Raw genomic sequence first — 57,671 nt, forward strand, 5'->3', positions numbered from 1 at the left:
GTTCCAGTGGAGCCGCAATTGCGCTGTGACCATTTTGACAGTGACAGGCTGGCACTTAAGTGGATGTTCTTAAGAAATCCGCAGGCGGATTTATATTCATTGACAGAACGTAAAGGATATTTGCGTCTAAAGCTAAAACCCCAGACGTTCAAGGATCAGGATAATCTCAGCTTTGTCTGTCTGCGGCAACAGCATTTTGACTATGCAGCTGCTGCTGTGATGGAGTTTGAGGCACAGAGCATCCATGAATCGGCAGGTTTGGCTGTCATTCAAAATGAAATGTTTCATATCCGGTTCGAGCGCGTGCTGCATGATGACAAGCAAGTCTTACGAGTTGTGACCTGTATCAATGGCCAGGAGACGAACGTTGCGCAGGCTGATGTTGATGCTCAGCGGGTATATTTAAAGATGGCTGCGAGAGGCCAGGCGTTGAGCTTCTATTACAGCACCGACGGTAATCAATATCATTTGGTTGCAGAACATGTAGATACTACTAGTTTGAGTACCGAGGTGGCAGGCGGATTTGTAGGCTGCTGCATAGGGATGTATTGCACAAGTAACGGTACAGCCTCTGACAATGTGGCTGATTTTGATTCGTTTGAATATGGCGGATATTAAAGCGAATACCCATCCTATCTAATACAACTGAATATGGAATAAACGAGGAATCTGGAGGGGGATAGAAGCTCTTTAGGTTCCTTTTTTTCTGTCTAACAGTAAAGGTGAATTTTTAAAAGGAAATAATTGTACACGAGGGAAAGTTGGATTATGCTTGGTAATTAAGAATGTTCTATACCTTTTTAGTCAGGTGAAGATTAAGCAAAGGAGATGCTGGCAATGTCGGGGTACGATTTTCCGAGAAATGAAACGAAGAAGCCGGGGTATAAGCTGGTCTATGAGGATGATTTTGATTCAGGAGACCTGGACCGCAGCAAATGGCTCCCATTCTATCTGCCGCAATGGAGCAGCCGTGCCAAGACCCAGGCGAATTACCGGTTCGAGGACAGCCAGCTGATCCTGCAAATTACAGAAGACCAGGAGCCCTGGAGTCCCGAATTCAATGGAGGAATCAAGGTCAGCAATCTTCAGACCGGGGTCTATTCAGGGCCGCTCGGCAGCGAGTATGGCCAGCACCGTTTCTCCGGCAGCTGCCGCGTCCGCGAAGAACAGGCTGAGGAGAGGTTGTTTACGCCTCATTACGGTTATGTGGAGCTTCGGGCGAAGGGGCTATATCATCCCAATAATTTATGCGCCCTTTGGATGATCGGATTCGAGGACCGTCCGGAGCGGTCGGCTGAGATCTGCGTGTTTGAGCAGAAGGGCTGGAATGGCGGAGACACGGAGAAGTCGGTCATCGGATTCGGCCTGCATCCTTTTGGGGATCCGGCCATCGAAGAGGAGTTCTTCGAGCGGGAGTTCCCTATTGACGCCAGCCGGTTTCACATTTATGCGGTAGACTGGACAGCGGAGGGCGTCCGTTTCTACATTGATAATGAGCTTATACATCACTCGAAGCAGTCGCCGGACTATCCCATGCAGCTGATGCTGAACATTTATGAAATTCCGCGGCCGGAGAGCAGGGACAAGCCAGCTCCCGTCTACCCGAGCGAGTTCCGGGTCGATTATGTCCGGTTCTATCAAAGGGATTAGTAAGCTTGGCGAGCCTGCTACTCATGGATCTCCACAATTTCCGTATTGACGAATTCCGGTACTGCCTGACCGTTTGCTATCGAGAGCAGTGTGCTGATAATGGCTTCCCCCCAGTGCTGTTCATTCTGGGAAATGATTCGGGTGATCTGCCCATTTTTCTGCGATTCCTTTACAGCAGGAGTCAGGCCGAATGCAATGTTGTATCGCTTCAGGCCTTTGGCCTTCCAAACTAGAATAGAGCTGGAGCTGGAAACGAAATCGAGGTTAATCAATGCACTGAAATGCGGGTGGGCGCTGATCATTTGCTCCAGCTGCCGCATCGCGCCTTCTTCACTGCCATCGTTGTTGCGGATATCCAGTACATCTATTTCTGACTGCTCCTTCAAATAGTCCTGGAGCCCCGCGAGCCGCTGGCTGAGCCCGAACATATGAGGCATGCCGGATTCGACAAGAACCATCCCTTTGCCGTTTAGAAGTCTATTAACCGCCTGCCCTATAATAGCTCCAGTCTCGTAATTGTCGGCACCAATAAAGGCAACCCGCCTGCTGTCGGGAGAATCGGACTCGAAGCAGACAACAGGGATGCCCTTGGAAACGGCCTTGTTAATAACCGGAATTAAGGCCTGGGAATCGACAGGATCTATGGCAATTCCGTCGACTTCCTGTTTGATCATCATCTCCATGATCCGGATCTGCTGTTCCAGATTGGCTTCATCCGGGGCTTGAACCAGCAATTTGATGTTGTGGCCTGTGGCGGCTGCTTCCGAATTTTCCGTAATGGTCTCATAGGTTGGATTCACCATCGGGTAGATAATGCCAAAGATAAGGGGCGGTTTGTCAAATTCGGCAGGAGGAGAAGGCATACTGTCCATCAATTCCTGCCTGTCGTTTCTGGTGCTATTGCCTTCGCATCCGCTTATGAGAAGCAGAAATGCCAGCAGCGGCAGCAAGAAACGCCTTGCATGTCCTGAGCCTGATCTCATAAATTGCTCCCACCTTCCCTGGTCCGTCTGCCCTGGTCCTCTGCAAAGCCATGCTTCCGGTATTCTGTAGGGGTCAAGCCGGTGACTTTCTTAAACAGGTTGGAGAAATAATGCTGATCGTTGTAGCCTACCTGATAAGCGATTTCAAACGTTTTGGAGCGGGTCGTTTTTAGCAGCTCTTTTGCTTTGCTGATCCGGGTAAAAGTTAAATACTCCGTCATCGTCTGCCCGGTTTCCTGGCTGAAAATCTTACTGAGGTGGCTGGAGCTGACGCCAATTTGTCTGGAGATTTCGAAGAGGGAGAGCTGCTCATCATCATAGTGCTGACGGATGTGCAGCTTTACTTTGTCAATCAGCTCTCCATATTTATCCGAACCTTCCAGCCGCCATTTCCATAATTGCTCCAGCAGTGTAAGCAGGTAATCCTGGCACTCCTCGAAACTTGCGATGCTGCGGATCTGCTGCTGCAGATCTCTCATTAAATCCTCCGTATTTCCGCCCGTCTGAAAGCTTCTCTTGGCCGTGAGAACCAATTCAAGCGTAAGATCGTTGATTAAATAATAGGCGTACATGGATTCCCAGTTTATGCTGCTCATCTCTGCGGTGAACTGCCTGATAAAGTCGGGTGCTTCTCTTGAAGAGCCGAGCTTTAGGAAATCCACCAGCCGGTTCCGGTCCAGGAGCACTCTGTTTGTTAAAGAATCGAAGGAAGACTCCCACAGAGCAGCTTTGTTTTGCTTAGAGATCTTCTTCCAGGTTTTCTCTTCCTCAGCCTCCAGATAGGAAATATGGATTCCCTGCAGCCGATCCTGAACATTACCAAGAGAGAGGGACAGATCACAGTTTAATGCAGCCTTTAGCTTCATTTGCAGGCTTTCTGTAAAGGTCTTCATCTTGCTGGAAAGTTCTTCTCTCAGGCTTCCCTTCAGAATCACTACAGTTTCTGTACGGCTTCGTTTATACATGAAAATATCCTGAAGCTCACCCAGCCGTTCGTCTATCAGTTGTTGGGCAGACCGGTATGCTTCATGGCTGATTTCTGTGTCCTGCGGATCGGAAGGGGACAATGATAAAATGGCAACCGCATAATAGGGAGTGGTAAGCTGCAGTTCCAGCTGATCTGCCGCCTCAATGGCGGCTGCGGTGCCGATGAGCCCGCCGCACAGATCGGCAAACAGCTTTTCAGGAGTGTAGGCATATCGTCTTTTCAGGCGCTGTTCTTCATCAATTCTGACACTTACCGTATGTAACAGCTGGATAAGATCCGCAGAGCTGAACGGCTTCAGGCAATAATCCTCCACACCGAGCCGCAGCGCGGTCTGTGCATACTGGAAATCGTTGTGTCCGCTTAGGATGATAATTTTGATCTGCGGGAGCCGCTGGCGGACGACAGAACTAAGCTCAAGCCCGTCCATAAAGGGCATTTTGATATCGGTAATCAGAATATCAGGAAGCTGCTGTTCAATCAGCGGCAGGGCCAATTCGCCGTCAGGTGCGTCTCCGCAATAAATGAAACCCTCCTTCTCCCAATCGATACACTCCCGTATACTTTCACGAATCAGAATTTCATCATCGACCAGCATTACCTTCTTCATGTCAAGCCCCCTTGTTCTTGGGTATGCGGACGGAGATTGTTGTCCATTCCCCGGCAGTGCTGTCCAGCTGGAGTCCATATTCTTCTCCGAAATAAAGGCGCAGACGCTGATGCACATTCAGCAGCCCGAAACCGCCTTCCGTAAGATCGCTTTCTTCTACCTGGGCAGGCTGATTCAATTGACTCCTTAGAAGCGCCAGCCGCTCGGCGGAGATGCCGATGCCGTTATCCGTGACGGTGAGTACGACCGATGAATGGCCTTCCGCATAACCGCTGACCGTAATCAGTCCTTTGCCGCGTTTATTCTTGATTCCATGATAGATTGCATTCTCAATCAGCGGCTGCAGTGTCATATTGAGAATCGGATACTCCTCAAGCTCTGGTTCCACCTGAATCTGATACTCGAGAATATCCCGGTACCGCATCTGCTGGATCGTCAGATAGCTCTGGGCATGGGCCAGTTCTGTACGGATCATAACCCAATCCCGTCCTTTATTCAGACTGAGCCGGAAAAACTGGGATAGCGCTTTTACCAAATGGATGACACTATCATTCTTGTTCGCTTCAGCCAACCAGACGATGGAATCCAGTGTATTGTACAGAAAATGGGGATTAATTTGCGCCTGAAGCGTACGCAGCTCCGCCTTTTGCAGCAGTTTCTGCTCCCTGATGCTTTGCTCCAGCAGCCCCTTGATTTTTTCAACCATGATATTAAAGCTTTGACCCAGATCAGCAATTTCATCATTGCCCGAAGGTTTGACTTTAGCCTCCAGATAGCCGCTTGCGGTCAGTCTCATTTTATGCTGAAGAAGCTGGATAGGCTGGGTGAGCTTGCGGGTCAAAAAGAAATGAATGATGATGACGAATACTATGCTGAGCACCACACTGACAATGATCAGCTGCCGGATCCGGTTAGCCTCAGAGACCACTTCTTGAAGCGGTGCAAGACCCACTACCTTCCAGCCTGTAGTGAGCGAAGGGGTGTAGACAACAAACCATGGCTGTCCCTTCGTATTTAATACAAAGCTGTTGCGGCTGGACCATTCTGGAGCGGCAAAGTTTGTTGAGGTCAGAATATTCAAATCCTGCCTGCCGGCTGACGGCACATAGATCGGATTATTCTCCTGGTCAAGGATGCAGAAGAACCCTGTCTTGCCGATACTGACGTTTTCGCCAAATTCCTTAAAGAAGGAATCATCTAAATCAATAATAATGAAGCCAATGACTTCATGGGTAATCCGCTGCTTCACAGCCGCAATTATAGAAATAACGCCCTGGTCCGGGTAAGTAAAGCCGTCCACGCGGTCAAATCCGGATGTCATGGCGGGAGGGACCCTAAGCACAGCATCCGGATACTGGGTGAGGATCTGGAAATGCGGATTGCGCAGCGGATTGATATTGGACTGGAAGACTCCCTTTCGTTCACTGATGCCTTTGCCATAGAGATTAATAAAGCTGATATTCATAACATCTTCATATTTGTAGGTGTCCCTATAAAGTGTAAAAGTCTGCAAAATCTCCTTGGCCTCCTGATAGGTTTCCGACTGCGAGAACAGGAAGTGGATGACCTGCGGGTTCTTGCTCAATTCCAGCAGCCGCTCTGTGTCTGTAAACAGATTATCGATATTTCGTCCGAGCGTATCTGCCTGCAGCATGCTTGCCGCTTTACTGTGGCTGGAGATCGAAGCGTAGGATTTCTGGTAGGCGACAAGTCCAACCGCAATCAGCGGAATGGTGGTCAGTATGATGAACAAGACCAGCAATTTTGCCCTCAAGCTGGAGGAGATCAAACGTATCATCCTCATCGGTAATATCCCCTCAGTGTAAGATTCACATGGTTTCAAACCTTAGTGTATAACAAATACCGCCCTCTTGGGAGTAGTAAAGAAAGCGCATCCAAAATCTACACGTTCCAAACAAAAATATACACCAAATTTAATATGAATCCATAAAAACATAAAAAAAGAAAACAAATGGCAAAGCGAACCTGTATCTTGCAATTTTGAAAGCGGTTTATACTGGGGCCAACACCAAATGATGGTGAATGACAAAGGGGAGGAAATCAATTACATGAAGAGATTCGGGAAAATGGGAGCGGTGCTTGCGCTTACCTTATCTATGGTAATGCTCGGAGCGTGCGGCAATAACAATGGAGGAAATCAGGCGGATACAGGTAATCAGGCAACAAAAGCTCCAGCGGCAAATACCGGCAGTACGAAGGAAGCCAAAGATATCACGCTCGGATTCTCACAGGTTGGAGCGGAAAGCGGCTGGCGTAGCGCAAACACCAAGTCCATTCAGGATTCTGCCAAAGAAGCGGGTTATACCCTGAAATTCTCGGATGCGCAGCAGAAGCAAGAGAACCAGATTAAGGCGATCCGCTCTTTCATACAGCAAAAGGTAGATGTAATCGCATTTTCACCGGTCGTAGAATCCGGGTGGGATACCGTACTTAAGGAAGCGAAGGATGCGGGAATTCCGGTAGTGCTGACCGACCGTGCAGTAGATTCCAAGGATACTTCCCTGTACGTCACTTTCCTTGGTTCTGACTTCGTGGAAGAAGGACGAAAGGCGGGTGAGTGGCTGTCTGAGAAGTATAAGGATACCACAGAGGATATCAACATTGTTGAATTGCAGGGAACTACAGGCTCTGCTCCGGCCAATGACCGGATGGCTGGCTTTGCTGAAGTGATTGCGAGTAATCCGCATCTTAAAGTCATTGCTTCACAGACCGGCGATTTCACACGGGCTAAGGGCAAAGAGGTTATGCAGGCTTTCCTTAAAGCCAACAAGGACATTGATGTTCTATATGCCCATAACGATGACATGGCACTCGGCGCGATTCAGGCGATTGAAGCAGCAGGACTGAAACCGGGCGAGGATATTACGATTATCTCCGTTGATGCTGTCAAGGACGGAATGCAGGCGGCAAGTGAAGGGAAAATCAACTTTATCGTTGAGTGTAATCCCATGCTCGGACCACAGCTGATGGACATTGTGCAGAATGTGGTAGATGGCAAGCCGGTAGAGGCGCGGATTGTGACTGAGGAATCGACGTTCACTTCAGAGCAGGCGAAGGAAGCTTTGCCAAGCCGGCCATATTAATCGGGCAAATTGATTTATATAGTGCCACTCCGCCGGCTTTTCAAGCAGCTGACGGAGTGGTTTCTATGGACAAAGAGGAGTGGATGATGAAATGAGCACTCAGAAGCCCATACTGCAGATGAAGCAGATTCACAAGCGGTTTCCAGGTGTCAAAGCACTAAGTAATGTGAATCTCCGTCTGTTTCCGGGTGAGGTTCATGCATTGATGGGTGAGAATGGCGCTGGCAAGTCGACGCTGATCAAGGTGCTGACCGGTGTGTATTCGATAGATGAGGGCAGCGTGGAAATGGAGGAGGCTCCTATTTCGGTGCAGAGTCCGCTGGAGTCACAGGCTGCGGGAATCAGCACCGTATATCAGGAAGTCAACCTATGTCCTAATCTGACAGTTGCGGAGAACATATTTATTGGAAGAGAACCGAGAAAATTCGGGAGAATTCTATGGAAGGAAATGAATAAGCGCGCTCAGGAAATCCTCAGCGAACGCCTGAATTTGCAGATCGATGTCACGGAGCCGCTCTATATGTATTCTGTTGCGGTGCAGCAGCTGGTGGCGATTGCCAGAGCGCTCAATATCTCGGCCAAGGTACTGATTCTTGACGAACCGACTTCAAGTCTTGACAAGAATGAGGTGCAGCAGCTCTTCCGGATCATGGAGAAGCTGAAACAGGATGGGCTGGCGATTCTTTTTGTCACTCATTTTTTGGATCAGATGTATGAGATCTCTGACCGCGTAACCATTCTGCGCAACGGTGAGTTTGTCGGTGAGTACATGGCCAAGGATCTGCCGCGGCTGGATCTTGTGCTCAAAATGATTGGCAAGGAGCTTAACTTATTGGAGGAATTGCCTAGCCTGGCTGAAGAGTATAAGGATTCTCTTGGTGAAGAATTGGTCAAGGCGGAAGGTCTGGGACGCAAAGGAGCTATTGAACCCTTCGATCTGTCCATCCATAAAGGAGAAGTAGTGGGACTTGCCGGTCTGCTCGGATCAGGCCGGACGGAGGCAGCCCGCCTGTTCTTCGGTGCCGACAAGCCGGACTCCGGTAAACTGAAGTTCTCTGGAAGAAGCGAGGGTGTCCATACTCCCCGTGAGGCAATCGGCCGCCGGATTGCATTCTGCTCAGAGAACCGTAAAACGGAGGGGATTATCGGCGATTTGACCGTCAGGGAAAATATTATCCTGGCCCTTCAGGCTAAACAAGGCGTATTCCGCACCATTTCCCGCAAACAGCAGGAAGAGTATGCGGATGAATATATCCGCATGCTTAACATCAATCCTCCGAGTCCCGACCATCTGATTAAGAACCTGAGCGGAGGGAATCAGCAAAAGGTGCTGCTGGCCAGATGGCTGCTGACTTCACCACAGCTGTTCATCCTTGATGAGCCTACCCGGGGAATTGACATTGGAGCTAAAGCGGAGATTCAGAAGCTGGTGCTGTCGCTGTCACGGCAAGGCATGTCGTTTCTGTTCATTTCCTCCGAACTGGAGGAGGTGCTGCGCGTAAGCGGCCGGATTGCCATATTACGTGACCGCCGTAAGGTTAAGGAAATCTCGGGCAAAGATATGAGCCAGCATCAAATTATGCAGGCAATAGCGGGGGGCTGAAACGGGAATGGGAAAACTATACAAGCATCATCTATTCTGGCCGCTTTGTATCCTGGCTGCATTGCTGCTGTTCAATCTGCTCTATTCGCCGGATTTCTTTTCAATTACAATGCATGATGGACATCTATACGGCAGTCTGATCGATATTCTTAATTTCGGTGCCCCGCTGATACTGGTGGCCATCGGGATGACACTGGTCGTGGCTACCAAAGGCATCGACCTGTCGGTAGGTTCTATCGTTGCCATCTCAGGTGCACTTGCCTGCCTGACAATCAGTAAAGGCACAGACCAGAACGCGCTGGGTCTGATTGTAATTTCTATTCTGCTTGCCGTCGGACTGTCGGTCCTCCTCGGGGCGTGGAACGGTCTGCTGGTCTCGGTAGCCGGAATTCAGCCGATTATCGCTACACTGATTCTAATGGTTGCCGGACGCGGAATCGCCCAGTTAGTGACCGGAGGGCAGATTATAACGGTTAGCAGCAGCAAATACTCCTACATTGGCTCGGGGGCGCTGGCCACACTGCCGTTTTCTATTTTTGTAGTAGTCCTGATGCTGGTTGTCGCCTTGCTGCTTACCCGCAAAACGTCTCTGGGCTTGTTCATTGAGTCGGTCGGATGTAATCCGACGGCAAGCCTTATGGCGGGCATCCGGGCAAATTGGGTCATTCTATCGGTCTATGTATTCTGCGGGGTGTGCGCAGGGATTGCAGGACTGATACTCAGCTCTAATGTCTCGAGTGCTGATGGTAACAATGCGGGACTATGGTATGAGCTTGATGCTATCCTGGCCGTCGTGATTGGAGGAACCTCACTGAACGGTGGACGTTTCTATCTTACCGGAACGGTAATTGGTGCGCTGATTATCCAGACACTGACCACTACTATTTATATGATCGGAGTACCTCCGGAGATCACGCTTGTTGTGAAGTCGTTTGTTGTTCTTGCTGTCTGCCTGATTCAGTCCGACAGTTTCCGGGCCGCCATTTTCTACCGCTGGAAGACGCGGCATTATCCCGGAGAAAAGGAGAGTATCCGTCATGTCTCTTAACCGCAAATATATTCCTATTGTTGTAACGATTCTGTTGTTCCTTCTAATGTTCACCGCGGGCTCCTTCCGGTATACCGGCTTCTTCTCGCTGCAGGTGCTCATGAACCTGCTTATAGACAATGCGTTTCTGCTTATTACAGCCGTTGGAATGTCGTTTGTCATTCTATCGGGCGGGATCGATCTGTCTGTCGGGTCAATTATCGCACTCTCCACCATGGTTTCTGCCAGCCTGGTGCAGCAGCATGGCTGGTCGCCCGCGGTTGTTATACCACTGGTGCTGCTGATGGGGGCTGCATTCGGATGCGGGATGGGCGCCATTATTCATTATTTCAAAATTCAGCCCTTCATCGTGACGCTGGCAGGGATGTTTATGGCCAGAGGGCTATGTTATGTGATTAGTATTGATACAATAACGATCGATAATCCGTTCTACACCTCTGTAGCACAGACCAAAATTGCGCTGCCGGGCGGAAGCTTCATCTCGATCAGTGCCATTATCGCCTTAATTATTGCAGCTATAGCGATCTTCATCGCCCACTATACCCGTTTCGGACGCAATGTATATGCGCTGGGAGGCAGTGAGCAATCCTCGCTGCTGATGGGACTTCCTGTAGCACGCACTAAAGTTTTAGTTTATACTTTAAGCGGATTATGTTCTTCACTGGCCGGCATTGTTTTTACTTTTTATATGCTGTCAGGATACGGGCTTCATGCTGTAGGCTTTGAGCTCGATACGATTGCTGCCGTAGTTATTGGAGGCACGCTGCTCACCGGCGGAGTAGGATATGTACTTGGAACCTTTTTCGGGGTACTCATTCAAGGTGTAATTCAAACGATAATCAGTTTTGAAGGTACTTTGAGTTCCTGGTGGACCAAAATTGTCATTGGCCTGCTGCTGTTCGTATTCATCCTTCTGCAGCGGGTATTAAGCGCGAACCGTTCTTCACTGAAACAATAACAGGGAATATATGCATTGGGAGACGGTGTCATCTGTTTCCCAATGTTTTGTTATGTTAAATGAAATCGCTACCACAAAGGAGGGTCATCCATGAAACTGGTAAAATGGTGTCTGATTTTGGGGTTGCTGCTCATGACGGGCTGCTCCAAGAGCAGCGGGGAGAGTTCCCTGCCTACAGCTCCGCCGCCCGTTTCCCCCTTAATTACTGGTTTCGAACCTCCTGGCGAGCCGAATCCCATGAAGCCTATTATCCTGGGATTCTCCCAGCTTGGCTCTGAAAGTACTTGGAGGGAGGCAAATACGGCCTCTATCAAGGAGGCGGCCATAGAAGCGGGAATAACTCTGCTTATGACTAATGCTGAACAGGATCAGAACAAGCAGTTTGAGGCGATCCGCTCTTTCATCCGCAGGGATGTGGATATGATTGCTATTGCGCCTGTAGTGCAGACGGGCTGGGAGGCTATTCTTGAGGAAACCAAGGAGGCGGGTATACCGGTCATTATCTTGGACCGGTCTGTGAACGTGGAGGACAGCTCGCTCTACATTACGTTTATCGGATCCGATTTTTATGAAGAAGGTGTGAAGGCAGCCAAATATATGATTGATCGAATGCGCCATCACTCCGGTATCATTCAAATCGCTGAGCTGCAGGGAACGGTGGGATCAACCCCTTCTATCGACCGTGGTTTAGGTTTCCGGAAGACCATTGAAGCAAATGATAAATTTCAAATCACTCAGACGAAACCGGCAGACTTCACTCAGAGCGGCGGACGGAAGATCATGAGGGAGTTTTTAAAGCAGCCTAAAGATAAGTGGCCCCAGGTGCTGTTCGCCCACAATGATGATATGGCAATAGGTGCAGTAGATGCGATCAAGGAGGCTGGTTTGAAGCCGGGCAGCGATATCATCATCATTTCTGTAGACGGCACCCGGCGCGCATTCGAGCAGATGGTTGACGGGAATATTAATGCGGTTGTGGAATGTAATCCGCTGCTTGGCCCTTTGCTGATGCAGGCTGTAAAAGAAATCATGGCCGGGAGAACCCTGCCCAAAAGAATGGTCACACCCGAAGATATTTTCACTCAGGAACTGGCTGCTAAAGAAGTAGAGTACCGTAAATATTAGGAGGAGCCGGATGCTGGAGCAGTACAGGGCTGCATGCTATATTAAACCCAAGAATGATAGTATATTTGTTGTATAGAAGAATTTATATAAGCTGAACTAAAGAACTACTTAAAGGCAAAGCAACGGAGGGGAAGTTTGGAACTGGAGGAGCGATAGCGTCCGCCTGAAAGTTTTCCGCAGGAAAGCTCGCTTCGGAAGCATAAGCTAGGATTGGATTTCTACCGCGAAAAGTGGTTGTAATCAAGAAATCCAATCCTAACGGCGGCCGGAAGTCCAAACATTCCCCGCAGTCTGCGCACAATGCTGATTGGGTAATTCTAAAGTTCAGCATATATAGTAATAGTGATCATATTTTTTACAAGGAGTTGCTAACAGTGGATCAGAAAGCAGCGGATATTGCAGCCAACGAAACACCCGAAGGAACACAGATTCTTTATGGGGATTTTGCGGAAGGAGGCTCCTATTATTCTTGTACTTACCGTCCTGATGTAGTTTACGCAACCTACGGTGATTTGGAAAGAAGACTGCAGATCATCATGCCATCCCGAAGCGGCTATAAGTTCCCTCTTGTCGTCTTTATCCAAGGTTCTGCATGGAGAAAACAGGATGTATACTCCGGTCTTCCTAATCTCTCTCACATTGCAGCAAAAGGGTACGTGGTAGCCAGCGTGGAAATACGGGACACCGATATTGCACGGTTTCCGGCTGCCGTTGAGGATGTGAAATGCGCGATCCGGTTTATGCGCAGGAATGCAGAGGAGTATGGTGTTGATCCGGTCCGTGTAGCGGTTTGGGGAGATTCCTCCGGGGGACACCTTTCCTTAATGACGGGGCTTACCATGGGCGAGTACGATAACGGTCTGTACAGCGAACAGTCGGACAAGGTTAGCGCAGTCATCGACTATTACGGAGTTTCGGACCTGCTGACCTTAGGAAAGTATAATAATATTCTTGACCACGATGCAGCCGACTCACCGGAAGGCTTGTTCATTGGCGGGGCAGTAAAGGAACATACGGAATTGGCGAAGAAGGCGAGCCCTGTTCATCAGGATTTGGCTAAAGCGCTTCCGCCATTTTTGATCGTGCATGGAGACAGTGACCATATTGTACATATTAATCAGAGTATAGAGATGTATAAAGCTTTGAAAGCGCATGGACAGAACGTTTTATTCTATAAGGTGGCAGGCGCGGATCACGGGCCAGGCTTCTGGAGTCCTCAGGTGCTTGAAATTACAGCTAAATTTTTATCTGCTCACTTAAACCGGCCACGCTGAGGAGGGATCACATGGGATTTGAGGAAGTGCTCACTGTACATGTACAAATAGAGAAGTCTTCTGAATTACGCAATACCGACGATGATTCCGTAGTCATGATATCTTTCACCGGCACCGTGACGGGAAAGTATTTCGAAGGAATAGTTCTTGATGGCGGGGTGGACACTCAGATCATTGGAAGATTCGGCGATCGGCATAGCCTGTCGGCCAGGTATATGCTGGAGGGAAAGGACTATACCGGGCAGCCCTGCAAAATTTATATCGAAAATAACGGGGATATCTATAAAGAGCTGAAGACCTGTCTGTTCCGCACGACACCCAAAATGATTACGGATAGTAAAGCATTGTCTTTCTTAAATAGCGGTATCTTTGTCGGGGAAGGACATTCAACAGAGGCAGGGGTGGATATAAAAATATACAGGATAACCTGATGATGGCTGTTGTGGATAAAAGCGATTGTAATTGGAGCAAGGGGCGGGACGGGAGCAGCAATCACGGAAGAATTGGCGAAACGAGGGATAAGTACTATTGCTTATGGGCGTTCACGTTCGAAATTGAAACGGTAACCTTCCGGATCTATGACACCTCTTCACCCTTGGACTTATCCAAACGCAAACAAGCAGGCTATCGGTTCTAGCCTGCTTGTTTGCGTGCGTTGTTCTAATGATTCAGTATGCTTTCTTCAAGGAGGTCGTGGTTGATTCCATGCACCTTCACGATATGATTCTCGCCCCACTTGCACAACGAGTCGAGAATATCTTTAAGAGATGAGCCATACTCCGTTAATGTGTACTCTACCATCGGCGGAACCTGATTGTATACCTTTCGTTCAATTACGCCATCACTCTCCAGCTCACGCAACTGCTGGGTGAGCATCTTTTGCGTGATACCAGGCATTAGTTTTTTTAACTGATTTGTTCTCCGGGTGCCCAGGATCAAATGGCAGAGAATGACTACTTTCCATTTACCGCCTATGACTTCCAACGCCGCCTCAACTGGAATATTGTACCTTTTTATCTGAAGCACCTCCTAAGCACTTTTTAGTTCCTATAGTACCATAAAGTGTCTATGGCACTAAATAGTGCGTACTTTTTAAATTCGAATAATCACTCTACAATGATCACATGATCTTAACCGGTCAACAAATACCTGCTTGGAGGTAAGCACTATGAATTTAGGATTAGAGGATAAACTGGTCCTTGTTACGGGATCTACAGGAGGAATTGGCAAGGGCACCGCTAAGAGCTTCCTGCAGGAAGGCGCCCGGGTCATCATCAATGGCAGAACGGAGAATGGGGTTCAAGCCGTTGTTGAGGAGTTGTCGGCATTCGGTACGGTGTACGGAATTGCAGCCGATGTATCCACAGCCGAGGAAAGCCGGGTTCTGGTGGATAAGGTCAACGAGTTGGGTTCGTTAGATGTTCTAGTTAACAACACCGGGGTCTTTGAAGTTAAACCCTTTGTAGACGTTACGGATGAGGAATGGCTGAGCTATTATCAAACCAATGTGCTCAGTTCCGTAAGGCTTTCCCGCGCATTCCTCCCTGGTATGATCAATAAAAACTGGGGGCGTATCATCAATCTTGCCAGTGAAGCAGGAATTAAGCCTTATCCGGAACTGATTCCTTATGGGGTTTCTAAAACTGCCCTTATTACATTATCCCGGGGATTGGCTGAACTGGCGAAGGGTACAGGCGTAACCGTCAACTCTGTGCTTCCTGGCCCAACCTGGACAGAGGGATTTGCCAAATTCATTACGGACTTGGCTACGGAGAAAGGTCAGGAGCTGGAACCCTTCATCCGTGAGTATTTCCAGGAAAGCACGCCTACCTCCTTAATTCAGCGTTTCGCAAGCATAGAGGAAGTAGCCGATACAATCGTATTTCTAAGCTCCGTGAACGCAGCGGCTATCAATGGTATTGCCCAGCGCGTCGAAGGCGGTATTATCCAGTCCATTATGTAAATCTAAGGAGGAGATCAGAATGACAAAAATATTGATGGTTGTAACGAATCACTCGGAGATTAAGCCAGGTAAAGCAACAGGAATATGGTTATCTGAATTTGCCGAAGCGTATGAAGCATTTCAGAAACAAGGTTATGAGGTAGTTGTAGCGAGTCCCCTTGGAGGAAAATCGCCGGTTGATCCAGGCAGCGTCGATGTTAATACTCCGGCAGAAATTTTGAATTCTCAAGAGCACCTTGTTAACACCGTTCCGCTGGAAGAAATATCAGAGAGCCAGTTTGATGCTATATTCCTCCCGGGTGGACATGGTACCATGTATGATCTGCCGGGCAACTCCAAGCTTCAGCAGCTTCTGCGGCAGTTTTATGAGAACAGCAAAATAGTAGCTGCGGTCTGCCACGGCCCTGCCGGGCTGGTTGGTGCAACATTATCAAACGGCAATCCGCTTGTGGCTGGAAAAAGAGTTAACGCCTTTACCAATCCCGAAGAATCGCAGACGGGCCTTGAATCAGATTTGCCGTTTCTGCTCGAAAGCAAAATTCGTGAGCTGGGAGCCATATATGTTGCTGCCCCGAATTGGGTGAGCCACGTTGAAATCGACGGCAATCTGATTACAGGACAGAATCCCCAATCAACCCTTGCCGTTGCTGATGCCGTTATCCGGAAAATCGGTTAATGAGGGTACAGATTCTAATGTAGGCATTGGGAAAAAATATGTGACCCGCAGGATGGACATTTTAAACCAATGGCCATCCTGCGGGTCATTTCTGTTTAAATATTTCTTTTCCGGAAGGTGTTTAGCCTTGAAGAAGGTACCGCCCTGCCAGTGAAATTATGATATAATGACCTCGTTGTTTGTGAAAAGCAGAACTATACTATGAACATAGGACGGGCCATATGAAGAGGTATTTGATTAAAGTAGATACAACACGATTGATCATTATGGTTTTGGGCAATGTTTTTCTGGGCATGGGAATCAGTATCTTTAAGCTGTCTGGCCTGGGGAACGATCCCTTCAGCGGCATGGTGATGGCACTTGCAGACTCCAGCGGTATCGTATATGCCAATTTTCTAATCTTACTGAATCTTGTATTGTTTGTAATACAATGTATCTGGGGACGAAAGCTAATTGGAGCCGGAACCTTCGTAAATGCAATTTTTCTGGGTTACATAGCTACTTTCTTTTATAATATCTGGATAGATCTGCTGGGCGAACCTCAGATGTTCTGGCAGCGGGTGGTCACCGTGGCGATTGGCGTGGTGGTCTGCAGCTTCGGGATATCCTTGTATCAGACATCACAGGTGGGAGTAGCTCCCTATGACAGCCTGTCCCTGATTATGAACAAAAGATTCCCGAAAATCTCATATTTTTGGCATCGAATGTTTACAGATGCTCTTTGTGCTTTGGTTTGCTTCCTGGCAGGAGGCATCATCGGGCTGGGAACACTGGCGACCGTATTCGGTCTGGGACCCATCATTCAATTCTTTGATGTGAATTTTACGAAGAAGCTACTGGCAAAGAGAGGCTCAACAGCCGGATAATGATTCAACTCCAACGATTTTCCTGCGGACTGAATTATATATAGTATCTTAATATATGTTATAATAAGCTTCTTACTGTATCTTAAGAAGAATAGAGGTCGCTAGAGGATGAAATGTAAAATTAATCGCAATGCAACTAAAGTTTTGAAGGATATGCTGAGCACTCAGGAAGCGGAAGGCAAAAAGATTCGTGTAGTCATTACGCAGAATCACGGGGATCACGGCCATTATGATGTGACTCTGGATACGCCAACCGAGCATGATGAAATTGTCGCTACCGACAAGGGGATCGAGGTATTGCTGGATACGCGTGAGCCACTTTTGGACGGCGTTTGGATTCAATATTTTTATGTGCCGCAAGAGGGCTTCTTTATCACGAATCCATCTACAGGTTTTCTTGAAAAATAAGCAGTTGATTAACACTTACTATAAAAGAGTTCAGCCTGAAATGGGCTGAACTCTTTTTTTGCGGGACGAGGAGGTTATCGCTTATTTTTGTACTTTTTTGCTGCTGTAGTAATTGTATAGACTTGGATATTTGTTTATTATATGATTTTATTGAATCGATGGACCTGTGGATATATGGCGATCTAGTCTGTCACAATTATAGGGGGAACTTATGGGAAAAAGGATTTTGAATACTTTATTAGGGTTACTGGTTCTAGTGAATTTGCTTTTTGGGGGTCAACTGACTTTTGCAGCCTCCGCACATCAGTCAACTGAAACAATGACCGATATACATAACAGCTGGGCAAGCAGTCAGATTTCTAAATGGTTGGATAAGGGTTTGATCTCAGGATATGCAGATCACACGTTCAAACCGAACGCTAGTATTTCACGGGCTGAGTTTGCTTCGATTGTCAATAAAGTTTTTGGTTTCACGAACCAGCCGCAGGTAGTTTTTAAAGATGTAAAATCAGACAAATGGTATTATTCCGAAATTGGAAAAGCGAAGTCAGCCGGGTATATCTCAGGGTTTGGGGATAATACATTCCGGCCCGAGGCGGCTATAAGCAGGCAGGAAGCGGCAAAAATGCTGTATATCCTCCTGCAGCTAAGTGCCTCAAATGATAATTCCGCAATACAGGTATTTACTGATTACAACGCAGTACCGGCATGGAGCAAAATTTATTTAAATGAAATTGTGGATAAAGGGTACATGAACGGTTACCCGGATCATACGTTAAGACCCCTCCAGACGATTACCCGGGCAGAAGCAGTGGCCATGCTGGATAAAGTAATCGGTACTCTTGTCATGGAGAAAGGAACCCTTGGTGGAACGGAAATAACAACGATATCGGGAAATGTAACCATTAACACTCCAGGTGTTACTTTGAAGAATACCAGAATTGAAGGAGATTTGCTGTTAACTGCGGGCATTGCTGCAGGTGAAGCGGAGCTCGATCAGGTGACTGTTACGGGCAGAACGATTGTAGCAGGAGGCGGGGAGAATAGTATTCACCTGCTGGACTCGAAGTTGAATGAAATGCTTATCAATAAGCAGCCGGGGAGAGTCCGCATAGTATCAGAGGGTAACACCAGTATTAACAAAACGATTGTAAAAACAGGAGTCAAGCTGGAGGAAACCAATAAAGAATCGGGTTTTGAATCTGTTGAACTTGATCTTACGAATGCAGATGAATATGTGGATTTAAGCGGTACCTTCACAAAAATAACGATTAAGAATAAAACAACAGTAAATGCTCTTGAGAAGTCTGAGATCGGTGCATTGGAGGTAGCCAAAGAGGCAGCGTCCAGTACGGTTAATGTAGCCGAAAATAGCTTGTTAAAACAATTAACTTTGAATGCCCCTGCTATCGTTAAGGGAAAAGGTACGATATCAAAGGCAATCATTAATGTGAGCGGTTCTACATTCGAACAAGACATTAAAGATTATGTTTTGGGTAAAGAGGTTTCAGTTGTTGTGAACGGAAAAGAAATCACCGCGGAGAAGGATCCAGCACAGCAACTAAGTGTACAGCTGCCAGCTGCAGGCGGAGGTGGAAGTGGTGGAGGTGGAGGCGGTACAAGCCCGGGCCCTGCTCCTCAGCCCGTGCCACAGCCTGGACAGGACAAACTACCTGAAGTTCAAGGGGTATTCATGGTAGAAGATCAACTGTACGTCCGGTTTGACCAACTTGGCAATTACAATGAAGTACAGTGGAATTTGATTAATCCGGACACGGAAACAGATTACGGGACAACCTATAAGAACGCTGAGGGCCGTGTTGGGATTTATACAGTACAGGGAGGCGCACTTCCTCCAGCGGAGTATATTGCCGCCATTTCCAATAATGCATACTATGCCTTTTTACCGAGTCTTTTACTCAGTAAAACGGTGATGAACGGCTCTTATTCTCCCACTGTTTATTACACAGGTGTGCTCGACATCTACTTCCAAATCAATCAGAACGGAAATATTGTACATGCAAATCAGTCTTCTGCTGATGTTAAAGCTCCTTTGGCGAATGGGGATATAATTTCGGTATTCTACGGGGATTATCTGGTGCTGAAAGCACAGTGGGATGGTACAGGCAAGAAGTGGGCTTATAAGGGGATTTCGAATATTACACCGGCTCTGGATCATGTCTCGGCAACTTCATCCTCCAAAACGGATATCAATATTAAGTGGGATGCGGTGCCTGGAGCGGAGTACTACACTATTTTCACAAGCAGCTCGCAGGATGGACCTTATAGTGCTATTAAAGATCCTTCGGGAGCAAATCTTCAGGTAAAGGGAACCTCTTATGCAGATAGCGGGCACGCTCCGCATACAACGGTTTACTATAAAGTGATGGCGGTTGTAAACGGAACCGGGTCGGCACTTAGCGAATCTGTTTCAGCCACCACGTTAGCTAATGAGCATATGCAATTAAATTTCAATGTTACGGACAGTGTTCAAGACCCAAGCGAGCCTATTATTTATGCAACAGACAAACAAAATAAGAAACTCGCCGTCATTAACTATGAGACCCGGCAGACGACCTATGTTTCGTTTGATTTGCCTCCGGAAAGGTTAACGTATGCGGACGGTAAATTATATGTGGCTCTCCTGAAAGCAGAGCATTCGTCTTATATTTTTGATGAACAGCAAAAAGGTGCCGTCGCGGTTGTAGATACAGCAACGCTCACCATTGACCATATTTACGATATTGATCTGGACCCTTATAGTATTACGGCTGACCGCCAAGGCAATGTGTATATTTCATCCGGTTCGGGCCAATGGACGGAAATCCGTTCTTATTCCAGCAATACGTTTGCACCCGTAGGATCATATTCAATCAGACAAGCAAGTCATATCCTTATGCACCCGACAATGAATAAGCTCTATTCTGTGGATACAGATTCGAGTCCAAGAGATATCGAGACTTTTGTCGTTACAGATGGGAAATTCACTAGCAACTACGATTCTCCTTATCATGGAGATTATCCTCTGGCTACAAATAATCATTTATCGCCGGATGGAAAGTATCTATTTAATGGCGCAGGTACAGTATTTTCAACCACCTATAATTCATTTGATGACATGAGCTTTGTGTATAAAATGGATGGGGTTTATGATGATTTGGTGTTCGATCTGGAGCATAACAGGCTGTTTACGGTTAAAGGTCAGCTAATTAACTCGTATGACTACAGTGATTTCAGCAAAATTGAAACCATACCATTAGAAGGAACCGGCCAGCGGATTTTTAATGGAACCAATCAATTGCTCGCATTGACCAGCTTAGAGGGAAAAACGATTCTTGAATTTATTGACAAACCTTCTTCGGAGGTTGTGCCGCCGGTTAATACCCCCGGGATTTATTTGGGAGGAACGGTTGTAGACGCTGTATATGACTCTGCTGACAACAAGGTTTACGCGATTGATCAGGCATTCAAAAAATTAATCGTTGTTGATTCGGAGAGCCAATCTATTATTCAAAAAATCGCACTGCCTTATAAACCAGCAGGGATAACTTTATCTGAAGATGGAACGAAATTGTATATCGTTAATAAGGATGCTAACTATCTGGTGACAGAGGTGAGCTTAAGTGATTATCAGATTACCCGGAATTTGACGTATTCGAATGGGGCGGATTCCCGGGACTTCTCAGACCGCCATATTTACAGCAAGTCGGGCCGTCTGTATGTTGTTTTAGGTGACTGGTCTCCGACGCTGCTGATTTTTGATGAGGCGACCTTCCAGCCAAGTGTGGGCAATGCGGAAATTAATGGTATAGGGGATATGGTGTTCACCGGTGATAACAGCCGCTTCTATTACTGGAGTCAATATGGATGGGATGCCGGCTTAGCCAATTCAACTATCTACGCGAATTCCATTCATGAAGATGGCAGCTTCACCAAAGTAGATCAATCCAATTTGGGCTACCCGGAAATGAACAGAGATCCGCTGGATGCGCCTGCTTTATTAGTGGAAAGTCTGGGAATGATTATCGTCAAGAACAAAGCCTTTAATAAAGATAACCTGCAAGAAATTAAAGGGACGTTCCCAGAAACGATTTATGCAGTGAATGTAGTGAATAATACGGCCTTAGGGAGAAACGGGATTTATGACCTTACGACCTTCCAGAAGATCGAATCAATTGATTTGACCGGTGCGAAGAGCATATTCTATGATGATAAGGGAACTCTTTATTATGTATTAGATAACTCTTTGATCATCAAATAATCCCCGAAATGAATTAAACAGTTTAGATCAAAGCACCTTCTAATATGGAGGTGCTTTTTTGTTTAGGTGAAGCTTTCATTATTAACGCAGTAAAGACCTCGAGTTCTCACCCTAGGTCTTTGCTGCTTTAATAATTTTCGGTCTTGTCATCTCCCTTAATGAGCTGCCGTGACCTTGATCTCATCCAACTTCGGCTTTGGCTGCTTCAGGGCCAGGAAGGCTACCAGAATGCCGAGCAGCGTGGTCGCAGCGGAGATCAGGAACGCTGTATGGATCGCGGAGTTGAGAGCAGCCGGCTGCAGGTGTTCGAGAGTTGACCCCGTTCCCAGGCTTGCCGAAATAATTGCCATAATCACCGCTAAACCGATAGCTCCGCCGATTTGCTGACCTGTCGAGATGAGTGCGGAAGCGATGCCTTGCTCGTTCGGCTCAATGCCAGCGCTGCCCGCGATGAACATCGTCGTAAAGACTAGCGCCTGACCAATGCCGATGATCACCGTACCCGGAATGATACTCCAAGCTGATCCGCTCGCAGACAATCCCGTCAGCATCAGGAACCCGGCGGCTCCAAGCCCCATGCCTGCGGCGATTGTACCAGCCACGCCGACCTTTGCGAGCATGGTATTGATGAGTTTGGCGCCGACGAAGGCACTCAGTGTAAGCGGCAGGAAGCTAAAGCCCGATTGGATAGCCGAATAGTGCAGCACATCTTGCGTATACAGCGTCAGGAAGTAATACAGCGAGCCGAATGAAGCCGAGAACAGAAACGCTGTCAGTGCAGCGCCCGTAAGATTACGGCCCCGGAACATACGGAAGGAAATCAGCGGCTCCTTTGTTCTTTTCTCAATGGCTATGAAAGCAGCCAGCAGGAGCACGCCGGTCAAAGCGAAAGGAAGTACCGATGCGCTGACCCAGCCTTCGACCGGTGCTTGAATCAGATAATAGACAACACTTAGCAGACCAGCAGTTACCGATAGTGTACCAGCCGCATCATAATGCTTGGCGCCTGCCGGTGCCTTGCTTTCAGTCAGTACGAATGGTGCGAGAATAACAGCTAGAAGTGAAATCGGCACATTCACCAGGAAGGTCGCCTCCCATCCGACGTAGCTCGTTAGAGCCCCTCCAAGCAGCAGGCCAAGCGACATGCCGACACCGCCCATGGATGCCCAGATGCCCATCGCACGGTTACGTTCCGGCCCCTCGTTGAAGTTCGACATAATAAGCGATAAGGTAGCCGGCGACAGCAGCGCCCCGCCTAGTCCTTGCAGTCCTCTAGCCGCGATTAACATAAGCTGCGACTCTGCTAATCCGCCCATGAGTGAGCCGAGTCCGAAGAGCGCCATCGCGATTATAAACATGCGTCTTCTCCCCATCAAATCAGATAAACGCCCGCCGATCAGCAGGAACCCCCCGAAAGCAAGGGAATACGCACTGACCACCCACTGGAGATGATTCGCTGAAAATCCGAGGTCACTTCCCAGAGACGGCATTGCCACGAAAATAATGGTATAATCCAGTGCCATGACCAGCTGCGAGACCGCCAATATTAATAGCGCTAATCCTTTGTGTTTTGTTGCGTTCATGTTCGATTCCCCTTCGTGCGCAGACAAAAGTGCCTGCAATAAAATTTTTTTTGACCATTCGGTCTGAAATGGGTAAAAAGGAATGAAGCCCCTTGCGACGCTTCATTCTTGGTCCAGCACAGATAACGTAACCTTGGTAATTTGCTCGATGACGAGCGGATCATCCGACAATTTGGCCGCTTGTGTAAGCCCGTAGCGTGCATGGTACAAATACCGGGCCAGCGCCTGCAAATCCCGGTTGGCGCTGAACTCGCCCTGCTGCACTCCCCGAACCAGAGCATCGTAAAGTGCCTGCTCCAGCCGTTTTTTATCCTCATTGAACAGCACGGCAATTTCGGGGTCATGCGGGACCTGGTCAATAGCGCTATAGAGAATGAAGCACTCCTTGCGGCGCTGCTCGTCTCTGAGCGTCTCACCGATAGCCTCGAATATATCCGAAATTGCTGTCTTCACAGACGCCGTCTCTGCCAAATAAGCGACTACCGCAGAGGACTTTTCATTCACATAATGATTAACTGCTTTTAGGAAAAGGTCCCGTTTCGTGCCATACGTATCGTACAGACTTTGGCGGGCAATGCCGAGACCCTCGAGCAAAAGCTGCATGGAGGTTCCTTCATAGCCATAATGCCCGAACACCTCCATCGCTTTATGCAGCACAAGATTGGTATCGAATTCTTTGTTTCTTGCCATTGAATAACCGCCTTTCTCATCTACCATGCTAGCGATATTAGAATGTTCAGTCAAGAAGAGGAAGTAAAAGGCAGTGAGAGAGAAGGACTGTCACTCTATAGCGAATTACTCCGAGAAGCGTACAACGTCATTAACACTACCGATGGACTCGATCGCCACCAGCGGATTCCAGAAGTCGCGGTAACGTGTGATTAGACCATTCTTGGTCTCTACGACACTGATGTATGTTTGGTTGTAAGGATTGCCTGTTTCCCGGTGCTTTCCGGCAGACTTGAACTCTGCAATAACGAGCTCCGGGTCCACCGTCAGATGGAAGACAAGATCAGTGAACTGGACCTCAAAATGTTTCGGGAAGTTCTGCATGTAGTCATAAAGCTCGGCCTTGCCTTGCTTTTGATCCGGGAACCCTGCCGGTCCGTATGGGAACTCGAGCAGGCCATTCTCATCCCACAGGTCAACCCATGCCTTAATGTCGCCGCCGGACAGATGCTTCAGATGATTGCGGAAGGCCTCTTGTGCTCTTTCACGTACTGCTTCTTGCGTTACGGTTTGGTTTGTCATCATTTTTTCCTCCAATTTGGATAATAGTTTATTTGACCAATTGGTCTGAAATAATCAAAAAAATAATCGGTCCTTTTGACCACTCAGCACCTCCTGTTCTTGATGAATTCATCATACCAATTCCGGATCGATCAGTCAATAATTAATTTCAAAATTTTATCACCTTTGCATTGAAGAAGGTAGATTAATGGAATCTTAGGGGTGACCACAGTTTGGAGCGAACCTGTAATATGAGCAATACTTGCTGTATTCACTGCATATTCAATCCGCCCGGAATAAGGTTTACTGAAGAGGTGAGGAGCATACCGAAGGAGGAATAGATCACATGACACAAGCTATGCAGCGTCAGGAAGCAGTAACCATTCATAAAAACGAGGTATTTGCCGCAGTCGCCGGGCAGCTGAAACCCCGGCTTATTTACCGGCAGTGCAGCCCAAGGCAGATTGTGCATGTGATTAAGAATGAACATATAATCCATGGCTGGCAGGCAGAAGCGTTGAGGAACGCAGAAGACCTTGCAGCTCTTTCGTTCGGCAAAGGTGAAGAGGTTATTGTAGATTTCGGAGAACATCTGGTCGGAAATCTGGCCATCCGGATCGTTCCCGTGGGGAGCCCGCCGGATGCACCGCTTCATTTGCAAATCACTCTGGGCGAAATGCCCGTTGAGATGGCAGAACCGTTCTCCGAATATAACGGATGGCTCAGCAGCTCCTGGCTGCAGGAGGAGCGTGTTCATCTCGATGTGCTGCCAAGCGCGCTGAACCTGGAGCGGCGATACAGCTTCAGGTATCTCAAGCTGAAGGTGCTCGATACCTCGCCAAAGTACAAGGTATCCTTTGCAGAGATCAGCTGCACGGCGGTAACCTCGGCTGACCGCTCTGCTCTGTCTGCGTTCACACATGCGGACCCGGAGCTGCAGGCGATAGATGAAGTCAGCGTAAAGACGCTGGAGGAGTGCATGCAGGAGGTATTCGAAGACGGCCCCAAGCGGGACCGCAGATTATGGCTCGGAGATCTGCGGCTGCAGGCGCTCGCCAATTATGAGACGTTCTCAGGCAATGAGCTGGTGAAACGCTGCCTGTATCTGTTCGCGGCTTATCCGGATGAGCGGGGCAGAATCACAGCCAATTTGTTCATGAAGCCGCAGGTGATAGCGGACGATACGTATCTCTATGATTATTCGCTCTTTTTTGTCGCTACGCTGCATGATTATTTCCTCGCTACGGAGGACCGGAGCACACTTGAAGAGCTGTGGCCGTCCGCTTACCGGCAGATTGAGCTGGGGCTTGAGCGGCTTGACGAGCGCGGGATCGTAACCGATGACGAGAGCTGGTGGTCCTTCATTGACTGGCATCCCCAATTGAACAAGCAGGCTCCTTCCCAAGCGATCTTAATTTATAATTTGAAGCGTGCACTGAATTTGGCCAGCCTGCTCGGAGATGAAAGAAAGGATAAGCTGGAGCAGGTGACCGGAACGCTTACGCAAGCTGCAATGGAACATTTATGGGATCCTGAGTCCGGCTATTTCATCAGCGGCAGCGATAGACAGGTATCGTATGCGTCCCAAATCTGGATGGTGCTGGCTGGAGTACCGGTACCGGAGCACGGGAGGGAGCTTATGCTGAAACTGCTGGATGACAATTCTGCTATTCCGATGTCTACACCATATATGGTACATCACTTTATCGAGGCGCTGATCCAGGTCGGCGAGAGGGAATCAGCCATCCGGGAGATGAAGAAGTATTGGGGGCAAATGATTAAAGACGGAGCGGATACGTTCTGGGAGCTGTATGATCCCAATGATAAGAGCTTTTCCCCTTATGGCAGCCCTCTGATCAACAGTTATTGTCATGCCTGGAGCTGTACACCAACTTATCTAATCCGTAAATATAAGTTATAGGAGCAGCAAGAACAACCTGAGCAGCCGCAGCCGGCGCTGTCTCAGGTTGTTTTATTTTTTTTGCGGTAGAGCAGGGGGGTTAGCCCGTAGCGCTCGGCGAATTTTTTGTAAAAGAAACTCAGGCTCTCATAGCCGCATTCGCCGGCAATCTCTCCGATGGGGCGGTCGCTGCTGGAGAGCAGGAGAGCGGCATAAGCCATACGGTGTTCCTGTACCAGCTCACCAAAGGTCTTGCCGGTGCTTTTCTTCAGCAGATTCCCCAGATAGTTTGGATTGAAATTAAAGTGTGCAGCCAGATCCTTCAGGGAGCAATCCTGGAAATGGCACTCCAGATATTGCAGGATTTCCAGCAGATCGGCCCTGTTCGTAAAAGGAAGCCCGTTTAGGGCAGGGTCCTGCTTCAGCACCCGCATAAGCTCTGTGAACACGATGACCATATAGCCGCCTATCATATCCGCAGAGAACTCCCGGGGATCGTAATACTCACACATTAGGCTGGCGAGGGTATGGTGAAGATTCAGACAATTCTCCGACCGGAAGACCAGATACCGGTTATGGGCAGCGGAGGGAGACTGGGCGTTGACCAGAAAATCGGTTAATTTGCCGTCAACCCCCAGGCGGGTCAGAAAGGCTGCGTTAAGCGTTTCCTTGCGCATGAGAATATTGATTAGAATGTCATCCTCATCCAGGCTGGAAATCGAATGGGGGACATCTGTATCAAGCAGGCATATCTGGCCTTGAGTCAGCTCAACGCCGGACCCGCCTATAGTCTGCTGGCAACGCCCGGAATACATATAATTGAGCTCGATAAATGCATGGGTGTGCTCCGGCATGGCTGCATATCTGTGGTGCTTGCTGATATGATAATCGCCTTGGCTGAAAAAGAGGTGTTCCGGCAGACGCGGTACCCGTTCCCCCTCAGGCAGGGCCAACTCTTTGCCGCCGAATTCCTCAATGTTGCGGCGGGTGAGCCGCTGCTTGGCTTCTATGTCATTATGGCGGCGAAGAAACTGTTCAAGCTCCGCATGATCCATCCGCTCCGCCTCCCTTTCCGCTGTCACATTGCTTGCGATACTCCTCGGGTGTGTAACCGGTCATTTTTTTGAACAGCCGGAAAAAGTATTTGGCGTTGTCGATCCCGAGAGCTTTGGCGATCTTATAAATCTTATCGTCACTGGTGCGCAGCAGCAGCTTAGCGCGCTCAATGCGCTCTTTGTTGACGTAATCAATCAGATTCTCACCGGTTTTATCTTTGAACAGAAAACTGAGGTAGCTCGGGCTGATATAGAACAGGCTCGACAGATGCTCTAATGTTACTGGTGAGCTTATGTTTTTGCGGATATAGACCTTCACATTGTCGATGACATTGGGAGAAGAATAGACCGATTGCTCCTTCAGCAATTCTGCGATGGAGGTGAGTACTGTCAGGAAGTAATGCCTGATTTCTTCCGCATCAAATGAAATGCCCAGTACCGCTTCCAGACTTGAAGACGGATGCTGCCCGCCCTGGGTAGGGAAATAAGCAGATACGAGAGCTTTGACCTCAGCGATGAGATACCGGCAGTTCTCTTTGAGCTGGTGAATTGTCGCCGCAGGCTGCCCGCGGTAATACTCAAAATAATCGAGAACCAGTTCCGTTACTTTCTCCGTGTTGCCCGACTCAATGAAGAAGAGCAGGTCGCCGCTTCCCTCCCACATCACAGGTCCAGCCTGGTAACTCCCCGGATGGTAATGGAAAAATTGGCCCTGGTCGGCGATAGCGCGGCAGTTCAAGGCAGACATGGACTCTTCCCGGGCCTGCTGCAGCTCCGTTACATTGCTTTTCACACCGCTGATTCCGATGCAGGCCTGCGGCCCCGTTCCGGCAATTAACTTCCGGGCTTCGGTAGCAGCCAGTTCCAGTACCTCGCTGTCCTTAAGCGAAGCGTCGCACAGCTGGAGGGAAAAAGCCAGCTTCCTGCTCTGAGGGTGGGGAAGAAACAGATGTGTTCTCTCTAAGGCAGGTTCCTGGGCAGCTAACTCTTCAGGATTATAAAGGGTCAGCAACACCATTCTGCTGGAAGACATCAGATTTCGCATGGGAGCAGACCGGAATACAGGGGGGTTCTGAGCAGGATAGAACCCGGCAACATATTGCAGCAGGGCATGCATATCTCCAAGAAGACTTAACTGTTCAGCTTCCCTGGTAATATTCTGAGTCTCCGCCTTGGCAGACTGCTCACTTTCGATGGCGGTTACCGCTTTGGAGATCGCGCCTAAAATTTCTTCCTTACTGAACGGTTTCAGCAGATAGTGGACTACCCGGGCGGAGATGGCCTCCTGCATATATTCAAAATCCGAGTAACCGCTGATGACGATGATCTTTTTATCGGGATATTGACTTTGCAGCTGCCTAAGCAGTGATTTCCCGTCCATCACCGGCATCCGCATATCCGTGAAGATCAGGTGCGGATCCGCCGTGCGGACAAGTTCCAGGGCATCCTCGCCGTTGTCCGCTTCCCCGCAGAAGCTGAGCTCCTCAGTCACACCGCGGATCTTTTTCAGCAGACCCTGGCGGATCAATGGCTCATCGTCAACAATGATGAATTTGTACATGGCTCAGCCTCTTTTCAAGTGTTTTTGGAGGGGAGGGTCAAGGTGATAGTCGTGCCTGTATCAGGTTCGCTGGCAATGGCCAGGCCAAAATCAGAGCCGTAGTACAGGGCGACGCGGGAGTGCACATTTTTAATGCCGATGCTCTGCCTGCTCCGGTGGCCCAGCCCCAGGAACTCCGGCGGCTGTTCCAGCAGCCCTTGAATTTCCCTCAGCCGCTCAGCGGAAATGCCGATCCCGTCATCGTGGATTTCAAAGATAATCCGTCCGGTATCAGGCTCCAGGAAACCCTTCAGCAGGAGTAAGCCGCTTCCTTTTTTGTTCTCCAGTCCGTGGTAGACGGCATTTTCCACTAAAGGCTGAAGAATCAGCTTGAGAATTTTTGCTTCCAGCACAGCTGTCTCTATCTCTTTGACATAACGGATTTTGCTGCCATAACGGATCTGCTGGATGGACATATAATTATCCACATGCTGCAGCTCGTCCCGGGCGGGCACCAGCTCGCTGTCGGTTTTAATGCTGTAACGGAACATATCCCCGAGGGATTTGGTCATCACCGCAATGCTGTCTACCTCCTCGATTTCGGCAATACTGTTGATGGATTCAAGTGTATTGTACAGAAAATGCGAGTTAATCTGGGCTTCGAGCGCTTTCATCTGTGAGTCCATAGTCAGGATTTTATTCTGGTAGATTTCCCTGACGAAGGTGTCGATGTCCTTCATCATTTTGTTGTATTCCATATACAAGAAGCCGATTTCGTCCACCCGCTGGGGCTCGATATCCGTCGTAATGAACTTTTGTGATTTATTTTTGCGCATGATTTTGGCAAGGTGGGTGATCGGTTTAGTAATCCAGTTGGAGAGCAGGACAGAGAGCAGAATGAAAATGACGGCACAGGTAAGGGAAATATAAACGATCAGCTTCCGGGATATCCCGTATTTCTCATACAGTTCACTCAGCGATATATTGGCGATGACCGACCAATGATAGACCGGCAGCCGCTGGATTACTGTCAATATGTCCCCGCTGTAAAATTCCAGCTCATTACTCTGCATGGCCATCGTTCTGCGGGTTAAGGTTTCAGGCAACCGGGTGTCGATGTTTTTACCGGTGCTGTCATAGATAATGTTGCCTTCGTCATTCGCCAGGACAAAATAGCTCATATTGGGAACGGCATCCTGATTGAGACCCTTAAAGATATCCAGGCTGCAGTCAAGCATGAATACGCCAAGGAACTCTTGTGTCTTCATATCGTAGAGTGCACGGGAAAAGAGTATAGAAGGTTCAGAGTTGATAATATAAGGCTTGACGCCGGGTTCGCCGATGTAGAGCTGGCCTTTGCTGGCAATGGTCTTCTGATACCAGTCGTCCTGGAACGGAACGTAGTCAACCTGAAGCTCAGCCGTACTGCCGTAGCTGATGTTTTTGCCGTCAGGCGAGAAAAGATAAATCCCGTTAATATAATCATAACTGAGCAGCAAATTCTCGAAAATCAGCTTCAGCTTGTTCTGTATAATAAAAATGTCGTAGGAATCGCTGGTGACGGCCAGCTTCTTCAATTCATCGCTTACTGTACTGTATGCGGTTGCACTGGAGGACTGCTGCTGAATAGTTAGCGAGATGCGTTCAATATTTCCGAAAATATCTTCAATGCCCTGAACGGTATTATGAACGGTGTTGGAGGCGACAAGTGAGGTTTGCTGGTTGACCAAATCGGTATAGCTCTGATAGGAATTATAAGTGACGATCACAATCGGAATCACAGAGACCAGGACCAGCGCCAGAAAAAGTTTTGTTTTGATACTGACAAATTTCATGCTCGTTTCCTCCGATTTAGCTGGTCGTAAAATAGTGCACCCTAAATGCAAAAGTAATTATACCGCTTTCACGATTAAGATATCAATACAGCCACCAAGCAGAATGGCTGCCGGAAATTAGAAGTATAGAACAATAGGGAGGTTATTTAATGAAAACGCGAACCAAAAAACGTACAGGAGCCATGCTGCTGGCGTTGATGTTTACTCTTCTAGCCGGCTGTGGATCAGGAAATAATGGTAATACGGTGGCTAACAGCGGCAACGCTACAAATGCCCCGGAAGCATCAGCCGCCGCGGACACAGCAGCCAGCACCAAAAATGTGACGCTCACGATGATGGTATCCGGCACCAAAGCCCCGGACGGGCAGGACTTTGCACTCGATATCATGCCTAAGCTCGTCAAGGAGAAATTCCCTAACGTTACCCTGGAAACCTCAAAGCTTCCGGATGAACAGTACTTCACTTCTATCCGTACCAAGCTTGCTTCAGGCCAAGGGCCGGATATCTTCTGGGTCTTCCCGAGAAATGCATCGCTTGGTGTGCTGGATATGGCCAAGGCAGGGTATGCCGCCGATCTGTCCGACCTGACCTTCTGGGATAAGATCAGCCAAGGTGCAAAGGATGATATGTCGTATGAGGGTAAGCCCTATGGGATCGCAGGCGGTCTGGATTACCTGGGTGTCTATTATAACCAGGAGTTGTTCAAGCAGGCAGGGATTACGGAGATGCCGCAGGATTGGAATTCGTTCCTGGAAGCCTGCCAGAAGCTGAAGGATGCGGGCATTACACCGATTTCACTGGCGGACAAGGACCCGTGGTTCCTGCAGTTCGGAATGTATCAAATCGCGGCGAATGTGGTCTACCCGGATGAAATGGATTTTGACAGCAAACTTCAAGCAGGAGAGAAATCGCTGACCGATCCGAAATGGGTCGATACCATCTCCAAAATGAAAGAATTGTACGACAAAGGGTATGTAGTTAAGAATTCACTGGGACTTGGAAGCGCCCAGGCCGCTCAGCTATTTGTTGACGGCAAAGCAGGGATGATATTTGACGGAACGTGGGATTATGCTACTTTAACGGCTAAGGGTGCAGCTGACTTTACCCGCGGATTCTTTTCCCTGCCGGCGAATGAAGCAGGCCAGCCGACCTATGTATCCGCTGCAACCGCTGCAGGATTCGCACTCAACGCCAAGTCGGAGAATCTGGATATTGCCAAGGAAGTAATGGATTATCTGTTCGACGGCCAGTCCGATCTGTTCAAGGCGTGGACCGAATCCAATAATTCGATCAGTGTATATAGTGGCGTGCCGCTGAACCATGATCTCTTCAAAGAGGTTAACGACTCCTATCTGAATAACGGCAAGTCCGTGTACTTCCCGAACCAGATGTGGCCAACCGGTGTAGCTGAAGAAATGGAAGCTAAGTTTGCTGAAATTATCGGTGGCCGCAAGACAACTCCGGAGAAGGTTACAGAGGCAATGGATGCGAAGTTCAAGGAATTGTGGAAGAACTAATTTGGTTTAAATGAGAATTGTTTCGCCAGCTCTGGAGAGCAAGAGCCAGGGCGGCGGAACAGTTTTGGACAGGAGGGTAAGACAGAGATGAAATCAACTGTAATGAAAAAAACGATGTATTTTTTCGCAGTACCGGCGCTGCTCTTTTATTTGACTTTCTGGATTTTTCCGATTACGAAGCTGTTTCAGTACAGCGTGACCGATTATAACGGGTATGCCCAAACCTTCAATTATATCGGCTTCGACAATTATAAGGATCTGTTTAGCGGAGGGACACTGGGCAACTCCATTAGCAATACGCTCATTTATACTGTAGTCAGTGTCGTGGCAGGCAACCTGATCGGACTCGGTCTGGCGCTGCTGCTGAACATGAAGATCCGGGGTAAAGGCTTCTACCGCTCCATTTCTTACATTCCAACCCTATTCAGTGCTATCGTAGTCGGCTTCATCTGGAGCTATGTCTATATGCCGGACAGCGGGATGATTGCTACATTCCTGGATAAACTCGGGATTCCGAACGATAACCTAAACTTCCTGGGCAGCTATTCTACAGCGCTGTATTCTATCATTTTCGTGGAGATCTGGAAAAACGTCGGCACCACGATGATTATCTTCCTGGCCGGGCTGCAGACGGTTCCGAATGATCTGCTGGAGGCTGGACGGATTGACGGCTGCGGCGGCTGGAAGCTGTTGCGGTATGTGAAGCTTCCGCTGCTCGCCACATCGATTACCATTAACACAACGCTAAGCCTGATCAACGGGCTGAAAGCCTTCGATTTCCCGTTTATTATGACCAATGGAGGTCCGGGAACTTCGACTAACACCCTGATTTATTCAATTTATAAAATGGCGTTTACGGAGCAGATGTTTGGCAAGGCTTCAGCGCTTGGTATCATTTCCTTCGTATTAATTATCGCAGTTACTGCTGTTTCGGTACTGCTGATGAATCGAAAAGAGGTGTCTGCATGAGTAGCGGAACTACAGCCGGAAAAATGCTGCAGCCTGAGCCCGCCTTGAACGCGCGGAAATCTGTCAAAGCCGGAGCACTGCTCAAAAAGACACTGGTTCAGCTGCTTGTCATCGTGATTATGATCCTCAATCTGATTCCGCTGGTGATCGTGCTGTCCACCTCACTGCGGTCTCCGGACAATAACTCGAACCCGCTGAATTTATTCAATGAAATTTCCTTCACCAGCTACCGGACGGCTTTTGAGCGGATGCATTTTGGTTCCGCCCTGCTCAACAGCGTGGTGTTGACCACCATTTCCGTGGTGCTCGTGGTCATCTTCGCTGCTATGGCATCTTATCCGATGGCCCGGATCCGCAGCAGATGGAGCCAGTTTCTATACCTCTTTTTCCTGGCCGGCCTGGTTGTACCGGGACAGATGGTACTGATTCCAATCGTCCAAATGATCAACGGTCTGGGCATTCCCAGCACGCAGTATACGCCGATTCTGATGTTCGTAACCTGCAGTCTGCCATTCTCAACCTTCCTGTACACGGGCTTTATCCGCAGCGGTGTCCCGGAAGAGGTAGAGGAAGCTGCACATATTGACGGTGCCGGTCTCCTGCGCCGATTCTGGACGGTTGTATTCCCGTTGCTGATTCCGGTTACAGTATCGGTTATCATCACACAGGGCATCTGGATCTGGAATGATTATTTTTTCAATATGACCTTTATCTCCAAGTCTTCACAGTCTCCGCTGCCACTCGCTATGCTCGGATTTATGGGGGACCAGCAGAATCCTACCCAATGGAATGTGCTGTTTGCAGCCTGTATGCTGTGCGCCCTGCCGCTCTTGATTGCCTTCTCCTTCCTGCAAAAGTATTTCGTGGGGGGCCTTACAGTAGGATCTGTTAAGGGATAATGAGGGATCGCGGAATCTGACAGAATTCTAAATTAGAAGTTGCGTATCTATGCGCAGCTTCTTTTTTTGGGCAGTGTTTTATACTTCCGGCTCAGACCGGTACGGGAATATGTTGTTGCCTTTAGCTTGCCAATAAGCCGGCTTTGGGAGTACATTGCTATTAATGCGTAACATCAACATAAGCTGATAAGGAAGGTAGGTTTAAAGATGCCGGAAACAACCAGGGTGTATACAGCAACAGAGAACCATGTCAAAATCATCGGGCGGACCCACTATTATAATGAGGTGCTGTGGCTGGCGCTTTCGGGCGGCGGTGTGGAATTCTCATTCTATGGAAAGAAAGCGGAGATTACCTTAAAAGGTGATGCTATTGCCTTAACCGGTAATAATCTGGCCCGTATTGGCATTAGTGTAAACGGAAAACAAGTCATTGACGATCAAATGGATCAGCCTTTGAAATCATATACGGTATTTGAAAGCGATACGGAGCAGGATATCACGGTAACGGTTATTAAATTATCAGAGGCGGCGATGTCAACGGTTGGGATTCAAGAGATCGCTGTTGATGCTGCGGATGGCATTAAGCCCACCCCGCCCAAATTACATTCGATTGAATTCATTGGCGATTCAATTACCTGCGGCTATGGTGTTGATGATGAGCATGAGCTGCATTCTTTCTCCACAGCTACAGAAGATGTCACGAAAGCCTATGCATACCTGGCCGCTCAGCAGCTTCAAGCCGACTACAGCATGGTTTCATACAGCGGATATGGCATTATTACAGGCTACACGGAAAATGATCAAAAGCTTACTACACATCTTCTTCCGGACTACTATGAAAAAGTGGGCAAGTCTGAGGGGGAATTGGACGATACACTGCTGCCCCAGGAAGTACCTTGGGATTTCAACAAGCTTGTGCCGGACCTGATCGTCATTAACCTCGGAACAAACGATGATTCCTACACCAAAGAGGATTCCGGTAAGCAGGCAGAATATGCTCAGGAGTATGTTGAATTTCTTAAAATGGTCAGACGCAACAATCCCCATGCTCCCATTCTGTGTACGCTGGGAATTATGGGGGGGCGGCTGTATCCTTATGTTGAACAAGCAGTTAGCGTGTACAGCCGGGAAACAGGGGATAGCAATATAACAGCAATGAAGTTTGACGAGCAGCTGACGGCTGACGGCTATGCCGCCGATTTCCACCCGTCCCAGGCCACACACCGGAAAGCGGCCAAGCAACTGACTGCTCAAATAAGAGAGTTTTTGAACTGGTGATTTAGCGTTCCATTAAAGCGACTCGTCTGCGGATGAGTTGCTTTTTGTTTTCTTTTCTTTCCAGGTCCTTTGATTGAAGTCCTTCATGGTAAGGAATGTTGAAATTAGAGGATGTTGTTAATATATATGTTAACTAAATAAATAAGCATTGAAATAGATCCTAATCGATCAGAGGATAAATTAACGGCTTTTTAAAAGAATATAGCATTGACTCGATCTGTGTCCTCTGACTATAATGTTAATAATATCGCGATTATATTAATGTATATATTAATTAAAGGTAAAGCCTAATGAGAGGAACAGACCAATGGCGACTAGAGCGAAGCTGAATGTGTATGCGTATAAGACAGGGGCACAGCTTGGGGATTTGTTCGGTATTTTCTTTGAAGATTTAAATCATGCGGCGGACGGAGGACTGTATGCGGAGCTGATCCAGAACCGCTCCTTTGAATTTGACCCGATTGACCATCAGGATTACCATTCTTTGACCGCCTGGGAGAAGGTTGAGCGCGGGGGCGGCCGTGCCAGTTTAAGCGTCGAGAGCATAACTTCGTTTCATCCTGCTAATCCGCATTATGCGGTGATCGAAATTCTGGAGCCGGGTGACGGGGTCGGGCTGTCTAATGCAGGCTTCAACACAGGCATCCCGGTCAAGGAAGGCGAGAAGTACCTCTTCTCAGTGTGTATGCGGCGCAGTGACAGCTTCACCACACCTGTGCGTGTGATTTTGGAGGGGGTTAATGGAGCAGTATGCGCTTCGGCGGAAATCATTGCGGATTCAGCCGATTGGCAGAAGCATGAAACCGTTCTCACGGCGGGCTTTACGGATACCGCCTGCAGGCTGGTGATCCTGGCCGGCGGGCAAGGAAGGCTGGATATCGATAGGGTGTCTTTGTTTCCGGAGAAGACCTATCGTGGACGCCGCAATGGGCTGCGTGAAGATATTGCCGTCCTGCTTGCAGATATGAAGCCCAAATTTATGCGTTTTCCCGGGGGCTGTCTCGTTCATGACGGTTCCCTGAACCCGGATGACAGGAATTCAATGTACCGCTGGAAGAATACGATCGGGGAGGTCGCTTCGCGCCCGGCGCGACGTAATAACTGGGGGTATAATCAGACACTGGGCCTTGGCTACTACGAATACTTCCAGTTCTGTGAAGACATTGGTGCCAAAGCTATTCCTGTATTGCCTGGAGGCTACGATCCTCATCACGGACGCATCGTACCTATTGACGAGCTGGGTCCCTGGATTCAGGATGCGCTCGATCTGATCGAATTCGCCAGAGGTGACGCTTCAACGAAATGGGGCAGGGTCCGCAGCTCACTCGGCCATTCCGAGCCCTTCGGGCTGGAATATATTGCGATCGGCAACGAGGAGGTCGGAGAGCCGTTCTTCGAGCGGTACCCTTATTTCCATAAGGCGATTAAAGAACTTTACCCGGATATCCAGGTGATTAACAGCAGCGGACCGTTCGCTGCAGGCGGTGAATATGAGCGGGGCTGGGCCTCGGCAAGGGAGCACGGCTCGGATCTTGTGGACGAACACTTTTACCAGTCGCCGGAATGGTTCCTAGCTAACATGGACCGGTACGATCATTTCAAGGCGGACGGGCCTAAGGTTTTTCTTGGTGAGTACGCTTCCTGGGGTAATACCTATTACAATGCCCTGGTGGAGGCCGCCTTCATGACCCGGCTGGAGCAGAACGCCCATGCGGTCGGCTTGGCCTGCTACGCTCCAATGCTCTGCAATACCGGCTATGTCAACTGGAAGCCGGATATGATCTGGTTTGATAACCACCAGGTCTTCGGTACACCGAATTACTATGTCCAGAAGCTGTTCATGAACCATCAGGGAGACCGGCTTCTGCACATTGATGCTGAGAATCTGCCAGAGATGCCTGAGGCTGCTCAGGAACCTGTGAAGGGACGGATTATGCTGGCTGCCGAGAAGTCGGCTGTCTCCTACCGGAACATTACACTGACGAATAACCTTACAGGTGAGCAACAAGTGATGGAAGAGTCTGTTGAACTGAACGACGATATCGAGGGGCCTGTCAGCAAGGAGGAGGGACTCCGCTCGTTCCTGCTGGGAGAAACGGAATTACGGGACTACACGCTCAAATGGACAGCCAGAAAAACAGGCGGAGTACGCGGATTCCTGATTTATTTTGGCATGCAGGATGAAGGCAACCGGCTGAACTGGGAAATCGGCGGCTGGCAGAATCAGGACAGTACGCTAAGTGCTGTGATTGACGGCCGGGGCTCATGTCTGACCCAGAGCCTGTTCACTGTGGAGAACGACACCGATTATGAGCTGGAGCTGCACATTTCGGGCCGTCTGATCACCGCGTCGATTAACGGCATTATTATCAACCAGGCAGAGGACCGCCTTCCTGAGATTCAGCCGCTGTACTATACGGCAAGTCTGGAGGATTCATCCGGAGATGTTATCGTCAAAGCGGTAAATGTACTGGATACTCCGCTTCCCGCCCGGATCGAGCTGAAGGAGCTGAGATCCGCCTCGTACAAGGCCGAAGTACATGAACTGTCCGGGATCGAGCTGAATGCGGAGAACAGTTTCGCTGATCCGCTGAAGGTCAGTCCTTCCAGCCGGACTATAACCTTCGAAGGGAACAGCTTCGATTATGACTTCTCTGGGCACTCTGTTACCGTGTTCAGAATACAGCATTCATAATACCAGTAAGGAGGGTTTAATTTGTTCCAACCGAAACCAACCTACTCCGGTTATCTTTTAGTTCATTTTATCGGTGAGCAGCCAGATGGTGAACAGGTCTATTTCTCTTACAGTGAGGACGGCCTGCACTGGAAGGATCTGAACGGTGGTCTGCCGGTTCTGCGCTCTGAGCTGGGGGAAAAGGGTGTAAGAGATCCTTTTATCATCCGTTCGCCTAAGGAAGATAAGTTCTATCTGATCGCGACGGATCTGCGCATTGCCAGCGGCAAGGGCTGGGATGCGGCGGTGAACGCCGGAAGCCGCGATATTATCGTCTGGGAATCCGGGGATCTGGTGAACTGGTCTGAACCCTGGCCTGTCACCGTTGGTGTGGAAGGCGCCGGATGTGTCTGGGCTCCTGAGGCAGTCTACGACGAGGCTGCAGAAGAGTTCCTGGTCTTCTGGGCTTCTGCTACCCGGGAGCCGCAGGAGAACGAACGGAAACATAAAATTTACTGTGCGCGTACTAAGGATTTCCGGAAGTTTACCGCAGCAGAGAAGTATATTGAGCGCGACAATCATATCATTGATACGACGATTATCGCAGATGGCGGCAGGTATTACCGTTTTTCCAAGGATGAAACGACCAAGAATATCCGGGTGGAACAAGGCTCTTCACTGGATAAAGACGCCTTCAGCTTTGTTAGCGCACCTGTTCTGGAAGCCATCATGGGTGTCGAGGGTCCGGAAATTTTCAAGCTGAGCGGCCGTGAAGAATGGTGTCTGATTGTGGACCGCTATGCGGAAGGAAAAGGTTATCTTCCCTTGCTGACTTCCGACCTTAAGAGCGGCAATTTCCGGGTGCTTGCAGACGGGGAGTTTGACTTAGGGAAAAACAAAAAACGTCACGGCGGGGTTCTCCCGATTACCGCCGGGGAGTGCAGCCGGCTTCTGGCGGTTTACGGGGACGGGCATCAGGTGCTGCCGGGACAGTTCGCTGATCCGGATCTGGCAAAGTTCGGCGGTCGTTAAATACTTCTATATTTAATATATCGTAGCGGCCGCTTCCTCTTATTTACCGGGGAAGCAGTTTTTGGTATGACCATTGGAAAAAATGGTTTTAATAATCCTTCTTGACATTTTGCCTATTTTATATCACAGAAATGCTTTGTGCAAAATGCTACCATAGATGAGAAGTACACTGGTCGCGGGAGCGGTTATATGAGCGGTTTCTCTGTTCACCACATGATGCATTACTCGCTGTATTCTTTTGCCGAGCACAGTCCGGATCCGATTTATATTCTGGGTATGGACAAAAAAGTGATGTACGCCAATTCGGTGTTTGTTGAGCTATACGGCTGGACCACGGAAGAGCTGAACGAAAATGATTTTCCGCATGTCCCGCCGGAGCTAAGGGAAGAACTTAATCAGATGTTTGTTTTTATCGATCAGGGGCAGCGTCTGTTTGCTCTCGATACCTTCCGAATGAAACGAAATGGAGAGCTGATCAGCGTCAAAATAACCATTTCTCCTGTTAAAGATCCGGAAGGATGTATTACGGCTTACATATGTGTTCTGAGAGATGTAACTGAGATTAAGTTCTCAGAGCTGAAATACTATAAATTATTTAATGAAGCAAACGATCCCATTTTCATTTACGAGCAGGATAAGGAAGGTAAGCCATCGAAATTTCTGGACGTGAACGAAGCAGCATGCGTGATGCTGGGTTATACGCGTCAGGAATTGCTGGACAAAACTCCTTACTCATTAGCAGCGGGATCGCTGGTGCAAGAGATCGGCAATATATTCGAGAATATTCTTAGAGGAGATGGGATATTCGTCGAATGGATTCAGGTTGCGAAGGACGGGAAGCAAATTCCGGTGGAGATCAGCGCGAAGCCATTAAAGCTAAATGGCCGAATGCTGGTGATTTCCATTGCCCGCGACATGACTGAACGAAAGAAAACCGAAGAGTACCTCCGGTACAACGAAAATATTTCCATGATCGGTGAGCTGTCTGCAGGCATCGCCCATGAAATCCGCAATCCGCTGACCAGCATCAGGGGGTTCGTCCAGCTGCTGTTTGCCCAGTCTAAGATGGGCAGGGAGTTCCATGAGATCATTTTGTCGGAGGTGGATCGAATTAATTCGATTATCGGCGAGCTGCTGCTGCTGGGTAAGGAAATCCCGTCGGATCAGGCAGACTGTAATTTGGTCCAGCTGGTAAGACAAGTAGTCGTATTGTTGAATGCCCAGGCACATATGACTGACAATGAAATTGTCATGCGTACGGAACTCGTCAATCTGCCGCTTAGGTGTGCGAATAACAAGCTGAAGCAGGTTTTCATCAATATTCTTAAAAATGCGATTGAAGCAAGCCCGCGGGGAGCAGAAATCACCGTAGAGTTGTACCGTGAGGAGGATACTGGAGTTATTCGAATCGCCGATACGGGGCCCGGCATACCTAACGAGGTCCTAAACCGGATTGGCTTACCTTTCTTTACGACCAAATCGGAGGGCAATGGGCTTGGGGTTATGATCAGCAGGAGAATTATCCACAATCACAAGGGTACCCTTCTATTCAAGGCTAACAATCCGACGGGAACGATTGTAGAGATTACGTTGCCTGTGCTTTAAGAATTCATATACATATGTAGTGAGTATTTAATTGGATTGGGATAAGCAGCGATATCAATAATCAGGCGGTACGAAGCAGGAGAATCCTTTGCTTCGTACCGCCTGTATTTTTTTCACTGGATAGCTTATAGATACTCACACTTAAAGTTTGTGAACTCAGCCGTAGAGTCTTCTCCATAGGCATATAAGCCGATGAGTACGCCTGTAAATCCGCCTGCGACTTCAGAGGAAAGGTATCTGGTTTGTGCTGTACCTAAGAGGGTCTCCTTGCCGCTTTTGCGAATAAGGAAGCTATAGCGCTCATGAGTTGCCCGGATGATCAGAGTAGCATGGTTATCGCCACCGAGACCATATTCCGCTTCAACAGATTTAATATCACCAATATTCAGCCGCTCGATAGCTTCATACCCTGTTGCAGTTTTACGTAGAGCCAAATCGTAATGATGATTCTCATCCATATAGAGCGTGATGCCGGCTTCACCGCGGGTAAGGCTGACTTCGCATGAAATTTCGGCGTTGAAGTCTCTTTGGCGAAGGCCGATAAATGTCGGTGTTTCCGGAATATCCAGCGACACTGCGGTTCCCTTTAATGTCATCTTATCCGGTTCCAGCAGATAATTGCCGGTCACAGGATGACGAAGATAACACCAGTCCAGCTTCCAATCGGTGTTCCCGAAAGTGAAGGTCGTTTTTTCCTGTTGAATGACCTGGCTGGAGATCCGGTCGGTCTCAAAGCTCGTAAGTGTAGTGCCGTTATGTCCCGCTGTGAACCAGCCGTCCTCGCCAAATGTAACCGGCGTAAGGAACACTTCGCGTCCAAGATGATGGTAGGTAAGCCATTGGCCGCTCTGCCGGAAGCCCAGATGAAGCATCCACCAATTCCCATCGTTGTCTTGAATCAGATCGCCATGGCCAACCCCCTGAAGCTCATAGCCACCCAGATTGCGGTTGGTCAGAACGGGATTGTCCGGATAGGCTTCGAACGGGCCGGAGACTGATTCTCCTCGCGCATAAATGACCATATGGCCGTATTCCGTTCCGCCTTCAGCCGCCATCAGGTAATACCGGCCATCAATTTTATACATATGAGGGCTTTCCAGATAACGTCCGCCGGCCCCTTGCCAAATGGAACGGCTGGGTGACAGCTTGGCGCCTGTTTCAATGTCAATCTCACACTGAACAATACCGCCGATGCCGTTATCATCTGTCCCGTTGCTCATAAAAAAGGCCTTTCCGTCTTCAAAATACAAATCAGGATCGATTCCCCCCTGATCCACAGAGATCGCTTCAGACCATTCACCGTAAATATCGTCGGTCCATACATAGAAATTTTGATGATCAGTCTCGTTGGTTGTGGTCATGTAGAATCTTCCGTTGTTGTACCGGATCGTTGGGGCGAATACACCGCCCGAACTGCTCACATTGCCGAGCTGAATCTGACTCTCCCTGGTTAGACAATGACCGATTTGCTTCCAGTTAATCAGGTCTTTGCTCTCGAAAACCGGAACGCCGGGAAAGTACTGAAAAGAACTGCAAACCAGATAATAGCTATCTCCTACTTTGCATACACTGGGGTCAGGATAAAATCCTTTGATGACCGGGTTGTTGTACTTCATCTATCCACCTCTTTCATAAATTCACACCTATATAAATCTAAGGGATCAGCAGCTAAAGAAATTAAACACCATTGTCTAAATTCTTGCAATGGATTAGACTTGAAGCTTCAGGTTAATTCTAATCAATTCATATATATGTGATTTCAAGAAAATGAAGCCGGGAGCTAATGATGATCATCAAAGCGAACAGTGAACTGAAGTTTATGCCGTTATACGAAGCGTTGGCAAGTGAAGTCAGGTGGGAGATTATGAGTCTTATTGCTGATAATGAGATGAATGTAAAGGATATTGCCGGTCGCCTAAAACTCAGCCCCTCGATCGTCACCATGCACATCCGGAAACTCGAACAGGCCGGGCTCGTGGGAAGTCACAGGGTAAGGCTAAACGGGGGAACCCACAAAATGTGCTTTCTAAAAAAGAAAGCCGTCGAGATTGAGCTGCCGTCTGCCGGCCAATCTGCCAAGCTCAGGGAACAAAGTATTTCAGTCGGCCATTACACCGCCTTTGATGTCCACCCTACTTGCGGGCTCGGTACAAGCGAGAAAGAAATTGGAGTTTGGGACGACCCGCGCTATTTTCTTGATCCTGAGCGGGTTCACGCCGCGATTCTGTGGTTTGGATGGGGCTATGTAGAATACAAAATGCCTAATTATCTGCTTGCCGACCAGACGGCTGAGGCCATCGAAATTTCGGTGGAGATAGCCTCGGAGGCTCCCGGGTTAAGAGACTTTTGGCCTTCGGATATTGAGTTTATCTTCAACGGGATCTCTCTGGGCACCTGGACAAGTCCGGCTGATTTCGGAAGAGCTGCGCGGGGGAAGTTGACCCCCGAATGGTGGCATCGAAATGTGAATCAATACGGATTATTAAAGACGATTCGTATTGACGCATCAGGCACATTTATGGATGAAGAGCGGATGTCGGACGTAACCCTCGCGGATATCAGGCTGGGGGAGCCGTTCTGGACGCTGCGCTTCGCGGTGGATGAGCATGCAGTGAACGCAGGGGGATTAACACTGTATGGTTCCGGATTCGGCAATCACGATCAGGACATTGTAATCCGTGTGTATCTGAGGGGCGAGCTTTAGTTCGGCAATCACCCCTTTGGAATGCTCCGGTAGGTGCTGGGGGATGCCCCTGTCATTTTCTTAAACAATCTGGAGAAATAATAAGGATCGCTTATCCCAATGCTTGCGGCGACCTCCTTAATAGATAAGCCTGTTAAACTTAGCAGTTGGGTTGCTTTTTGGATTTTCAGACGCAGAAAATATTCGATTGGCGGGATTCCCGTTTCTTCATTAAATAACAAAATTAAATGCTGTTTGGACAAGCCGGTATGCTTGGCCAATTCAGGGAGCCTGATGGATTCCGCCAACCGGTCAGTCATGTACCGGATGGAGGTCTCCAGATAGTGCTCTCTTTTTTTGTCTCTGGCTGTACCTACGGCGCTAATCCCGATACTGCTGATCAGCTGGCGGATCGACTGGGACACATGTGTATGGATAGGGAGTGAATAGGTTTTGTCCGACAGCAGGATATAACACTTATTGAAGACATCCTTGAACTCCGACTGTGCGAAGGCCGGGAGATGAACAGGACCATTATCCATCCCGTACATGCGGATGAATTCCGCTGCGTGGCTGCCTTGAAGATGAAACCAGTAAATACTCCAGGGTGCATGGGTAGACGCCCCGTATCTGTGAGGTGTTTCCGCGGGTATGACGGCTAGGTGATTAGGGGTCAGGGCTATGGTCTGGTTGCCGCCTGCTTCGATCCAGCCTTCCCCCTCGGAGCAAAAGATAAAGATATGTGAGCTGCTTCCCTCAGGACGTTCCCGGTAATGATGCTGAGCATGGGGGAAATAGCCTATATCGCTTACGTATAAATCACGCGTCAGCTCGGAGCGGGATAATTCCGTCTGCATATATTCAGGAAGAACGAATAATTTCTCTGCCTCAAAGCCCTCTCGCTTTCGAGTTATTTCCATGTGCTAGCCCCCTTCTTAAATAAGAATATAGTCCATTATATTAAGCGTTTTGTCAATTGGCGGATGCCTTCCGCCAAGGTAAAGTATAGATAATAAGTTTAGGGAGTGATGATGGTGAGTCAAGCAGTACGCATATGGGAAGAAGTAATCTCTATTCCTACTTATGGGACCGGGAAGCCTGACCCGAACCCGATGTTCCTGGAGAAGCGTGTGTATCAGGGAAGCTCCGGTAAAGTCTATCCGCATCCGGTCATCGATAAAATTGAAGATGAGAAGAAACTCCAGCCGTATCAGATGGTTATCCTGGAGAATGAATATATCCGCATCGAGATCATGCCTGAACTTGGCGGACGGATTTACCGGGCGCTGGACAAAACCAATAACTACGATTTCGTATATTACAACCGGGTTATTAAACCAGCGTTGGTTGGCCTTGCAGGTCCATGGATTTCTGGCGGTATTGAGTTCAACTGGCCGCAGCATCACCGTCCGAATACGTATGGTCCTTTAGAGTACAAGCTGACTGAAAATGAAGGTGGAAGCGCTACCGTTTGGGTCAGTGAAATCGACCGTATGTATGGAACCAAAGTAACAGCCGGCTTCACTCTGTACCCGGGCAAGGCTTATTTGGAAGTTTCGGCTCAGCTCTATAACCGGACAGCTGAACCGCAGACCTTCCTGTGGTGGGCAAACCCTGCAGTTGCCGTTAACGATCATACGCAATCCGTCTTTCCGCCGGATGTAACGGCTGTCTTCGACCATGGTAAACGTGACGTCTCACGGTTTCCAATTGCAACAGGTACTTATTACAAAATGGACTATTCGGCAGGCGTTGATATTTCACGTTACAAAAATATCCCTGTCCCTACCTCGTATATGGCTTATAAGTCGGATTATAACTTTATCGGCGGATATGATCATGGGGTTCAGGCAGGCCTGCTGCATGTAGCGAACCATCATGTTTCGCCCGGGAAGAAGCAATGGACTTGGGGGAATGGTGAATTCGGCCAGGCATGGGACAGGAATCTGACGGATGAAGACGGGCCTTACATTGAGCTCATGACCGGTGTCTACACCGACAATCAGCCGGATTTCACATGGCTGCAGCCCTATGAAGAGAAATCGTTCACACAATATTTCATGCCCTATAAAAATATCGGTGTCGTCAAAAATGCATCTATCGATGCTGCCGTTAATCTGGAAGTTGACGAGAAAACACGTGAAGCCACTGTATTGGCGTATGCAACTTCCAGGTTTACCGGCACTGTCATTGAACTCCGGGGTAGCCGCCGGATCTATTTACAGGAAATCACTGATCTATCGCCGGCACAGACCTTCAAGTCGGTCATTACGCTTGATGGTCAGGATCAGCCGCATGACTTGATGCTGACTGTCCGGGCTGCAAACGGTACTGTGCTTATTGCTTATCAGCCTGCGAAACCTTCTATAGAGCAAGTACCGGATGCTGCCAAGCCGCTGCCTGCTCCTGAAGAGCTGAGAACCAATGAGCAGCTCTATCTGGCCGGACTGCATCTGGAGCAATACCGCCATGCAACGTTCGAACCAGAATATTACTATCTGGAGGGTTTAAGACGCGATCCAAGCGACATCCGCCTTAATGTGGCTTATGGTACACTCTTGCTGCGCCGCGGGCTGTATGCGGAGGCAGAAGGACACTTCCGGATTGCGGTAAAGTCACTTACCTGGCGGAATCCGAATCCATATGACAGTGAAGCTCTATATCAATTAGGGGTGGTGCTTAAAGGTCAAGGCCGCTTGGAAGAAGCGTTTGCAGCTCTCTACAAATCGACTTGGTCGGCGGCCTGGCAGGATGCCGGCTTCTTCACGCTGGCGCAAATTGCTTGTGAAAAGGGGGAATTCGGAGAAGCGCTGGAGCTGGTTGACCGTTCGCTCATCCGCAATTCCCGCAACTACAAAGCTCGTCATCTGAAAGCTGTGCTTCTCCGCAAGCTGGGACAGCTGGAGGAAGCACTGCACTTCTCGGAGGAGACACTTACTCTGGATATCGCTGATTTTGGTTCAGCTAACGAACGCTACCTGATCCTTGCATTGCAAGGAGAGCAGACGAAAGCCGGCGAAGTGAAGGCTGATCTGCTGCGGCTTATGCGCGGAGATGCTCATAATTATTTGAATCTGGCTGCTGATTATGACCATTGCGGATTCGTGGAGGAAGCCATTGAAGTGATTGAACGGATCGTAGCCGGTCAGGAGTCCAAGGTATATCCGATGCTTCATTATACGCTTGGGTACCTGCATGAGAAAGCCGGGAACTTAGAGCTTGCCCGAATTCATAGAAAAGCCGGGAACGCGTCAGCTCCGGATTACTGTTTCCCGAATAGTTTATTCGATCTGCAAGTGCTGACAAGTGCCATTTCCGCGGATGCTGAGGATGATAAAGCCCATTACTATCTGGGGAATTGGCTGTACGATAAAAGAAGACATGAAGCTGCAATTACCCATTGGGAAGCATCGCGTTCTATCGGGGATGATTTCGCGACGGTCCACCGGAATCTGGCACTCGCTTATTTTAACAAAAAAGGGGACACAGCAGCGGCACTTACCTCTATGGAGAAGGCTTTTGCCTGCAAGCCGGATGATGCACGCGTATTGTATGAGCTGGATCAATTGTATAAAAAGCTTGGCTACACGGCGGAGAACCGCTCTACCCACCTGGAGCAACATCTGGATTTAGTGAATACACGCGACGATCTCTATGTGGAATACACTACGCTTTTGAATACGCAGGGTTTGTATGAGAAGGCAGTTCATGCGCTGCAAGGGCGGAAGTTCCATCCGTGGGAAGGCGGCGAAGGTAAAGTCACAGGACAGCATGTATTTGCCCATGTGGAACTAGCCAAACAGGCTTTGGCTGATGAACGCTATGAAGAGGCCGTACAATACCTGCATCAGTCACTGATGTATCCGGATCATCTGGGGGAAGGCAAATTGTCAGGCGCGCAAGAGAATAATGTTTATTATTATCTTGGACTGGCCCATAAAGGTCTAAAAGAGACTGAACGGGCTCAGGAATGCTTCAACATTGCTTCACAGGGATTGGAGAAGCCTGCCAGTGCAATGTATTACAATGACCAGCCGCCGGATATGATTTTCTATCAGGGAATGGCTTGGCTTGAGCTGGGTAACGGACAGGAGGCCAAACGCCGTTTCAATAAGCTGATCGATTACGCGGAGAAGCATCTTTTCGACGAAGTGAAATTTGATTATTTCGCTGTTTCCCTGCCGGACTTCCTGGTGTTCGAGGATGATTTGAACGTAAGGAATGAAGTTCACTGCCGGTATATGAGGGGTCTTGGACTACTGGGACTTGGCCGTAACGAAGAGGCGGGAGCCGAACTTGAATTCGTTCTGGGAATGGAACCTAATCATCAAGGGGCCATGGTGCATAGACGATTAAGCAGTAAAACGGTGATTTAGGCTGAACCCGAAAATGAAGGAGGACTTTATACCTTGTCTAATAGAGGGCGTCACGTTGTAAGTATGGACGAAGGCTGGTTGTTTCAGCCGGATGCTGCAAATTTGGGAGAAGAAGAGGAGTGGCAGGCAGCAGGCTTGCCCTCCCCAATGAAGGTTACTGTTCCGCATACATGGAATGTGCAGGAAGGTCTGGAGGAATACCGGGGTGCCGGGTGGTATGAGTACACACTTTATATTCCTGAGAATTGGTGCGGCAGCCGGATCCGAATACATTTCGATGCTGTATATCGTGATACGGTGATCTGGATTAACGGTCATCAAGCCGGTTCGCACTTCAATTCGGGTTATACTGCATTTGAAATAGACCTGACAGCAAATATCCGGTACGGCGCAGAGAACCGGATTACGGTGAAGGCGGATAATTCGCCTAGTGATGTGGCACTTCCGAAAGGAACCAGCTTTGACTGGGCGGATGACGGAGGCATCATCCGGCCCGTAAAACTCATAGTAACCGGGCAAACGGCCATTAAACACATTAAAGTCAGCCCGGAGGTTCAGTTCGGACAAGTTGACAATAGGGCTGCTGGAAAGCTGTCCGCAGACGTAATTCTGTGTGAACCATCTGCTGCTGCGACAGTGGAAATCGCCATATTTAAGGATGACCAAAGGATATGGCATGACGTGCGGTCCTTACCTCCGGAAACGTTGACCTGGCAGCTTACAGATGTTCATTTATATCCGGCAGACTTATGGTATTTTGATCATCCGCATTTGTATCAGCTTCAGCTCACCCTCCGGGAAGGAGAGCGGATTGAAGACCATGTGGCTGTGACCTTTGGGTTTCGGGAGATTCTCGTTAAAGGACATGAGCTCTGGTTAAATCGTGAGCCTGTCCGCCTGATGGGAGTAGAATGGATGCCGGGTTCCAGCCCGGTTAGCGGAATGGCTGAGAAGCAGGATGAGCTTACTGCTATGCTTGTGAGGCTGAAGGAAGCCAACTGTGTTATTACACGTTTCCACTGGCAGCAGGGCAGCGAATTACTTAACTGGTGCGACCGTAACGGAATCCTGGTGCAGGAAGAAATCCCGCATTGGCAGCAGCCTGATGAACCGGATCAGCGTACTTTCGCGTTAGCGCTATCACAGGCGAAGGAGATGATTACGGATCATTCCCATCACCCGTGTATTTTCGCCTGGGGGATGGGCAATGAGCTGAACGGGCAATCGGAGACTACCCGGCAGTACATGAAGCTGCTGAAGCAGGAGATTCAGGAGCTGGATTCCCAGCGGCTGATTAACTATGTAAGCAACACGATCCACTTTAAGCCCGGCAACGATGCTACCGGTGCTGGGGACCTGTTAATGTGGAATGACTATATCGGAACCTGGCATGGCGATTTGGATGAGCATGAAGTGATCAGGCAGATTATTGCCGATCATCCCGATAAGCCGGTTGTTGTGGCTGAATACGGGCTCTGCGAGCCGGCTTTTGATGGCGGAGACGCCAGAAGAACGGAGATCCTTTTGCAAAAAACAGAAATCTACCGCCAGCATCCCCAGTTTGCGGCATTAATCTTCTTCAGCTTAAATGATTACCGCACGCAGATGGGAGAAGACGGCGAAGGGAAATGGAAGCAGCGGATTCATGGGTCTTTGGATATCTATAACGGAGTGAAGCCTTCTTATGCTGCCTTGCGTGAGATTTCTTCACCGCTCTTGCTGGCAGAGGAGCCGGTTTGGTGTGAAGATGCGCTCAAGGTGATATTGAAATGCCGGAACGATATTCCCAGCTATGCCGCGAAGGGCTATTACCTAACAGTGTCTTCGGCAGGTGGAGAATTAGCCAGACAGGTGATTCCTGATATGCAACCGGGAGAATGCCTGACAATGAACATCACTGCAACAGCAAATTCTGTGCAGAAGCAGGTACTTACCATCTATCGTCCGAATGGGTTTAGTGTACTTGCACAGGAAATGGACTAAGGAGAGGGTAGCTTATATGAAAAACTATCGCATCGCTGTAAGCGGGGATACCAAAAATATCTTTTCAGGCCATATTAAGCTGGGTGGCGTGAATCCTGCGGGTGAGGAGATTCGTTTTACGAACTACTATATGGAAAAGAACGGAGAGCCTTTTTTCGGGATCTGCGGAGAATTCCATTTCTCCCGTTATGATGAACGCTGCTGGGAAGATGAGATTATTAAAATGAAAATGGGCGGCGTCAACATTGTCACTACCTATATTTTCTGGAACCTGCATGAGGAAGTGGAAGGTGAGTTTGAATGGGAAGGCAATAAAAACCTGCGTAAATTCATTCAGCTGTGCCATCAGCATGATCTGTATGCCATGATCCGTATTGGTCCATTCTGTCATGGGGAAATCCGTAACGGCGGCATGCCGGAGTGGATGTTCGGCCGTCCTTTTGAAGTCCGCTCGAATGATGAGGGCTATCTGGCGTATGTGCGGAGGCTGTATGCAGAGATCGGCTTACAAGTGCAAGGGTTATTGTACAAAGATGGGGGGCCGGTCATCGGCACCCAAATTGAAAATGAGCATAACCATTCTTCGGCACAGTGGGGCCTGACAACGGGCATCAACAATATGTGGCTGAATGGCGGAAGTGACGGCAATGACCATATGCTGCTGCTGAAGGAACTGGCGATCCAGGCAGGAATAGACACGCCTATCTATACATGTACAGGGTGGGGCGGTGCTACGACGCCAGTACCGGAGATGCTCCCGTTATGGGGCGGCTATGCGTATTGGCCTTGGATTTACTATGAAGAGGGCCGTTTCGATGGAATGCAAGAGCATCCGGCGACACCTGAGTATATATTCCGGGATAAACATAACAACGCTATTCCTACAAGCTACAATTTTGAGCCGTTCTACAGTCCCGAGGATTATCCTTATGCCTGCTGTGAAATGGGCGGCGGGATGGTTCAGTTCTATAAATACCGGTTTGAGTTTCCGTATAACAGCGTTCCTGCCATGTCCGTCATGAAGACGGCGGAGGGCTGCAATATGCTCGGATACTATATGTATCATGGGGGAACCAACCCGAAAGGCAAGGTTAACCTGTTCACGAACGATCTGGCGACGCCCAAGGTATCTTACGACTTCAATGCTATGATCGGGGAATTCGGGCAGGTACGGGAATCGTATAAGCGCACGAAGCTGCAGCATTATCTCTTCACAGAGTTCCAGAAGCAATTCGCCTTGACCAAGACGATTTTACCGGGCGATACCTCTGACAATGATCCTTACGAGGTGGATAACTTGCGGTATGCCGTCCGATCCCACGCGGGCTCAGGGTTCCTGTTTCTGAACAATTTTCAGGATCATGTGGAAAATCATGATTTGCGGGACATGAACGTTAGCATCGAGCTTCCCGGTGAGACGATCACCATTCCGGCTGAAGGTGAGCTAACACTTGGCCGCGAGAGCTTTGCGATTTTGCCGTATAACTTCGATCTGGCCGGTATCACGCTGAAATATGCAACAACGCAGCTCATCACGAAGCTGGTTGTAGAGGATGAAGTGTACTATTTCTTCTTTGTACCTGAAGGCATGAAGGGAACGTATGCATTAAATACAGACGATGTGGCAAGCGTTCAAGCCGATAAAGGCTGTATCAAACAGCTCGATAATATGACGATTATTGAAGCAGGGGATCAGGGGGCGAGTGTAGTGCGTCTTGTTTCCGCAGAGGGCCAAAAAATTGTGATCTATACCATGACCGGCGAACAGAGCCTCGGGTTCTGGAAGGCGGACATCCGCGGCAAGCAGCGTGTATTGTTCACGGACGCCAACCTGCTGATAGCTGGGGATGAGATCAAGCTTGAATCCACGGATCAAGAGGAAGTCATTCTGCGGGTGTTCCCTGATTTTGCCGGCTCTCTGGGTGCAGTAACGGGCGGGCAGCTGACGGAGACCTCAGAAGATGGTTTATTCACAACCTATAAGCTGCTTGCACCTAAGAAAGAGATTACCTTTACGTGTACCAAGGTCAAGGACGAACGGGCTGTTCTGGAATTTGCCCCCGGTTCATTAGACGGGCTCAAGGAAGCCTTGCTGCAGATTGATTATTCCGGGGACATCGGCTATGCCTTCATTGACGGAGACCTCATTCATGATAACTTCTGCAACAGCACGACATGGGAGATTGGCTTGAAGCGCTTTGAGGCGCGGCTGCTTGAGAAGGGAATGTATCTCTATGTGTCGCCGATCCGCAAGGGCACTGTTGTTAACAGTAATACGACGATGGCAGGGTGGAATGAGACCGCTCAAGAGCTGATTGCAGAGATTACTTCTGTTCATGCGGTTCCGGTTTACGAGATGGTTATAGGGGGCAGCCCGAATGAATGAATTAATGAAGAGTTTGCCCCGGAAATTAACGATTACGATGTGGGATTTCTCCTGGTACACAATGACTTTACCGGGGGAGCCCTATAACGATCTGGCCGCACGCTTCCAGGAGGCGGTAGACCGGGGGTATAACACCATTCGCATTTGTGCGATGCCCTACATGTTGTTCACGGAGGATGGAAAGCGGCCAGGCCGGCTGAAATTCGGCAATCTCGGGGAGGTCGGTCAACGCACGCGCTGGTACAATTGCCGCGGTGGAGCGGAGCTGGATGGTCATGCCCATTTGGTCGAGCTGTTCAGACAGGCGAAGGCACATGGCTGCTATATCATGCTGTCTTCTTGGGAATACCAGCAAAGTCCAAGCTTCCTGGCCCATCCGGAACTAAGAGACGAGCTTGCCGCCATTCCTCCCAAGGAACGCTTCATGGCGATTGCAAGGTCCATGGATCAGCTGATCCGGTTTATTAAGGCTGAAGGATACGCAAGTACGATTGTATATGCCGAGCTGCATAATGAGGTGGAATTCGGACAGCTTACCGCTGTAGGCGTTGAACAGGGGATCACAGCAACGGATACGCCAAAGCTTGTTGAAGCGATGCAGCCGTATATTGAGGAAGCGATCGATTATCTCCGGGAGCAGCATCCTGATATTCTGATGACAGCCAGCTATACCCTTAACGAAGCGTATCCGAAGTCATATGTCGCCCGTAATCTGCAGATAGCCCACTATCATCTCTATATCAAAGGCGTATTAACTGAGCTCATGGATGCTGCAGGGCTGAATGATGAGCAGATACCATTCCCTAACCCTTTTGTTCAGTCTTTATTGAGAGCGGATGCGCCTCCATTTGAAGAGTGGATGCTGCCGGAAGGCCAGGAGTGGCGGATGGAAGGAAATCCGGTCGGGATGAAGCTCATTTATTTGCATGATTGGGCGGATCCGGATCAATGGGACCTCTATTTATATGACCGTTACAGCGCCCACAAACTGGCTATGCTGCAGAAGGCCGATTTCCGTTTTGAGGAGGTTCATGACTGGGTTCGTCATTCGGGAATTCCGATCGTCATTGGTGAGGGCTATGTTGGCTACACACCGCTGCATGCCGGATTCGAGGAGGGGCCGGTCGGTAAATTTATTGCGGAATATGCGCTGCGGAAAGGAATGTCGTTAGGGTTTTGGGGCATGACCTTGTGCTCAAACTGCGCACCGCATCATCCGTTTTGGAATGACGTCGCCTGGCAGATCAAATGGAACCGGTTTATTTTGGATTCCGAGTAATCATCGATTGGCCTTGCAAAACCAGCGGTAAGCTTGGACGTAATGAAGTCCGAGCTTACCGTTACCCAGAACACCAATTATGCCGAAATGCCCGGCAATATAACATTTACGATGAAACCCTAAAGGCTTTATGCATGTATGAGGAAGCCACTCGAATTAGGCTCATGCGCTCTGGGTTGGTTTTTTGCGTATGGTGGTAAGTTCAAAAGCCTCTTTAGGAATTCCCATTTCGTGAGCCCTCTTCTTTTTAATCACCATGGCCTGTTGTAAGCTTGTGGCTTGAAATTCGATTATGGTGCCAGTCGGCTCCTCAAATGCATAGTAACTTTTTTTATTGGACATTACTTGTGCCTCCTCATCTTATTCTCGAATGATTTTGCCAAAGGGCATAAGTATATTATCTCGGCTGTTTCCCGATTCCCCGAAGCTCCGTTCAAACGAAGTGCGGCAGATAGGGCAAATCACCTTAATAGTGTGCGTCTCATCTTAAAGAACTATGCGCGAAAGCCGGCCTCATACATCAACAAACGGAATCCTGTAACATCCTTCCAGTTGAGGCTGTGTCAGTAGCGCTGAGAACAGCTTCTATACATTTATGATGCATATTCCTTTTTTGTTTTCCCTTCCCTTGCCAAAATACCGCTGAAAATAAAAGATAACAACGAACCGGCAAAGCAAATAGCCGCAAAAATGCTTACTGCATAAAAACCATTAAAAGCCGCGTAAATTAGACCTGCAATCCAAGAACCGAGCGTTGTCGCAGCGTACATGATCGAATTGGCTAAACTGGAGATCGTGCCGCGGATGGCTGGATTTAATGAATTCAGCATGCCCAATATTAATGGAAAAGCGACCCCCATGTTCATGAATACGAAAAAGTAAACACTTTCGAAAACCGAAACCGATGGCAAGTGAGGCAGAACAATGAAACATACGATTGAGACAAGAAAGCCCACAACCAGCGTATTAAAACGGTTTAAAGCTTTGATCACCTGGGCACCGCATAAGCTGCCAGCTATATTCCCGAGACCAAGAAAAAACATCATATACCCCGCTTGATCAATGGAAAGATGAAAGCGATCTGCCCCCCATTTTCCTATGAACGAAAAGGCAGCAAAGAATCCGCATTGAAATAAAAAATGAGCGAAAAAAGCCCTTCTTGCAGTTCGGCTATTCAATAGCGGGAGGTATCTGCTGAAAATCGGAGTCTTGGCCTTCGGAGCTTGATTCGGTTTCATTTCAGGCAAAACATAGAAAATGAATAACGCCACCAATAATGCACATATCCCGATTGTAAAAAAAGGATAAGACCAATGGATTGAGGCAAGCAGACTTCCAATAGGGATACCAAACGCTTGAGAGGCAGCCAAGCCTGCCATGACGATTCCTGATACTTTAGCAATTTTTTGTGCTGGGAACAGAGCAGGAATCGAGGCCCAAACTTGAGGAGCTGTGAATGCAGCACTAACTCCAGCTAAAAAGCGGAATAAGAACATCGACCAAAATCCTGTGGCTAAGCCGCAAAACATAGTCGAAATCGAGAAGCAGACCATGCCGGAAAGCATAACCTTTTTGCGGTCCCAACCATCGGAAAGCGGTCCGGCAATCAGGGCAAATAGGGCATAGCCTAGTGCATAAGATCCTACCATCCAACCCGAATATTCGGTCGGAATATGGAACAAAGATTGTAGCGTTGGGATAAGCGGAGAAATCAAAAACGTATCTGTGCCGATCACAAACATGATGAGGAAAAATAAGGTTGTTAATTTAAACATTTTATTCACCCTTCTCATATAGTTCTGTAGTTCAAATATTATTGAACTAATAAAGAAAAAAAGAATTTCCTTCTACAACGTATCCAGAAATCCAGGTAGGTATGTTTGAAATGTCTCTAATTCGATAGTCATATACTTCGCTTGAGCTTCTTTTCGTACCTTTATCAATTTCGCCTCCTTTAAAGTACGTAAGTGGTATGAAGTATTTGATTTCGAAGTATCGCGAATGTCTCCTATTTCCCCACAATTCATCTCCTTCTTGGTTACGTATAAAGCTCGTATGATGTCTAATCTGGTTTCATCGGCTAATGCTTTAAATATTTTGACTCTGAGTTCATCATGTATTATTTTTTGAGTAGTCATAAAACTATTGTACTAAGATTTTCCTACAAATCAAGTCTTTAAAAAATAACACCATCCCGATTAATAATACAACATATTGGAATTATTCGGCTCATTAGTATAACGAAAAGGCAGCCGATCATCTGGCCGGCTGCCGTAGTTCTGAAATGAACTATCAATTTAATTCATTTCATTATACCGTTCGATTGCCTTGCTTAGCAGATAATTGAAATTCTCAGGTGTACCGTCCGTAGTGTGCAGGAACTGGCCGTTCAGGTCAGAATCAGATACAGGTTCCTTTTTATTAATACGTTCAATAATTTTTGAAGCGGCCGCTTTTGCCTCAGTGGCTGCATCCACATAGTTCCCGATACTGAAGCTGTTAACCCCTTCTTTTTGAATTCGTTCCTTGTCTTTGGAGATTGTCATGAGCTCATTCAAGTCTGCGGTCATAATGTCGTATTTAGCTTTAAACTTCGTCATATCAAGCTGCAGCACATTGCCTGCGCTGATTCCCTGTTCATCCATTTCAATGGCCGTGGCCTCGGCATCTATCATGAACTTTAAGGCATTATATCTGATTTGCTGGTCTGCATCCTTAAGTTTTTGCAGTTCAGCCAGACGCTGCTCGTTACCCAATTTTTGCAGAGCCCTGAAGTATTGGGTGGCGACATTTTCGTAAGCGAGATTGGCATTTACCAGCCTGGTATGCAGCTGCTTTCCTTGTGCGAAATTATCATCCACGTAGCCTTTTGAATCATAGTAGGCTTTCATATCGTCCAGGACGGACAACAAATCCTTGATGACTGGTGTCAGTTTGGTCACTAAGGGGTCCGCGGTTGCAAAAGCAGGCTGACTTGCGGTATAGCCGTTAGCTTTATCAATAACCTCCCGCTCCGTTTCAGCAACGTCAAGCATAATGAAGCTGAAGTTCTTTTCGATTACAGGCTGTGTATCAACCCCGAGCTTTTCGAAATAATGAACCAGAACCTCATTGATTCTACCTGTCATCAAGTTATTCAGCATCACATACGCATTGTATTTCTCGATTTCTTTGCTCTCGCCGGACGTAACACCTGCAGGTGTTTGATCCATGGTGGAAGTAACGGAAGAACAAGCGGACAATAGTGTACCTAACATGATAATGGCAATAACGAATGATAGTTTTCTCAAAATAGGGATTCCTCCGACTGAGTCATTTATAGTGCTTTTATGTTGTTCAATTTTAAAGTTATTTGGTGAGTAGGTCTTGAGACTTGAGTAGCAAATTTTTGAAATAAAAGTTAGATGCAGGTTGCGGGTTTCAGCATTCGAAGATGTGGGTATATAACCTTTGTTTTTGAAATAATAAACGTACAACCAGCAAGCCATAAGTTGGAAGGTGAGGGACGTCATGAATTTTCCAGTTAACATCCTGCTCGTAGACGATCACCCGGAAAACCTGGTTGCCATTGAAGCGATTCTGAGCGGAGAACCCTATACTCTGGTTCGGGCTTATTCCGGTATGGAAGCTTTGCGGTGTTTATTGGAAGAGGAGTTTGCTGTCATTGTCATGGACGTGCAAATGCCTGAAATGGACGGGTTCGAGACAGCCGGCATCATCCGGACCCGGGAGAAAAATAAATACGTGCCAATCATCTTTATGACGGCAACCAGCAATACCATGGAACATATCTTTGCCGGTTATTCGGTCGGTGCAGTGGATTACATGACGAAACCTCTCGTTCCGCAAATTTTCAAATCCAAAATTGAGGGTTACGTCAGCATGTATGAAGCTAACAAAACCCTTCAGATCCAAAGCGAAATGTTGAAGGAACAAACGAAGCAGATGGAGAAAACGAACCAGGCGCTCAGCAAGGCCAAGGAAACGGCGGAAATTGCCTCACGTGTGAAATCCGAGTTTCTGGCCATGATGAGCCATGAAATCCGGACTCCGCTAAATGGAATTATTGGCATGTCGGATTTGCTTCTGGCCTGCGATTTACCTGAGGAATATGCGGAGATGGCGGCGATTATTCACAAGAGCGGCAATGCACTGCTCTCTGTGATCAATCACATCCTGGATTTTTCCAAAATCGAAGCGGGAAAGATCGAACTGGAGGAGGCACCGTTCTCTCTACAGCACTGCTTGAATGAAACGATTGATCTGTTTACGGCCCAAACCAGGGAACGGAACCTGGAAATGGTGTTAATGGTTGATCCCTTATTGCCATCAT

44 protein-coding genes and 1 pseudogene (2 of these 45 cut by a window edge) are annotated in these 57,671 nt (G+C 48.4%); 29 read left to right on the plus strand and 16 right to left on the minus strand.

What is annotated here, in order from left to right; translation table 11 throughout:
- Positions 1 to 618, plus strand: partial view of a glycoside hydrolase family 43 protein gene (locus QU597_RS07300; RefSeq protein ID WP_310832024.1) — the 3' end only. Its footprint begins 954 nt before the window's first position; the window shows 618 of its 1,572 coding nt (coding positions 955–1,572); its start codon lies off the left edge, out of view; the stop codon is at positions 616 to 618.
- A 219-nt stretch (positions 619 to 837) separates the two neighbouring features.
- The gene (locus QU597_RS07305) at positions 838 to 1,650 is read left to right on the plus strand and encodes a glycoside hydrolase family 16 protein (RefSeq protein ID WP_310832025.1); all 813 of its coding nucleotides are present in this window, start codon (positions 838 to 840) and stop codon (positions 1,648 to 1,650) included.
- A gap of 17 nt (positions 1,651 to 1,667) precedes the next feature.
- Here QU597_RS07305 and QU597_RS07310 read toward each other — a convergent pair whose 3' ends face one another.
- The 3 genes from QU597_RS07310 to QU597_RS07320 are packed head-to-tail and all read right to left on the minus strand — an operon-like array spanning position 1,668 to position 6,032.
- Positions 1,668 to 2,633, minus strand: coding sequence for a sugar ABC transporter substrate-binding protein (locus QU597_RS07310; RefSeq protein WP_310832026.1), 966 nt, complete (start codon positions 2,631 to 2,633; stop codon positions 1,668 to 1,670).
- Positions 2,630 to 4,228 carry a response regulator gene (locus QU597_RS07315; RefSeq protein ID WP_310832027.1) on the minus strand — a complete coding sequence of 533 codons (1,599 nt, stop codon included), beginning with the start codon at positions 4,226 to 4,228 and terminating at the stop codon, positions 2,630 to 2,632. Before QU597_RS07315 ends, QU597_RS07310 begins: the two co-directional genes overlap by 4 nt.
- A 1-nt stretch (position 4,229) precedes the next feature.
- Positions 4,230 to 6,032 carry a cache domain-containing sensor histidine kinase gene (locus QU597_RS07320; protein ID WP_310832028.1) on the minus strand — a complete coding sequence of 601 codons (1,803 nt, stop codon included), beginning with the start codon at positions 6,030 to 6,032 and terminating at the stop codon, positions 4,230 to 4,232.
- Between the two features lie 265 nt (positions 6,033 to 6,297).
- Here QU597_RS07320 and QU597_RS07325 point away from each other — a divergent pair, with 265 nt between their 5' ends.
- The 8 genes and pseudogenes from QU597_RS07325 to QU597_RS07360 form a co-directional block, all read left to right on the plus strand.
- Positions 6,298 to 7,332, plus strand: coding sequence for an ABC transporter substrate-binding protein (locus QU597_RS07325; RefSeq protein ID WP_310832029.1), 1,035 nt, complete (start codon positions 6,298 to 6,300; stop codon positions 7,330 to 7,332).
- A 91-nt stretch (positions 7,333 to 7,423) separates the two neighbouring features.
- Positions 7,424 to 8,935 carry a sugar ABC transporter ATP-binding protein gene (locus QU597_RS07330; protein ID WP_310832030.1) on the plus strand — a complete coding sequence of 504 codons (1,512 nt, stop codon included), beginning with the start codon at positions 7,424 to 7,426 and terminating at the stop codon, positions 8,933 to 8,935.
- Between the two features lie 7 nt (positions 8,936 to 8,942).
- Entirely contained in the window at positions 8,943 to 9,983 is a 1,041-nt protein-coding gene (locus QU597_RS07335; RefSeq protein ID WP_310832031.1) for an ABC transporter permease, read from the plus strand.
- Complete coding sequence (gene yjfF / locus QU597_RS07340; RefSeq protein ID WP_310832032.1) at positions 9,973 to 10,941, plus strand: galactofuranose ABC transporter, permease protein YjfF; 969 nt, start codon at positions 9,973 to 9,975, stop codon at positions 10,939 to 10,941. The genes QU597_RS07335 and yjfF overlap by 11 nt, the downstream gene beginning before the upstream one ends.
- A gap of 90 nt (positions 10,942 to 11,031) precedes the next feature.
- Positions 11,032 to 12,066, plus strand: a complete 1,035-nt coding sequence (locus tag QU597_RS07345; RefSeq protein WP_310832033.1) for an ABC transporter substrate-binding protein — start codon at positions 11,032 to 11,034, stop codon at positions 12,064 to 12,066.
- A gap of 374 nt (positions 12,067 to 12,440) precedes the next feature.
- On the plus strand, positions 12,441 to 13,340 hold the full coding sequence (locus QU597_RS07350) for an alpha/beta hydrolase fold domain-containing protein (RefSeq protein ID WP_310832034.1): 900 nt from the start codon (positions 12,441 to 12,443) through the stop codon (positions 13,338 to 13,340).
- An 11-nt stretch (positions 13,341 to 13,351) separates the two neighbouring features.
- Positions 13,352 to 13,771 carry a DUF3237 family protein gene (locus tag QU597_RS07355; RefSeq protein ID WP_310832035.1) on the plus strand — a complete coding sequence of 140 codons (420 nt, stop codon included), beginning with the start codon at positions 13,352 to 13,354 and terminating at the stop codon, positions 13,769 to 13,771.
- Between the two features lie 9 nt (positions 13,772 to 13,780).
- Positions 13,781 to 13,903: pseudogene (locus tag QU597_RS07360) on the plus strand (epimerase); the annotation flags it as partial.
- 97 nt (positions 13,904 to 14,000) lie between these two features.
- On the opposite strand, the gene QU597_RS07365 reads toward QU597_RS07360, so the two are convergent.
- Complete coding sequence (locus QU597_RS07365) at positions 14,001 to 14,366, minus strand: winged helix-turn-helix transcriptional regulator (protein ID WP_310832036.1); 366 nt, start codon at positions 14,364 to 14,366, stop codon at positions 14,001 to 14,003.
- Positions 14,367 to 14,508: 142 nt separating this feature from the next.
- Between QU597_RS07365 and QU597_RS07370 the strand changes: the two genes are divergently transcribed.
- The 5 genes from QU597_RS07370 (at position 14,509) to QU597_RS07390 (ending at position 21,514) form a co-directional block, all read left to right on the plus strand.
- Positions 14,509 to 15,303: an SDR family NAD(P)-dependent oxidoreductase gene (locus QU597_RS07370; protein ID WP_310832037.1), complete on the plus strand. Its 795-nt coding sequence runs from the start codon at positions 14,509 to 14,511 to the stop codon at positions 15,301 to 15,303.
- A gap of 19 nt (positions 15,304 to 15,322) precedes the next feature.
- The gene (locus QU597_RS07375) at positions 15,323 to 15,979 is read left to right on the plus strand and encodes a type 1 glutamine amidotransferase domain-containing protein (protein ID WP_310832038.1); all 657 of its coding nucleotides are present in this window, start codon (positions 15,323 to 15,325) and stop codon (positions 15,977 to 15,979) included.
- A gap of 221 nt (positions 15,980 to 16,200) precedes the next feature.
- Complete coding sequence (locus tag QU597_RS07380) at positions 16,201 to 16,845, plus strand: YczE/YyaS/YitT family protein (RefSeq protein ID WP_310832039.1); 645 nt, start codon at positions 16,201 to 16,203, stop codon at positions 16,843 to 16,845.
- Between the two features lie 108 nt (positions 16,846 to 16,953).
- A complete protein-coding gene (locus QU597_RS07385) occupies positions 16,954 to 17,253 on the plus strand; it encodes an iron-sulfur cluster assembly accessory protein (protein ID WP_310832040.1) in 300 nt (99 codons plus the stop codon).
- Positions 17,254 to 17,464: 211 nt separating this feature from the next.
- Positions 17,465 to 21,514: an S-layer homology domain-containing protein gene (locus tag QU597_RS07390; protein ID WP_310832041.1), complete on the plus strand. Its 4,050-nt coding sequence runs from the start codon at positions 17,465 to 17,467 to the stop codon at positions 21,512 to 21,514.
- A 155-nt stretch (positions 21,515 to 21,669) separates the two neighbouring features.
- Here QU597_RS07390 and QU597_RS07395 read toward each other — a convergent pair whose 3' ends face one another.
- The 3 genes from QU597_RS07395 to QU597_RS07405 form a co-directional block, all read right to left on the minus strand.
- A complete protein-coding gene (locus tag QU597_RS07395; protein ID WP_310832042.1) occupies positions 21,670 to 23,097 on the minus strand; it encodes an MFS transporter in 1,428 nt (475 codons plus the stop codon).
- Positions 23,098 to 23,199: 102 nt separating this feature from the next.
- Positions 23,200 to 23,787 carry a TetR/AcrR family transcriptional regulator gene (locus tag QU597_RS07400; protein WP_310832043.1) on the minus strand — a complete coding sequence of 196 codons (588 nt, stop codon included), beginning with the start codon at positions 23,785 to 23,787 and terminating at the stop codon, positions 23,200 to 23,202.
- A 105-nt stretch (positions 23,788 to 23,892) separates the two neighbouring features.
- Positions 23,893 to 24,351, minus strand: a complete 459-nt coding sequence (locus tag QU597_RS07405; protein ID WP_310832044.1) for a nuclear transport factor 2 family protein — start codon at positions 24,349 to 24,351, stop codon at positions 23,893 to 23,895.
- Positions 24,352 to 24,673: 322 nt separating this feature from the next.
- Between QU597_RS07405 and QU597_RS07410 the strand changes: the two genes are divergently transcribed.
- A complete protein-coding gene (locus tag QU597_RS07410; protein ID WP_310832045.1) occupies positions 24,674 to 26,248 on the plus strand; it encodes an alpha-L-rhamnosidase-related protein in 1,575 nt (524 codons plus the stop codon).
- A gap of 41 nt (positions 26,249 to 26,289) precedes the next feature.
- Here QU597_RS07410 and QU597_RS07415 read toward each other — a convergent pair whose 3' ends face one another.
- From QU597_RS07415 to QU597_RS07425, 3 genes are read right to left on the minus strand one after another with little or no spacing between them, the layout of a single operon-like run.
- Positions 26,290 to 27,282, minus strand: coding sequence for an AraC family transcriptional regulator (locus tag QU597_RS07415; RefSeq protein ID WP_310832046.1), 993 nt, complete (start codon positions 27,280 to 27,282; stop codon positions 26,290 to 26,292).
- A complete protein-coding gene (locus tag QU597_RS07420; protein ID WP_310832047.1) occupies positions 27,263 to 28,843 on the minus strand; it encodes a response regulator transcription factor in 1,581 nt (526 codons plus the stop codon). Before QU597_RS07420 ends, QU597_RS07415 begins: the two co-directional genes overlap by 20 nt.
- A gap of 14 nt (positions 28,844 to 28,857) precedes the next feature.
- Positions 28,858 to 30,657 carry a sensor histidine kinase gene (locus QU597_RS07425; protein WP_310832048.1) on the minus strand — a complete coding sequence of 600 codons (1,800 nt, stop codon included), beginning with the start codon at positions 30,655 to 30,657 and terminating at the stop codon, positions 28,858 to 28,860.
- A gap of 149 nt (positions 30,658 to 30,806) precedes the next feature.
- Here QU597_RS07425 and QU597_RS07430 point away from each other — a divergent pair, with 149 nt between their 5' ends.
- From QU597_RS07430 to QU597_RS07460, 7 genes are all read left to right on the plus strand, one after another.
- The gene (locus QU597_RS07430; RefSeq protein ID WP_310832049.1) at positions 30,807 to 32,174 is read left to right on the plus strand and encodes an ABC transporter substrate-binding protein; all 1,368 of its coding nucleotides are present in this window, start codon (positions 30,807 to 30,809) and stop codon (positions 32,172 to 32,174) included.
- Positions 32,175 to 32,261: 87 nt separating this feature from the next.
- Entirely contained in the window at positions 32,262 to 33,143 is an 882-nt protein-coding gene (locus tag QU597_RS07435) for a carbohydrate ABC transporter permease (protein ID WP_310832050.1), read from the plus strand.
- A complete protein-coding gene (locus QU597_RS07440; RefSeq protein ID WP_310832051.1) occupies positions 33,140 to 34,042 on the plus strand; it encodes a carbohydrate ABC transporter permease in 903 nt (300 codons plus the stop codon). Before QU597_RS07435 ends, QU597_RS07440 begins: the two co-directional genes overlap by 4 nt.
- 207 nt (positions 34,043 to 34,249) lie before the next feature.
- Positions 34,250 to 35,320, plus strand: a complete 1,071-nt coding sequence (locus tag QU597_RS07445) for an SGNH/GDSL hydrolase family protein (RefSeq protein ID WP_310832052.1) — start codon at positions 34,250 to 34,252, stop codon at positions 35,318 to 35,320.
- A 307-nt stretch (positions 35,321 to 35,627) separates the two neighbouring features.
- Positions 35,628 to 38,015, plus strand: a complete 2,388-nt coding sequence (locus tag QU597_RS07450) for an alpha-L-arabinofuranosidase family protein (protein ID WP_310832053.1) — start codon at positions 35,628 to 35,630, stop codon at positions 38,013 to 38,015.
- A 21-nt stretch (positions 38,016 to 38,036) separates the two neighbouring features.
- A complete protein-coding gene (locus tag QU597_RS07455; protein ID WP_310832054.1) occupies positions 38,037 to 39,026 on the plus strand; it encodes a glycoside hydrolase family 43 protein in 990 nt (329 codons plus the stop codon).
- A 189-nt stretch (positions 39,027 to 39,215) separates the two neighbouring features.
- Positions 39,216 to 40,631, plus strand: coding sequence for a PAS domain S-box protein (locus tag QU597_RS07460; RefSeq protein WP_310832056.1), 1,416 nt, complete (start codon positions 39,216 to 39,218; stop codon positions 40,629 to 40,631).
- Positions 40,632 to 40,756: 125 nt separating this feature from the next.
- Here QU597_RS07460 and QU597_RS07465 read toward each other — a convergent pair whose 3' ends face one another.
- The gene (locus tag QU597_RS07465; protein WP_310832057.1) at positions 40,757 to 42,247 is read right to left on the minus strand and encodes a glycoside hydrolase family 43 protein; all 1,491 of its coding nucleotides are present in this window, start codon (positions 42,245 to 42,247) and stop codon (positions 40,757 to 40,759) included.
- Positions 42,248 to 42,420: 173 nt separating this feature from the next.
- Here QU597_RS07465 and QU597_RS07470 point away from each other — a divergent pair, with 173 nt between their 5' ends.
- A complete protein-coding gene (locus QU597_RS07470; RefSeq protein WP_310833253.1) occupies positions 42,421 to 43,335 on the plus strand; it encodes an ArsR/SmtB family transcription factor in 915 nt (304 codons plus the stop codon).
- 8 nt (positions 43,336 to 43,343) lie between these two features.
- Here QU597_RS07470 and QU597_RS07475 read toward each other — a convergent pair whose 3' ends face one another.
- Positions 43,344 to 44,234 carry a helix-turn-helix domain-containing protein gene (locus QU597_RS07475; protein ID WP_310832059.1) on the minus strand — a complete coding sequence of 297 codons (891 nt, stop codon included), beginning with the start codon at positions 44,232 to 44,234 and terminating at the stop codon, positions 43,344 to 43,346.
- Positions 44,235 to 44,342: 108 nt separating this feature from the next.
- Here QU597_RS07475 and QU597_RS07480 point away from each other — a divergent pair, with 108 nt between their 5' ends.
- Genes QU597_RS07480 through QU597_RS07495 form a run of 4 tightly spaced genes read left to right on the plus strand, consistent with a single transcriptional unit; the run spans position 44,343 to position 53,338 of the window.
- Positions 44,343 to 47,690, plus strand: coding sequence for a tetratricopeptide repeat protein (locus tag QU597_RS07480; protein ID WP_310832060.1), 3,348 nt, complete (start codon positions 44,343 to 44,345; stop codon positions 47,688 to 47,690).
- 33 nt (positions 47,691 to 47,723) lie between these two features.
- Entirely contained in the window at positions 47,724 to 49,673 is a 1,950-nt protein-coding gene (locus tag QU597_RS07485; RefSeq protein ID WP_310832062.1) for a glycoside hydrolase family 2 protein, read from the plus strand.
- A 16-nt stretch (positions 49,674 to 49,689) separates the two neighbouring features.
- Positions 49,690 to 52,059, plus strand: coding sequence for a beta-galactosidase (locus tag QU597_RS07490; protein WP_310832064.1), 2,370 nt, complete (start codon positions 49,690 to 49,692; stop codon positions 52,057 to 52,059).
- The gene (locus QU597_RS07495) at positions 52,052 to 53,338 is read left to right on the plus strand and encodes a cellulase-like family protein (RefSeq protein WP_310832066.1); all 1,287 of its coding nucleotides are present in this window, start codon (positions 52,052 to 52,054) and stop codon (positions 53,336 to 53,338) included. The genes QU597_RS07490 and QU597_RS07495 overlap by 8 nt, the downstream gene beginning before the upstream one ends.
- Positions 53,339 to 53,500: 162 nt before the next feature.
- On the opposite strand, the gene QU597_RS07500 is transcribed toward QU597_RS07495, so the two are convergent.
- The 4 genes from QU597_RS07500 to QU597_RS07515 all read right to left on the minus strand — a co-directional run bounded on the left by QU597_RS07500 (position 53,501) and on the right by QU597_RS07515 (position 56,628).
- Positions 53,501 to 53,680 (minus strand): hypothetical protein, encoded by a 180-nt coding sequence (locus QU597_RS07500; RefSeq protein ID WP_310832068.1) that lies wholly within the window; start codon positions 53,678 to 53,680, stop codon positions 53,501 to 53,503.
- A gap of 251 nt (positions 53,681 to 53,931) precedes the next feature.
- Positions 53,932 to 55,113 carry an MFS transporter gene (locus QU597_RS07505; protein WP_310832069.1) on the minus strand — a complete coding sequence of 394 codons (1,182 nt, stop codon included), beginning with the start codon at positions 55,111 to 55,113 and terminating at the stop codon, positions 53,932 to 53,934.
- Between the two features lie 72 nt (positions 55,114 to 55,185).
- The gene (locus QU597_RS07510; RefSeq protein WP_310832070.1) at positions 55,186 to 55,476 is read right to left on the minus strand and encodes an ArsR/SmtB family transcription factor; all 291 of its coding nucleotides are present in this window, start codon (positions 55,474 to 55,476) and stop codon (positions 55,186 to 55,188) included.
- 159 nt (positions 55,477 to 55,635) lie between these two features.
- Positions 55,636 to 56,628 (minus strand): YiiG family protein, encoded by a 993-nt coding sequence (locus tag QU597_RS07515; RefSeq protein ID WP_310832071.1) that lies wholly within the window; start codon positions 56,626 to 56,628, stop codon positions 55,636 to 55,638.
- Between the two features lie 220 nt (positions 56,629 to 56,848).
- Here QU597_RS07515 and QU597_RS07520 point away from each other — a divergent pair, with 220 nt between their 5' ends.
- Positions 56,849 to 57,671, plus strand: the 5' portion of a protein-coding gene (locus QU597_RS07520) for an ATP-binding protein (RefSeq protein WP_310832072.1). It continues 455 nt past the right edge of the window; 823 of the gene's 1,278 nt are visible here — the first part of the coding sequence; it begins with the start codon at positions 56,849 to 56,851; its stop codon lies beyond the right edge, outside the window.

It is taken from the genome of Paenibacillus pedocola, assembly GCF_031599675.1.
Lineage (GTDB): Bacteria > Bacillota > Bacilli > Paenibacillales > Paenibacillaceae > Paenibacillus_AQ > Paenibacillus_AQ pedocola.

Coding starts and splice junctions, on each gene's coding strand:
- QU597_RS07305 (WP_310832025.1), top strand. CDS start 838: ATGTCGGGGTACGATTTTCCGAGAAATGAAACGAAGAAGCCGGGGTAT.
- QU597_RS07310 (WP_310832026.1), bottom strand. CDS start 2,633: ATGAGATCAGGCTCAGGACATGCAAGGCGTTTCTTGCTGCCGCTGCTG.
- QU597_RS07315 (WP_310832027.1), bottom strand. CDS start 4,228: ATGAAGAAGGTAATGCTGGTCGATGATGAAATTCTGATTCGTGAAAGT.
- QU597_RS07320 (WP_310832028.1), bottom strand. CDS start 6,032: ATGAGGATGATACGTTTGATCTCCTCCAGCTTGAGGGCAAAATTGCTG.
- QU597_RS07325 (WP_310832029.1), top strand. CDS start 6,298: ATGAAGAGATTCGGGAAAATGGGAGCGGTGCTTGCGCTTACCTTATCT.
- QU597_RS07330 (WP_310832030.1), top strand. CDS start 7,424: ATGAGCACTCAGAAGCCCATACTGCAGATGAAGCAGATTCACAAGCGG.
- QU597_RS07335 (WP_310832031.1), top strand. CDS start 8,943: ATGGGAAAACTATACAAGCATCATCTATTCTGGCCGCTTTGTATCCTG.
- yjfF (WP_310832032.1), top strand. CDS start 9,973: ATGTCTCTTAACCGCAAATATATTCCTATTGTTGTAACGATTCTGTTG.
- QU597_RS07345 (WP_310832033.1), top strand. CDS start 11,032: ATGAAACTGGTAAAATGGTGTCTGATTTTGGGGTTGCTGCTCATGACG.
- QU597_RS07355 (WP_310832035.1), top strand. CDS start 13,352: ATGGGATTTGAGGAAGTGCTCACTGTACATGTACAAATAGAGAAGTCT.
- QU597_RS07370 (WP_310832037.1), top strand. CDS start 14,509: ATGAATTTAGGATTAGAGGATAAACTGGTCCTTGTTACGGGATCTACA.
- QU597_RS07375 (WP_310832038.1), top strand. CDS start 15,323: ATGACAAAAATATTGATGGTTGTAACGAATCACTCGGAGATTAAGCCA.
- QU597_RS07380 (WP_310832039.1), top strand. CDS start 16,201: ATGAAGAGGTATTTGATTAAAGTAGATACAACACGATTGATCATTATG.
- QU597_RS07385 (WP_310832040.1), top strand. CDS start 16,954: ATGAAATGTAAAATTAATCGCAATGCAACTAAAGTTTTGAAGGATATG.
- QU597_RS07390 (WP_310832041.1), top strand. CDS start 17,465: ATGGGAAAAAGGATTTTGAATACTTTATTAGGGTTACTGGTTCTAGTG.
- QU597_RS07395 (WP_310832042.1), bottom strand. CDS start 23,097: ATGAACGCAACAAAACACAAAGGATTAGCGCTATTAATATTGGCGGTC.
- QU597_RS07400 (WP_310832043.1), bottom strand. CDS start 23,787: ATGGCAAGAAACAAAGAATTCGATACCAATCTTGTGCTGCATAAAGCG.
- QU597_RS07405 (WP_310832044.1), bottom strand. CDS start 24,351: ATGATGACAAACCAAACCGTAACGCAAGAAGCAGTACGTGAAAGAGCA.
- QU597_RS07410 (WP_310832045.1), top strand. CDS start 24,674: ATGACACAAGCTATGCAGCGTCAGGAAGCAGTAACCATTCATAAAAAC.
- QU597_RS07415 (WP_310832046.1), bottom strand. CDS start 27,282: ATGGATCATGCGGAGCTTGAACAGTTTCTTCGCCGCCATAATGACATA.
- QU597_RS07420 (WP_310832047.1), bottom strand. CDS start 28,843: ATGTACAAATTCATCATTGTTGACGATGAGCCATTGATCCGCCAGGGT.
- QU597_RS07425 (WP_310832048.1), bottom strand. CDS start 30,657: ATGAAATTTGTCAGTATCAAAACAAAACTTTTTCTGGCGCTGGTCCTG.
- QU597_RS07430 (WP_310832049.1), top strand. CDS start 30,807: ATGAAAACGCGAACCAAAAAACGTACAGGAGCCATGCTGCTGGCGTTG.
- QU597_RS07435 (WP_310832050.1), top strand. CDS start 32,262: ATGAAATCAACTGTAATGAAAAAAACGATGTATTTTTTCGCAGTACCG.
- QU597_RS07440 (WP_310832051.1), top strand. CDS start 33,140: ATGAGTAGCGGAACTACAGCCGGAAAAATGCTGCAGCCTGAGCCCGCC.
- QU597_RS07445 (WP_310832052.1), top strand. CDS start 34,250: ATGCCGGAAACAACCAGGGTGTATACAGCAACAGAGAACCATGTCAAA.
- QU597_RS07450 (WP_310832053.1), top strand. CDS start 35,628: ATGGCGACTAGAGCGAAGCTGAATGTGTATGCGTATAAGACAGGGGCA.
- QU597_RS07460 (WP_310832056.1), top strand. CDS start 39,216: ATGAGCGGTTTCTCTGTTCACCACATGATGCATTACTCGCTGTATTCT.
- QU597_RS07465 (WP_310832057.1), bottom strand. CDS start 42,247: ATGAAGTACAACAACCCGGTCATCAAAGGATTTTATCCTGACCCCAGT.
- QU597_RS07475 (WP_310832059.1), bottom strand. CDS start 44,234: ATGGAAATAACTCGAAAGCGAGAGGGCTTTGAGGCAGAGAAATTATTC.
- QU597_RS07480 (WP_310832060.1), top strand. CDS start 44,343: ATGATGGTGAGTCAAGCAGTACGCATATGGGAAGAAGTAATCTCTATT.
- QU597_RS07490 (WP_310832064.1), top strand. CDS start 49,690: ATGAAAAACTATCGCATCGCTGTAAGCGGGGATACCAAAAATATCTTT.
- QU597_RS07495 (WP_310832066.1), top strand. CDS start 52,052: ATGAATGAATTAATGAAGAGTTTGCCCCGGAAATTAACGATTACGATG.
- QU597_RS07500 (WP_310832068.1), bottom strand. CDS start 53,680: ATGTCCAATAAAAAAAGTTACTATGCATTTGAGGAGCCGACTGGCACC.
- QU597_RS07505 (WP_310832069.1), bottom strand. CDS start 55,113: ATGTTTAAATTAACAACCTTATTTTTCCTCATCATGTTTGTGATCGGC.
- QU597_RS07510 (WP_310832070.1), bottom strand. CDS start 55,476: ATGACTACTCAAAAAATAATACATGATGAACTCAGAGTCAAAATATTT.